General features: G+C 36.1%; 54 protein-coding genes, 10 tRNA genes and 1 pseudogene (1 of these 65 running past the window's edge). 55 read left to right on the top strand and 10 right to left on the bottom strand.

Translation table 11 applies throughout. The features are described from left to right. The 11 genes and pseudogenes from AC6CHR_RS21135 to AC6CHR_RS21085 form a co-directional block, all read left to right on the top strand. Positions 1-855: the 3' portion of an ABC transporter ATP-binding protein gene (locus AC6CHR_RS21135; RefSeq protein WP_498251011.1), read on the top strand. The gene continues 51 nt to the left of window position 1, outside the view; the window shows 855 of its 906 coding nt (coding positions 52-906); the start codon falls outside the window, past its left edge; it ends in the stop codon at positions 853-855. A 50-nt stretch (positions 856-905) separates the two neighbouring features. Further along, positions 906-1,400 (top strand): PH domain-containing protein, encoded by a 495-nt coding sequence (locus AC6CHR_RS21130; protein ID WP_498251010.1) that lies wholly within the window; start codon positions 906-908, stop codon positions 1,398-1,400. Next, positions 1,397-2,908 (top strand): PH domain-containing protein, encoded by a 1,512-nt coding sequence (locus AC6CHR_RS21125; protein ID WP_498251009.1) that lies wholly within the window; start codon positions 1,397-1,399, stop codon positions 2,906-2,908. Before AC6CHR_RS21130 ends, AC6CHR_RS21125 begins: the two co-directional genes overlap by 4 nt. 285 nt (positions 2,909-3,193) lie before the next feature. Then, positions 3,194-3,871: a hypothetical protein gene (locus AC6CHR_RS21120; RefSeq protein WP_498251008.1), complete on the top strand. Its 678-nt coding sequence runs from the start codon at positions 3,194-3,196 to the stop codon at positions 3,869-3,871. An 864-nt stretch (positions 3,872-4,735) separates the two neighbouring features. Beyond that, complete coding sequence (locus tag AC6CHR_RS21115) at positions 4,736-5,521, top strand: SDR family oxidoreductase (RefSeq protein WP_498251007.1); 786 nt, start codon at positions 4,736-4,738, stop codon at positions 5,519-5,521. Between the two features lie 289 nt (positions 5,522-5,810). Then, complete coding sequence (locus AC6CHR_RS21110; protein ID WP_498251006.1) at positions 5,811-6,443, top strand: TetR/AcrR family transcriptional regulator; 633 nt, start codon at positions 5,811-5,813, stop codon at positions 6,441-6,443. Between the two features lie 11 nt (positions 6,444-6,454). Then, the gene (locus AC6CHR_RS21105; RefSeq protein ID WP_498251005.1) at positions 6,455-7,372 is read left to right on the top strand and encodes an ABC transporter ATP-binding protein; all 918 of its coding nucleotides are present in this window, start codon (positions 6,455-6,457) and stop codon (positions 7,370-7,372) included. After that, positions 7,372-8,976, top strand: coding sequence for an ABC transporter permease (locus AC6CHR_RS21100; protein WP_498251004.1), 1,605 nt, complete (start codon positions 7,372-7,374; stop codon positions 8,974-8,976). Before AC6CHR_RS21105 ends, AC6CHR_RS21100 begins: the two co-directional genes overlap by 1 nt. 248 nt (positions 8,977-9,224) lie before the next feature. Next, positions 9,225-9,623 (top strand): annotated as a pseudogene (locus AC6CHR_RS21095) (DUF3231 family protein); the annotation flags it as partial. 39 nt (positions 9,624-9,662) lie between these two features. Continuing rightward, complete coding sequence (locus tag AC6CHR_RS21090; RefSeq protein ID WP_498251059.1) at positions 9,663-10,160, top strand: DUF3231 family protein; 498 nt, start codon at positions 9,663-9,665, stop codon at positions 10,158-10,160. A gap of 125 nt (positions 10,161-10,285) precedes the next feature. Then, the gene (locus AC6CHR_RS21085) at positions 10,286-11,143 is read left to right on the top strand and encodes an MBL fold metallo-hydrolase (protein ID WP_498251003.1); all 858 of its coding nucleotides are present in this window, start codon (positions 10,286-10,288) and stop codon (positions 11,141-11,143) included. Positions 11,144-11,281: 138 nt separating this feature from the next. Here the strand turns inward: AC6CHR_RS21085 and AC6CHR_RS21080 are convergent, their stop codons facing one another. Both AC6CHR_RS21080 and AC6CHR_RS21075 read right to left on the bottom strand, forming a co-directional pair. Next, positions 11,282-12,628 (bottom strand): ABC transporter substrate-binding protein, encoded by a 1,347-nt coding sequence (locus AC6CHR_RS21080; RefSeq protein ID WP_498251002.1) that lies wholly within the window; start codon positions 12,626-12,628, stop codon positions 11,282-11,284. Positions 12,629-12,719: 91 nt separating this feature from the next. Then, positions 12,720-15,377 carry a putative bifunctional diguanylate cyclase/phosphodiesterase gene (locus tag AC6CHR_RS21075; protein WP_498251000.1) on the bottom strand — a complete coding sequence of 886 codons (2,658 nt, stop codon included), beginning with the start codon at positions 15,375-15,377 and terminating at the stop codon, positions 12,720-12,722. Between the two features lie 763 nt (positions 15,378-16,140). Between AC6CHR_RS21075 and AC6CHR_RS21070 the strand changes: the two genes are divergently transcribed. The 6 genes from AC6CHR_RS21070 to AC6CHR_RS21045 all read left to right on the top strand — a co-directional run bounded on the left by AC6CHR_RS21070 (position 16,141) and on the right by AC6CHR_RS21045 (position 23,168). Beyond that, complete coding sequence (locus tag AC6CHR_RS21070; protein WP_498250998.1) at positions 16,141-16,974, top strand: MIP/aquaporin family protein; 834 nt, start codon at positions 16,141-16,143, stop codon at positions 16,972-16,974. A gap of 26 nt (positions 16,975-17,000) precedes the next feature. Next, positions 17,001-18,503 (top strand): glycerol kinase GlpK, encoded by a 1,503-nt coding sequence (glpK, locus tag AC6CHR_RS21065; RefSeq protein WP_498250997.1) that lies wholly within the window; start codon positions 17,001-17,003, stop codon positions 18,501-18,503. Positions 18,504-18,782: 279 nt separating this feature from the next. Continuing rightward, on the top strand, positions 18,783-20,474 hold the full coding sequence (locus AC6CHR_RS21060; RefSeq protein WP_498250996.1) for a glycerol-3-phosphate dehydrogenase/oxidase: 1,692 nt from the start codon (positions 18,783-18,785) through the stop codon (positions 20,472-20,474). A gap of 88 nt (positions 20,475-20,562) precedes the next feature. Then, positions 20,563-21,114, top strand: coding sequence for a glycerol-3-phosphate responsive antiterminator (locus AC6CHR_RS21055; protein WP_498250995.1), 552 nt, complete (start codon positions 20,563-20,565; stop codon positions 21,112-21,114). A 390-nt stretch (positions 21,115-21,504) separates the two neighbouring features. Beyond that, entirely contained in the window at positions 21,505-22,425 is a 921-nt protein-coding gene (locus AC6CHR_RS21050; protein WP_498250994.1) for an ABC transporter ATP-binding protein, read from the top strand. Beyond that, positions 22,422-23,168: an ABC transporter permease gene (locus tag AC6CHR_RS21045; RefSeq protein WP_498250993.1), complete on the top strand. Its 747-nt coding sequence runs from the start codon at positions 22,422-22,424 to the stop codon at positions 23,166-23,168. The genes AC6CHR_RS21050 and AC6CHR_RS21045 overlap by 4 nt, the downstream gene beginning before the upstream one ends. A 102-nt stretch (positions 23,169-23,270) precedes the next feature. Here AC6CHR_RS21045 and AC6CHR_RS21040 read toward each other — a convergent pair whose 3' ends face one another. Beyond that, on the bottom strand, positions 23,271-23,591 hold the full coding sequence (locus AC6CHR_RS21040) for a thioredoxin family protein (protein ID WP_498250992.1): 321 nt from the start codon (positions 23,589-23,591) through the stop codon (positions 23,271-23,273). A 167-nt stretch (positions 23,592-23,758) separates the two neighbouring features. Between AC6CHR_RS21040 and AC6CHR_RS21035 the strand changes: the two genes are divergently transcribed. From AC6CHR_RS21035 to AC6CHR_RS21025, 3 genes are all read left to right on the top strand, one after another. Further along, complete coding sequence (locus AC6CHR_RS21035) at positions 23,759-24,508, top strand: GTP cyclohydrolase II (protein ID WP_498250990.1); 750 nt, start codon at positions 23,759-23,761, stop codon at positions 24,506-24,508. After that, positions 24,501-25,613, top strand: coding sequence for a bifunctional diaminohydroxyphosphoribosylaminopyrimidine deaminase/5-amino-6-(5-phosphoribosylamino)uracil reductase RibD (ribD, locus tag AC6CHR_RS21030; protein WP_498250989.1), 1,113 nt, complete (start codon positions 24,501-24,503; stop codon positions 25,611-25,613). The genes AC6CHR_RS21035 and ribD overlap by 8 nt, the downstream gene beginning before the upstream one ends. Positions 25,614-25,864: 251 nt before the next feature. After that, positions 25,865-26,632 carry an alpha/beta hydrolase gene (locus AC6CHR_RS21025; protein WP_498250988.1) on the top strand — a complete coding sequence of 256 codons (768 nt, stop codon included), beginning with the start codon at positions 25,865-25,867 and terminating at the stop codon, positions 26,630-26,632. A gap of 107 nt (positions 26,633-26,739) precedes the next feature. Here the strand turns inward: AC6CHR_RS21025 and AC6CHR_RS21020 are convergent, their stop codons facing one another. After that, on the bottom strand, positions 26,740-27,726 hold the full coding sequence (locus tag AC6CHR_RS21020) for a DMT family transporter (protein ID WP_498250987.1): 987 nt from the start codon (positions 27,724-27,726) through the stop codon (positions 26,740-26,742). Positions 27,727-28,118: 392 nt separating this feature from the next. Here AC6CHR_RS21020 and AC6CHR_RS21015 point away from each other — a divergent pair, with 392 nt between their 5' ends. Continuing rightward, entirely contained in the window at positions 28,119-28,745 is a 627-nt protein-coding gene (locus tag AC6CHR_RS21015; protein WP_498250985.1) for a LysE family transporter, read from the top strand. Positions 28,746-28,867: 122 nt separating this feature from the next. After that, positions 28,868-29,473: a class I SAM-dependent methyltransferase gene (locus AC6CHR_RS21010; RefSeq protein ID WP_498250984.1), complete on the top strand. Its 606-nt coding sequence runs from the start codon at positions 28,868-28,870 to the stop codon at positions 29,471-29,473. Between the two features lie 56 nt (positions 29,474-29,529). Here AC6CHR_RS21010 and AC6CHR_RS21005 read toward each other — a convergent pair whose 3' ends face one another. Further along, on the bottom strand, positions 29,530-30,009 hold the full coding sequence (locus tag AC6CHR_RS21005; RefSeq protein ID WP_498250983.1) for a divergent PAP2 family protein: 480 nt from the start codon (positions 30,007-30,009) through the stop codon (positions 29,530-29,532). Between the two features lie 225 nt (positions 30,010-30,234). Next, positions 30,235-30,816, bottom strand: a complete 582-nt coding sequence (locus tag AC6CHR_RS21000) for an LOG family protein (protein WP_498250982.1) — start codon at positions 30,814-30,816, stop codon at positions 30,235-30,237. Positions 30,817-31,008: 192 nt separating this feature from the next. Here AC6CHR_RS21000 and AC6CHR_RS20995 point away from each other — a divergent pair, with 192 nt between their 5' ends. Further along, complete coding sequence (locus tag AC6CHR_RS20995; RefSeq protein WP_498250980.1) at positions 31,009-31,569, top strand: peptidoglycan-binding domain-containing protein; 561 nt, start codon at positions 31,009-31,011, stop codon at positions 31,567-31,569. A 25-nt stretch (positions 31,570-31,594) separates the two neighbouring features. Here AC6CHR_RS20995 and AC6CHR_RS20990 read toward each other — a convergent pair whose 3' ends face one another. After that, positions 31,595-32,479, bottom strand: a complete 885-nt coding sequence (locus AC6CHR_RS20990) for an anti-sigma factor (protein ID WP_498250979.1) — start codon at positions 32,477-32,479, stop codon at positions 31,595-31,597. Then, complete coding sequence (locus AC6CHR_RS20985; protein WP_498250978.1) at positions 32,479-32,997, bottom strand: RNA polymerase sigma factor; 519 nt, start codon at positions 32,995-32,997, stop codon at positions 32,479-32,481. Before AC6CHR_RS20985 ends, AC6CHR_RS20990 begins: the two co-directional genes overlap by 1 nt. Before the next feature lie 306 nt (positions 32,998-33,303). Here AC6CHR_RS20985 and AC6CHR_RS20980 point away from each other — a divergent pair, with 306 nt between their 5' ends. The 7 genes from AC6CHR_RS20980 to AC6CHR_RS20950 all read left to right on the top strand — a co-directional run bounded on the left by AC6CHR_RS20980 (position 33,304) and on the right by AC6CHR_RS20950 (position 42,130). Continuing rightward, positions 33,304-34,386, top strand: coding sequence for a D-alanine--D-alanine ligase (locus AC6CHR_RS20980; RefSeq protein WP_498250977.1), 1,083 nt, complete (start codon positions 33,304-33,306; stop codon positions 34,384-34,386). Positions 34,387-34,570: 184 nt separating this feature from the next. Further along, positions 34,571-35,932 carry a UDP-N-acetylmuramoyl-tripeptide--D-alanyl-D-alanine ligase gene (locus AC6CHR_RS20975; protein ID WP_498250976.1) on the top strand — a complete coding sequence of 454 codons (1,362 nt, stop codon included), beginning with the start codon at positions 34,571-34,573 and terminating at the stop codon, positions 35,930-35,932. 184 nt (positions 35,933-36,116) lie between these two features. Then, positions 36,117-36,824 carry an alpha/beta hydrolase gene (locus tag AC6CHR_RS20970; protein WP_498250974.1) on the top strand — a complete coding sequence of 236 codons (708 nt, stop codon included), beginning with the start codon at positions 36,117-36,119 and terminating at the stop codon, positions 36,822-36,824. 395 nt (positions 36,825-37,219) lie between these two features. Further along, a complete protein-coding gene (gene cshA / locus AC6CHR_RS20965; RefSeq protein WP_498250972.1) occupies positions 37,220-38,728 on the top strand; it encodes a degradosome RNA helicase CshA in 1,509 nt (502 codons plus the stop codon). Between the two features lie 214 nt (positions 38,729-38,942). After that, the gene (gene uvsE, locus AC6CHR_RS20960) at positions 38,943-39,908 is read left to right on the top strand and encodes a UV DNA damage repair endonuclease UvsE (protein WP_498250971.1); all 966 of its coding nucleotides are present in this window, start codon (positions 38,943-38,945) and stop codon (positions 39,906-39,908) included. A 319-nt stretch (positions 39,909-40,227) separates the two neighbouring features. After that, positions 40,228-40,707, top strand: coding sequence for a PH domain-containing protein (locus tag AC6CHR_RS20955; protein WP_498250970.1), 480 nt, complete (start codon positions 40,228-40,230; stop codon positions 40,705-40,707). Further along, positions 40,700-42,130 carry a PH domain-containing protein gene (locus AC6CHR_RS20950; RefSeq protein ID WP_498250969.1) on the top strand — a complete coding sequence of 477 codons (1,431 nt, stop codon included), beginning with the start codon at positions 40,700-40,702 and terminating at the stop codon, positions 42,128-42,130. Before AC6CHR_RS20955 ends, AC6CHR_RS20950 begins: the two co-directional genes overlap by 8 nt. A gap of 64 nt (positions 42,131-42,194) precedes the next feature. On the opposite strand, the gene AC6CHR_RS20945 is transcribed toward AC6CHR_RS20950, so the two are convergent. Continuing rightward, positions 42,195-42,917: a rhomboid family intramembrane serine protease gene (locus AC6CHR_RS20945; protein ID WP_498250968.1), complete on the bottom strand. Its 723-nt coding sequence runs from the start codon at positions 42,915-42,917 to the stop codon at positions 42,195-42,197. Between the two features lie 398 nt (positions 42,918-43,315). Between AC6CHR_RS20945 and acpS the strand changes: the two genes are divergently transcribed. The 14 genes from acpS (at position 43,316) to AC6CHR_RS20875 (ending at position 55,454) form a co-directional block, all read left to right on the top strand. Next, the gene (gene acpS, locus AC6CHR_RS20940) at positions 43,316-43,678 is read left to right on the top strand and encodes a holo-ACP synthase (RefSeq protein ID WP_498251058.1); all 363 of its coding nucleotides are present in this window, start codon (positions 43,316-43,318) and stop codon (positions 43,676-43,678) included. Between the two features lie 318 nt (positions 43,679-43,996). After that, complete coding sequence (locus tag AC6CHR_RS20935; protein WP_498250966.1) at positions 43,997-45,016, top strand: LolA family protein; 1,020 nt, start codon at positions 43,997-43,999, stop codon at positions 45,014-45,016. A 295-nt stretch (positions 45,017-45,311) separates the two neighbouring features. After that, positions 45,312-46,481 carry an alanine racemase gene (gene alr, locus AC6CHR_RS20930; protein ID WP_498250965.1) on the top strand — a complete coding sequence of 390 codons (1,170 nt, stop codon included), beginning with the start codon at positions 45,312-45,314 and terminating at the stop codon, positions 46,479-46,481. A 501-nt stretch (positions 46,482-46,982) separates the two neighbouring features. After that, positions 46,983-47,264 (top strand): CopG family ribbon-helix-helix protein, encoded by a 282-nt coding sequence (locus AC6CHR_RS20925; protein ID WP_498250963.1) that lies wholly within the window; start codon positions 46,983-46,985, stop codon positions 47,262-47,264. Positions 47,265-47,268: 4 nt separating this feature from the next. Further along, positions 47,269-47,619, top strand: a complete 351-nt coding sequence (gene ndoA / locus AC6CHR_RS20920; RefSeq protein ID WP_026562078.1) for a type II toxin-antitoxin system endoribonuclease NdoA — start codon at positions 47,269-47,271, stop codon at positions 47,617-47,619. Between the two features lie 292 nt (positions 47,620-47,911). Next, entirely contained in the window at positions 47,912-48,751 is an 840-nt protein-coding gene (rsbRA, locus tag AC6CHR_RS20915) for an RsbT co-antagonist protein RsbRA (protein WP_498250962.1), read from the top strand. Beyond that, on the top strand, positions 48,748-49,110 hold the full coding sequence (locus AC6CHR_RS20910) for an STAS domain-containing protein (protein WP_498250961.1): 363 nt from the start codon (positions 48,748-48,750) through the stop codon (positions 49,108-49,110). Before rsbRA ends, AC6CHR_RS20910 begins: the two co-directional genes overlap by 4 nt. 2 nt (positions 49,111-49,112) lie before the next feature. After that, the gene (locus tag AC6CHR_RS20905) at positions 49,113-49,520 is read left to right on the top strand and encodes an anti-sigma regulatory factor (protein ID WP_498250960.1); all 408 of its coding nucleotides are present in this window, start codon (positions 49,113-49,115) and stop codon (positions 49,518-49,520) included. 233 nt (positions 49,521-49,753) lie between these two features. Continuing rightward, positions 49,754-50,761 carry a PP2C family protein-serine/threonine phosphatase gene (locus tag AC6CHR_RS20900; protein WP_498250959.1) on the top strand — a complete coding sequence of 336 codons (1,008 nt, stop codon included), beginning with the start codon at positions 49,754-49,756 and terminating at the stop codon, positions 50,759-50,761. A gap of 55 nt (positions 50,762-50,816) precedes the next feature. Further along, positions 50,817-51,149, top strand: a complete 333-nt coding sequence (locus AC6CHR_RS20895) for an anti-sigma factor antagonist (RefSeq protein ID WP_498250958.1) — start codon at positions 50,817-50,819, stop codon at positions 51,147-51,149. Then, the gene (gene rsbW, locus AC6CHR_RS20890; RefSeq protein ID WP_498250957.1) at positions 51,146-51,628 is read left to right on the top strand and encodes an anti-sigma B factor RsbW; all 483 of its coding nucleotides are present in this window, start codon (positions 51,146-51,148) and stop codon (positions 51,626-51,628) included. The genes AC6CHR_RS20895 and rsbW overlap by 4 nt, the downstream gene beginning before the upstream one ends. Next, complete coding sequence (gene sigB / locus AC6CHR_RS20885; RefSeq protein WP_498250956.1) at positions 51,594-52,385, top strand: RNA polymerase sigma factor SigB; 792 nt, start codon at positions 51,594-51,596, stop codon at positions 52,383-52,385. The genes rsbW and sigB overlap by 35 nt, the downstream gene beginning before the upstream one ends. After that, the gene (locus AC6CHR_RS20880) at positions 52,382-52,981 is read left to right on the top strand and encodes a PP2C family serine/threonine-protein phosphatase (RefSeq protein ID WP_498250955.1); all 600 of its coding nucleotides are present in this window, start codon (positions 52,382-52,384) and stop codon (positions 52,979-52,981) included. The genes sigB and AC6CHR_RS20880 overlap by 4 nt, the downstream gene beginning before the upstream one ends. 310 nt (positions 52,982-53,291) lie before the next feature. Beyond that, positions 53,292-55,454 carry a Tex family protein gene (locus AC6CHR_RS20875; RefSeq protein WP_498250954.1) on the top strand — a complete coding sequence of 721 codons (2,163 nt, stop codon included), beginning with the start codon at positions 53,292-53,294 and terminating at the stop codon, positions 55,452-55,454. A 118-nt stretch (positions 55,455-55,572) separates the two neighbouring features. Here AC6CHR_RS20875 and cmpA read toward each other — a convergent pair whose 3' ends face one another. Further along, a complete protein-coding gene (gene cmpA, locus AC6CHR_RS20870; RefSeq protein ID WP_498250953.1) occupies positions 55,573-55,686 on the bottom strand; it encodes a cortex morphogenetic protein CmpA in 114 nt (37 codons plus the stop codon). A 96-nt stretch (positions 55,687-55,782) separates the two neighbouring features. Between cmpA and AC6CHR_RS20865 the strand changes: the two genes are divergently transcribed. The 11 genes from AC6CHR_RS20865 (at position 55,783) to AC6CHR_RS20815 (ending at position 57,621) form a co-directional block, all read left to right on the top strand. Beyond that, positions 55,783-56,241, top strand: coding sequence for a SprT family protein (locus tag AC6CHR_RS20865; RefSeq protein WP_498250952.1), 459 nt, complete (start codon positions 55,783-55,785; stop codon positions 56,239-56,241). Positions 56,242-56,369: 128 nt separating this feature from the next. After that, positions 56,370-56,444, top strand: a tRNA-Asn gene (locus tag AC6CHR_RS20860). Between the two features lie 3 nt (positions 56,445-56,447). Further along, positions 56,448-56,538 (top strand) — tRNA-Ser (locus AC6CHR_RS20855). Between the two features lie 11 nt (positions 56,539-56,549). Next, positions 56,550-56,621: transfer RNA gene (locus AC6CHR_RS20850), tRNA-Glu, on the top strand. 263 nt (positions 56,622-56,884) lie between these two features. Next, positions 56,885-56,959, top strand: a tRNA-Gln gene (locus tag AC6CHR_RS20845). A 30-nt stretch (positions 56,960-56,989) separates the two neighbouring features. Continuing rightward, positions 56,990-57,065: transfer RNA gene (locus AC6CHR_RS20840), tRNA-Lys, on the top strand. Between the two features lie 12 nt (positions 57,066-57,077). After that, positions 57,078-57,163 (top strand) — tRNA-Leu (locus AC6CHR_RS20835). Positions 57,164-57,174: 11 nt separating this feature from the next. Then, positions 57,175-57,260: transfer RNA gene (locus AC6CHR_RS20830), tRNA-Leu, on the top strand. A 100-nt stretch (positions 57,261-57,360) separates the two neighbouring features. After that, positions 57,361-57,437, top strand: a tRNA-Arg gene (locus tag AC6CHR_RS20825). Between the two features lie 8 nt (positions 57,438-57,445). After that, positions 57,446-57,522 (top strand) — tRNA-Pro (locus tag AC6CHR_RS20820). Between the two features lie 25 nt (positions 57,523-57,547). Beyond that, positions 57,548-57,621: transfer RNA gene (locus AC6CHR_RS20815), tRNA-Gly, on the top strand. The last annotated feature ends 50 nt before the right edge of the window (positions 57,622-57,671 follow it).

Genomic DNA, 57,671 nt, shown 5'->3' with positions numbered 1-57,671 from the left:
ATCGTAAAGGGAATAGACCTAATTGTAGGAAAGGGAGAGATCTTTGGCTTTCTAGGTCGTAATGGTGCAGGTAAATCAACCTTCATCAATATGTTAACTGGCATTATTAAACCAAACTCTGGAACATACTCACTTTTAGGTTTACAAGGTCCAAATGACGAAGTAAAGAAAAGAGTTGGAGTAATGCCTGATTACTCCACATTATATAGCTCTTTAACGGCGGTACAGCATTTGAAATTCTTATCAGCTCTTTCAGATAAGCCGGTAACAAAAGAACAGTGTATGGAAGTCCTAAGGAAGGTTGGTTTAGAGGCTCATGCTCATAAAAAGGCCGCTAAATTTTCATTCGGAATGAAAAAGAAGCTCGGTATTGCACAAGCCATCATCCATGATCCGGAACTAATCTTTCTTGATGAACCAACCTCAGGATTGGATGCAGAATCCGTAATCCATATCCATAGATTGATAAATGACCTAAAAAAAGTGGGAAAGACGATTTTTATGACGTCCCATAATCTTGATGAAGTCGAAAAAATATGTACAAGGATTGCGATTATGAAGGAAGGTAAGATTGTCAGAATTGGAACAATGGATGAACTTAGAGCTTTTTATCAATCAACGATCACTGTCAAGATTAAGCATTCGCCGATACCAAAATCTGAACAAGAGACATTATATCGGTGGTTGGAGTCGGTTGGAACTGATCTAGAAATGGAAGATCTTTACGTAACGATTAACATTGATGATGAGAAAAAGTTTGCTAAAATGATCCGAGCCTTTAATCAGTGTAAGGTCGATATCTACCGTGTAGAAGTGGAAGAACCATCTCTTGAAGAAATATTTCTGGATGAATAAGTGAACTGTAAATAGAGTAATAGAAGTTTAAAGATTCAGGAGTGATTTATGTGTATTCATTTATTAATGGTCCGCAAAAACGATTATCGAAGGATGCTATTAAAGTTTGGATTATAAGTGAAGCCATTATGAATTTAATTGGGTTCTTCCTACTTGGTGTTTTACTTTATCTGGACCATCTATTTTCATGGCAGGAATGGATCGGTTGGATTTTTATTGTTATTACAATGATTTCTGTGCTAGGCGCAGTTTGGTCAATTATTAATCCGTTTCTACAATATAAAAACTGGCGGTATGATGTAGATGAAGAGTTTTTACAATTGCAATCTGGTGTTTTGAATGAAATACATCAACTCGTCCCAATGACAAAAATACAATCCGTCCTAACCGAACAAGGACTGTTACTTAGAAAATACGGACTCTGCTCTGTTTCAATTAAAACAATGGGATCATCTCACACAATTCCTGCTCTTACTAGAGATGTAGCAGTTGAGCTGAGAAATCAGATTGCCCATTTTGCAAAGATTAAGGAAGTGGAGTCATGAAAAAGGCCAAACGACACAACCCACTTCTCATACTTTTTGATGTATGGAAATTAGTCAGGAACTCCATCTTCTTTGTCATTTATTTATATGTTATCAAAGCTGGCTCGGAATCGAACCTCATTACATATAGTCGAATTGTTTTCCTTTTCATATTTGGTATTACGCTTATGTCGATAATTTTGAAATGGGTCACACATAAATATGAAGTTGAAAATAAATCATTTCATCTTTACAAAGGACTTTTTAACAAGTCTGAGCGAACCATTCCTTTTTCGAAAATCCAAAATGTTAATCGACAAACTTCTATATTCCATCGGATTTTTAAAGTAACTTCAATCAGCTTTGAAACTGGAATGACTGGTGAAGATGCTAGGATTAAATTTGAAGTCGTTTCACAAATAGAGGCAGATCAATTTGAAGTACATATAGAAAGTACTAATCAGGATGAATTGCCCACGATTCATTCTATAAATGATGCTATTGAATTATCTTCTAAAATGAATACAGAAAATGGGAATTCAGATCGAACCATTCATTTTAGTCCGACGAATGGAGATATTTTAAAAGTTTCGTTTTCTTCACTAAGTTTTTTATTTCTGATTCCTTTACTAGTTTCTATTTATTTAAAAGTTAACGAAATCTTTGAGTTGAATTTGGAAGCGGAAGGGATTTTCACGCGTATTATTAGCTCTTGGTGGATGATGATGATCATTGTTATTATTCTTATCATTACGTCTGCCATCTTCGGGATCATGCGCACATTTTTAAAATATGGGAAATTTGTAATCCTCTCTGACCAAGAGCGAATATATATCAAAAAAGGTGTAATGAATGAAATATCCTTTTCCATAGAAAAGGATAAAGTACAGGCAATCGAAATTAAACAGTCTATTATGAAAAGGTTGTTCGGTCTTGCTGAAGTGAAACTGACAAGTGCAGGTAGTTTAAGTTCAGGCGAAGCTATGCTTGAAATCAACTCTCTTTATCCATACTTACCTGTTAGACAGGCATATGAAATGATCTCGGATATTTTGCCATCATATAGAGTAACACAGAAGATGAATCGTCTCCCCAAAAAATCCCTTTGGGTGCGCTTGCTGTCACCAAGCTGGATTTGGATCATTGCAACGTCTGCTCTTTTTTATTTCAAACCAACTTTTTTAATAATAGAGCAGGGGTGGATTATTCTATCAGTTGTCCTGTTGCTTTATATAGTTTTAATAAGATTGCTAGATTTCCACAATACTCGCTACATTTTAAGGGATCACTTTATTCAATTCAAAACAGGTAGTCTGAACACATCATTATTTGTGTCTAAACGAGATAAGGTCATCGAAGTGAAAGTAACGCGAAACATCATTCAAAAGATGCTCTGTCTTGCATCGATTGCAATAGTCAATCGTGCTAAACCAGTACATCATTCTGCTATGGAGGATGTAACTATTGAGCTAGCTGACTCCTTTTACAAGTGGTATATGAAACGAGCGAAAGAAATTAAGGTTGAATAATGCATGTTTGCAAAATTCATTCTGAATAATTTTAAGATGGTGGTAGTTAGTAACGAAGGTGACGAAACGTTCAGCTTACAAAACGAAAAATGCAGGTGTAATTATTAAAGGCAATCAAGGAGAACTGACTATAATGAATAGATTTAATAATCAATAAAGTAGACCAGAGAACAGAGTCTAGCTTGAGGTGATAATTGCTGTCAATTTCACAAGAAATAAGTAGACAATTTCCTTTCAGTAACCAATACTATTAGAATAATCAGATATCTGGAGGCGAATGAAAAATTGAAAAAAAGATTAGCTTGTATTCACGCTCATTATTCGAATATCGAGTATATAGAAAATGCACTTTCACCCTTTGATCTAGAACTGACTCATTTTGTTGACCCAGCATTGATGGAACGAATTTCATCAGATGACAATTTTTCAGTAGTAGACGCTCAAAAAAAAGTCAGGGAGCAAATTGAGTGGATTGCCGAAAGTAAAGTGGATGCGATCCTTATTACATGCACTAATTATATTGTAAACTTACAGGAAGACCAATTATCAATAAAGGTACCGATTATTAAAATTGATGAACCTTTCTTTGATTATATTATTAATGTTAATAAACCTCAAACACTCCTATTTACAAATCCTGCGACAGTTGAAGGTACGTTACAACGAATAAGAAATTATGCGAATATTCATAAAGGGACTCTAGACATAGAGGCATTGGTCATTAACGATACGTTTGACTTAATCATGCAAGGCTTAAAGGAAGAATACAATAAAGAAGTGTATAAGTTTATACAACAAATCATTCAGGATGAAAAGAGAGTCATCTCCGTTGCCCAACTTTCTATGGTTGATTCGGCTGAGCAAGTTGAAAATAAGACAAATAAGACTATTATGAACCCTTTGAGTACATTGATTCCTTCAATTGTAAGTCAATTAAAATTAAAGAAGAAAGTTAATTCGTAACGGACGCTGCTTTGAAAAAGCTAAGAAGGGTCTTTGCAACAGTAGTTGTTCTTTAGGCCGAAAGCTGTTAGAGAAAATCAGATTAGATAGGAGACTTACTGATTTTCTGCACAATGATTTCTAATAGAAAAATATGTAAAAGGGGGGGGATAGGCAACGCTGACTATATCTTAGCGTTGCCTATTTGAGGTGTTACTGCAAAGGATAATTCCTATGAAATCTTGTTTTGTATAATAAGAAAATATCTTTGCTATTTATGTAAGTGTCAACGGTGTGAAAATGTGATTAATTCATGGATGCGTTTTGAGAGGTCTTTATAAGTTTCTTCTGAACAGTACAACGTAGTTAAACTATTTATAAATGCAATCAACATCCTCAAATCCACTTTCTTCTAACTAGCTCAATTGGTCATTAAAAGTGGACATCTTATCCAAGTTTGTTCGTTCATATGCTGAATAGATTTCTTCTTTTGATAATCCACTGTTTTCAAATTTTTGTTTCTAATCCTTTTTATAAAGCGTATCAATGAAAGGTGTGTGTCCTAAAAATTGGTTAGCATTTAGGAAGAATCCTCCCTTGTTTGCCGAATTCACTCTAGAAGTTTGATTAGTTAATGTACAGGGAATATGAATAAAAATTTAATAAAAGAAATTTTCTACATAGACCCAAAATATTGTGGATATTCTAATAGGTGTACTTAGAAAATCCTTTAGAAGAAGGGTTGAATCTAGACTAAGAACTATTAGCTAAAGTATTTATTAGGATAGGGAATCAAGTGAGATTACTAATTTAGTTTTATTCCGTGCTACTGAGGGAGGTTCCCTAACAAACTTAAAAAAATCCAAAAGAGAGAGGAAGATATAGATGAGCAACCGTTTTAATGAAAAAGTAGTATTAATTACTGGTGCTGGCTCTGGTTTAGGTCAAGCATCAGCATTACAAGTAGCAAAAGAGGGTGCAAAACTATCATTAGTAGATATAAATAATGCTTCTTTAGAGGAAACAAAAAGGTTAGTTTTAGAAGTAGAGCAAGAAGCTGAGGTGCTTTTAATTACAGCAGATGTTTCTAATGAAGAAGAAGTTAATCGTTATGTGAATAAAACGATAGAAAAATATGGAAAAATTGATGGGTTCTTTAATAATGCAGGGATTGAGGGCAAACAGGGTCTAACTGAAGATTATGGTATAGACGAATTCCGCAAAGTAGTTGGAATTAACCTAAATGGTGTATTCTTTGGGATGAAATATGTACTAGGAGTAATGAAAAAACAAGGCTCCGGATCTATTGTTAATACAGCCTCTGTTGGAGGTATCCGCGGTGTTGGTAATCAGTCAGGGTATGCAGCAAGTAAGCATGGTGTTGTAGGTTTGACAAGAAACTCTGGTGTTGAATATGGACAATACGGTATTAGCATTAACGCGATTGCTCCAGGTGCTATTATGACACCAATGGTTGAAGGTTCATTGAAACAAATAGGTGGAGATAATTGGGAAGAAGCAGGAAAAGAGTTTGTCAGTGTCAACCCAATGAAACGTTTTGGAAGACCAGATGAAGTAGGACACTTGGTTGCCTTCCTATTATCAGATGAGGCCGAATTTATAAATGCTGCTGTTATTCCAATAGATGGTGGACAATCTTATAAATATTAATAGGAATTCTATTAGGGCTACTCCATATTATTAGGAGAGCCCTTTTTTTTATGGGTGAAACTGAAGCTAGTGGTCGGCATTTATCTTGAATAATGAGTTCAATATTTGTCTTACTACCAATATTCATGACTGAATCATTATGATTTGGTCTTTTTTGTTTTATTTACACTCATTTTTTAGTCTAGAGGAATTTAAAGTAAACGTTGACCAGTGTGGTCTAGAGTGTTATTCTACTATCGACCAATGTGGTCTAAAGTAAGATGAATATGTATATATTACATCATAGGGAGTGAGTGTTATTAATCAAACCTTTCAAAACCTTGAACATCTAAAACAACAGAGAATAATTAACGCTGCACTCAAAGAGTTTGCTGAAAAAGGTTATGAGCAAGCATCAACAAATCAAATTGTAAAAAATGCTGGGATAGGAAAGGGAATGCTCTTTTACTATTTCAAAAATAAGAGAGAACTATATTTATATCTAATCGATTACTGTCTCGATATTACACTCAATGAATATTTACACCTTGTTGATACAAACGAAATGGACTTTATTGACCGTATGAGGCAAGCATCTCAAATCAAGGTGAGGTCCTTTACGGAAAAACCAAATGTTTTCTATTTTATGGGTTCCCTTTTATTAACGAATGAGTTGGAGTTACCAGTTGAGTTAGAGACACGTATGGAAGAATTGCAAAGACTTGGATATTCGAAACTATATGACAATATTGATACTAGCCTTTTTCGTGATGACGTAGATGTGAATAAAGTTTACAAGCTTATTCGATGGTCGATTGAGGGTTATCAGAACGAGTTAACAAACCGTCTCAAAAGTGAAAGATTAACGTCCATTGACTTAGATCCATTATGGGATGAATTCTATGAATATCTAGACATATTGAAAAAAAGCTTTTATAAATAGGGGGAGTTTAAATGTCCATTTTAAAAATAACAAACTTAACGAAAAAATTTGGAAAGTTTACAGCTCTTAACGGTGTTAATCTGGAAGTGCACAAAGGCGAAGTTTATGGTTTCATCGGTCCTAATGGAGCTGGAAAGTCAACTACGATAAGGGTGCTACTAGGTATTTTAAAGGCTACAGGAGGAAAAGTAGAGATCTTTGGTAAGGATGCTTGGAAGGATGCAGTAGAAATACACAAGCGCATAGCGTATGTACCGGGAGATGTCAACTTATGGCCGAACTTAACTGGTGGAGAGGTTATTGATCTATTTATAAAGTTACGCGGGGGACGTAACAATGGCAGACGGGAAGAACTGATTAGGAAATTCGACTTTGATCCCTCCAAGAAATGTCGGACCTATTCAAAAGGAAATAGACAAAAGGTTGCTTTAATAGCTGCTTTTTCATCTGATGCGGATTTATATATTTTAGATGAACCAACATCGGGTTTAGATCCATTGATGGAATTGGTTTTTCAGGAATATGTACTTGATGCCAAGGCTAAGGGGAAAAGTGTTATCCTTTCTAGCCATATTTTATCTGAAGTAGAAAAATTATGTGACAGAGTGGGTATTATTCGGCAAGGGGAAATCATTGAATCGGGAACGTTAAATGAGTTACGCCATTTAACGCGAATAAATTTACTTGTTGAAACGAAGCACCCAGTTACATCATTAACCGAATTAAACGGTGTTCATGATATAAAGGCGAAAGGTCAAGCACTCACATTTCAAGTCGATTCAGAAGAATTAGAGAGTGTAATCCAATATATAAGCCAATTCAGAGTGACAAAATTAGAAAGCGCACCACCAACTTTAGAAGATTTATTTATGAGGCATTATGGTGAGTCAGGGCAAACTTCGAATGCGGGAGTAGGAGGTAGATCATAATGTCAAAGCAGTTATTCAACAATACTGGTAAACTATCGCGTTTAATTTTACGTCAAGATCGGATTCGTATTTCTATTTGGTTACTAGCTTTATCAGTCATGACAATTATGATTGCTTCGGCATTTACGGATTTATACCAAACAGACGTTGAAAGACAGGCAATTGCTGAAACAATGAAGAATCCTGCTATGACTGCAATGCTCGGTCCTGGCTATGGAATAGATAACTATACTAATGGAGCAATGATGGCACATCAAATGTTACTTTTTACTGCAATCGCCGTTGCCATTATGAGTATTTTACTTGTTGCTCGTCATACTCGTACAAATGAAGAGGAAGGTCGTATTGAAATGATACGCTCATTACCTGTTGGTCGTTTGTCTAATTTAAGCTCAACGATCATTGTTCTATTTAGTACGTATGTGTTATTAGCTTTAGTGATTGGCTTTGGATTAGCGGCTTTAGGTATTGAAAGTATCGATCTGAAAGGGTCTCTTTTATATGGAGCTGCTTTAGGTGCAACAGGGATATTTTTCACAGCTATCACAGCTTTATTTGCGCAGCTTTCAGAGAATACTCGAGGTACGATTGGGTTATCTTTTACCGTATTAGGTCTTGCGTATTTAATTCGTTCAATCGGGGATGTAGGAAACGACACACTTTCTTGGTCCTCACCACTTGGGTGGGTATTGGGAACTGAGGTGTATGTCAATAATTATTGGTGGCCAATTGCTTTAACCGTCGGGGTTGCACTTGTCATCATTGTACTTTCTCTTTATTTGAATGCAATCCGAGACTTAGATTCAGGTTTCTTACCATCAAAGCCAGGTAAAAAGTATGCATCTTCCTTCTTAAGAAGTCCTATTGGTTTAGCTTATAGGCTTCAACTATCTGGAATCATTGCGTGGGCAATAGGAATGTTTATTTTAGGCGCTTCATATGGATCAGTTCTCGGTGATTTAGATGCCTTTATGAAAGAGATAGAAATGATTGGTGAGATTTTCTCATCCGAAGGAGGTTACTCATTAACAGAGCAATTTTTAACGATGTTGATGTCTATTATCGCAATGATTTGTACGATACCGACTCTGATGGTGGTTTTGAAGCTTAAAGGTGAAGAGAAAAAGAATCGAACAGAACATCTATTAGCACGTGCGGTATCGCGTACTCGGGTGTTGGCTAGTTATTTTATCATTTCCTTCGTTGTTGGAATTGTCATGCTTACATTAGCTGTGCTAGGAGTGTGGTCGGCCGGGTCAGCAGTAATGGATGATCCGATATCTCTAGGTACTATGTTTAAAGCAGCAATGGTTTATTTACCGGCAATGTGGGTGATGGTAGGTGTCGCCATATTGTTTGTTGGATTTTTACCCCAAGTGACTGGATTGTCATGGTTGTATTTAACATATTCATTTATTGTTGTTTATTTAGGAGGATTACTTCAATTTCCAGAGTGGATGAGTAAGTTATCACCTTTTGGGCATATTCCGAAAATTCCAATTGAAGACATGGACTATTGGAAAATGTCGATATTGACAATTGTTGCGGTAATTATCATGGTTGTAGGCTTCATTGGCTATAATAAGCGTGATCTTGAAGGGTAAGTAAATAGCATCCATCTTTAATGAGACTGGATATGATTCAAATACCCCATTATAAAAGTATAAGGTGCATTCCGTTATTTAGGATTGTACCTTTTTGTTGTTCTTTTCATCAATAAAATTAGATAAATTTTGCTGAAAAGGGAGAACATATTTATAACACAAGGTAATGGGGGTTAAATCCAATGGAGACGAAACATATTCCTTTAACAGCTACGGAGATTACATTTTTATAGACTACATATCAAGCAGATAGTATGTCAATTTGTGTATTTCGTTATTTTCTACAAAATGTTAACGATGATAAAATTAGTAAGTTAGTAACACATGCATTAGATATATCACAGCAACATGTTGAAATGATCAGTGAAATTATGTCGAAAGAAGATATGCAAATTCCACTAGCTTTTACTAAGGAAGACGTCCATTTGAAAGCAAAGCGCTTATTTTCAGATGAATTCTATTTAATCTATCTTAAAAATATGGTAAAAGGCGGATTGGCTAACTATTCGAGGGTATTACCAAATATTTACCGTAATGATATCTTATCATATATTACAAAGAGTATTGCTTCAACTGTTGACCTAAATAATCAAGTTACAAATGTTTTATTAGAAAAGGGATTTTCTGTACGTCCGCCAAATATCCCAGTCCCAAAGGATATTGAATTTGTTCAAAAGCAATCTTTTATGTTGGAGGGTCTTGGAAATGGGCGACCGCTTACTGGATTAGAAGTTTCCTCTCTTTATTCAAATTCTCAAACAAACCATCTAGGGGTAGCTTTAGCTACAGCTTTTACACAGGTGGTTGAATCAGAAAAGGTGAGGGCATTTATTTTAAGAGGGAAAAATATTGCTTTAAAGCATATTCGAGTGTTCAGTGATTATTTAACCTATCATTCACTATCAGTTCCTATGTCATTGAATCAAGGAATTACAGACTCAATAGAACCACCCTTTTCAGATAAATTAATGACCTTCCATTTTAGTTTAATGAATTATTCAGGTGTGGGAAATTATGGTGTAGCGATTTCAGAGTGCCAAAGAAGTGACTTAGTTATAGATTATTCTCGTTTAATGACAGAAATTTTAAAATACGCTGAAGACGGTGTGAATATAATGATAGCCAATGAATGGCTAGAAAAACCACCCACTGCTATAGATCGGAAAAAATTGGCGAATGGGTGAGCATAACGGTCAATTCAGTAACGCTTTTAATGTGAGATGACTGCTAGTAAACATTAAATAAAGATCTGTAAATGTGGAACAATAGCATCGTTATGGTTACATTTCAATATTGAGGAGGTTGTCATATGGAAAAGGATATGGAATATGGTGCTGATTACAAATACATCCCGACGACTTCAATAGGTAGCGGAGTAGGAATCCAGGTTTTACCGGATGTACTTAGTCATACCATCCAAATCGTTAATATTCAATTAGTTGGAATGCCTGGCACAAACGAATTTGTATTGATTGATGCAGGAATGCCAGGTTCGGCTGAGGAAATCATTGCAGCTACTGAAGACCATTTTGGGGGAAATAACCGCCCAAAGGCGATTGTTTTAACACATGGCCATTTTGATCATGTTGGAGCAATTATTGAACTAATTAAACATTGGGACGTTCCTGTATATGCGCACGAGTTAGAAATGCCATTCCTAACGGGACAAATGAGCTATCCTGAACCAGATCCATCAGTCGAGGGAGGCATGGTGGCAAAGATGTCCTCAATGTTTCCTAATGAATCGATTAATCTAGGGAACCATGTAGAATTGTTACCTTCTGATGGCACTGTTCCATATCTGCCTGGTTTTAAGTGGGTTCATACGCCAGGTCATACACCAGGACACGTTTCTTTATTTAGAGAAAAAGACCGGTTATTAATAGCTGGGGATGCTTTTGTTACAGTTAAGCAGGAATCACTCTATAAGGTATTAACACAAGAACAAGAAATAAGTGGACCTCCAAGATACCTTACAACAGATTGGAAAGCGGCCAAGGAATCAGTGGTTAAATTAGAGGCGTTGAAACCAGATGTTGCTGTTACTGGTCATGGATTGCCAATGTCTGGTAATTTATTATCGCAGAGTTTAGAAAAGTTAGTCCGCGAATTTGACAGTATTGCTCGTCCAGACTATGGGAAGTATGTGGATGGAAAAATACACTAAGAGTTTGTATATGCTAAAAAAACGATACTTTTTATTAAGTAAGCTGAAAGGGATTGGGAAATAAACGGTGATAGTGTTTAGGGAAGTAAAGCAAAGGGGAGATTTCAATCACTTCCCTTTGCTTCCCTAGTTCGATTATTACTTCTCTATGTTTTCTCGTAATATCTTTTGTTCTTGTCCTAAATTCTGGTTTAGATCTTGTGTAATCTTTTCAAGTATTTGACTTGGTTCAACATTCCATTCAATTCCTGAATCAATATGTTGCTGCCAAATTTGCTCTGACTGTTCATCTAGTGGGGTGATAAATCGTTCATTGGTTTGACTCATGATTTCTATATTGGTCTTCTGAATTTGTTGACCCCCAAAAAAAATACTTTCGTGGTTTCCGTTTATTTGGTTATTCCGAGCGGGCAGAATGCCTGGAACAGACCCTGAAAAGCCATGTTTGATTAACTTAAAAGAAAAGAATTCAATAAATTTCCATGCTGCTTCCTTCTGGTCACTTGCTGCTGGAATGGAGAGAATAGAACTGTTGGTCCAACCGAATACATTAAATGGAAGTCGTGTAACCCGCCACTTTCCTGCTTGCTCTGGCGCCAACTCACTCAATTGCTGGGCTCCGTAAGTTCCTAAATAAATCATCGCTAATTTGTTCTCACGTAAAGCTGCTAATCCCTCAGGAGTATAAAGATCATATTTACGGAATAACTCAGATTGGTATGCTTTCTGTGATAACACAATCGCTTCATTAATAAGCTCTGTGTTAAGTTGAAAATTGTACTCGTTATCGTAAAATGAGGAGGCACTTTTATAAATGTTGATAATTTCATTAGGCCACTGCATAATCGAAGTGCCATCCTTATTTAGGGTTTCTCCTATTTTTAACCAATTGTTTGGATTCTCCATGAATGTTGCTAATTCCTCAGGTTCTGAAGGGAAACCGTATTTCTCCAAAATATCCTTCCGATAATAGGTGACTAGTGGTGAGGTTGAAAAGGGTATCCCAATTAGCTTTTTATTATTGACTGCTGTTCCTGTCTGCCAAAGTGCTTCTGGGAATTGTTTTTGATACTCATCTGCATTGAATGGCACTTGAGTTAAATCCTGAAGTCCGTTGATATCTTTAAAGTTTCTGAATTGGTTACTATCAAATGACATAATATCTGGGACATTCCCTGTTACCAATGCGTTAAGATAGACTTCTTCATATTCGCCGTAAGAAAATGCCTTAACATTTATCTTTATATTTGGATAGAGTTTTCTAAATTCTGAAATGGCGTGATCCCATCCACCTTCATAAAACGACCATAATGTTAACTCAATGGGTTCGTTTGTATTTACTTCCTTTTCTATGTTTTCTTCCGTTTGACCTTTAGCTAGGGGAGGACGAGAGTCTTCTTTTGTTTCGCGTCCTACACAACTTGTCAATGTACTTAATATTAAAATGAATGTTAGAATTCTAATAATATGTTTCTTTATTCCCATTTATTTCACCTCGCCTTTAGCAATAATGTATAGCGGAGCGGATAAGAATCACATCCTGCACTAAATATAGTTTAATCATGCTAAAGTTCACTTAACTGTTTTCTTGTAAAAAAGTTTCAAACTGATGACTATTTAAAGGTTTACTGTAGAAATAGCCCTGTAATTCGTCACATTCCATCTGGAGAATATATTCAAGTTCTTCCTTTGTTTCAACTCCTTCAGCAACTACATTAAGATCTAAACTATGTGCAAGGGTTACGATCATTTTTACGATGGTCTCTTTCTTTTTGTCCTTATCAATATCGCGGATGAATTCTTGGTCTAGCTTTACTTCTTGTATAGGAAGGTTTATCAGATGATTTAACGAAGAAAAACCGATTCCAAAATCATCTATCGAAACAGATATTCCCATGGTTTTTATTTTTCCAATTTTTTGAATAACATCATCCATTTCTTTAATAAAGAGACTTTCTGTAATTTCTATTTTTAAATATTTAGCTTCTAACCTTGATTTTTGCAAAACCTGTTCCAGTAATGAAATAAGGTTATCCTGATGGAAATGTTTTGCAGAAAGGTTAACTGCTACGGGTATTTTAGGAAAGCCTTGGTCTTGCCATTCTTTATTTTGTTTACAGGCCTCAAATATGCCCCACTCATCTATATTTATAATCAGTCCTAATTCTTCTGCTAATGGAATAAATTTACCTGGTGATACAATACCTAATTGTGGATGGTGCCAACGGATCAGTGCTTCCATTCCAGAAATCCTACTAGTTTTTGAGTTGATTTTAGGTTGATAATACATTTCAAATTGCTTTTCTAATAATGCTCCATGGAGTCCATGATCAAGGAGCATTCTTTCAGAAAAGGAATCCTCCATTTTTCTATTGAAGAAGTTAGCACGATTTCCTCCTTGTTCTTTTGAGCTATACATGGCTATATCTGCACTTTTAACAAGAGAATCAATATCTACCCCATCCTCAGGAAAAAGACTCACCCCAACACTTCCGCTCATATACAAGGTATTTCCTTTTAGGGTAAGGGGTTTAGCTAGCAATGAGAGAATACGTTCTGTTTCATCTTTCATATCTTGTTTGACTACATTGTCTACTACCAATACGAATTCATCTCCACCCAAGCGGAAAACCTCTCGATTTTTCGTTCGTAACGTAAGCAGCCTTTTTGATATCTTTTGCAAAAGTAGATCTCCTGCTAGATGGCCCAATGTATCATTTATTTGCTTGAAACGATTTAAATCCAGAAACATGACAGCAATGATATCCCTTTGCTTGTTACTGATCCCAATTCGTTTTGATAAATGCCGTTGAAAGTGGAGACGATTTGGCAACTTCGTTAATGGATCATAGTAAGCAAGATTATATAGTTCTTCCTCAGACATTTTTAATGTTACTGCCTGATCTTCTAATTTCCTATTCATAGAATGGATTTCTTGGAACATTTTCGTTAGTTTTTTAGACATATGCTTAAAGTTATCAATGACAATACGCATTTCTGTGATATGTGTTTTTGGCCAATTAATAGCATCCATTTGTTCGAGTTTCCTTGGTAACCCTGTTGTAGCGTCTGATAGACGGTTAAGAGTTTTAACGAAACTACGATTAAATGCTAACGCTAATAGGATTGAAGCTGCTACGAAGAATAGGATAAATCGGAACTGTTTCATTAAATCGTGAAAAATCTGCATTTGAAAGTTATGAATAGGAAATAGAATATAAAGATTAACATCAGCGGAATCAATTGACCTTTCAAAAATTAAATTTCCGATCGCCCACTTAGTTAATTCAAAATTGTTCTTACTACCAGAAGGAATTGATTCATAAAAATCTTTTGAAATTTCCTGATTTTCATTTGTCTGTTTCCAATCAAATACTTGTTGATTGGATATCGCCTTGTCGTTTGATGCAAGAACCTTCTGATTTTGATCAGTTATGACTATATGAAAAACCTTATCTGCATTGCTATTCCTTATTATGATCGAGTCCAAATAACCAATCTGAATCAGGCCATTTAACTTTAAGCGCTGAATATCCTTTTCATCCCATTCATCTAATTCTTCCACAATATTATTAGCACTATTGTTTGCTAATTGTTTAGAGGTTGTTTGGACCGCGTCATAAGCATTCCAGCTGTTTAGAAAAACATTCATTAAAAAAGGCAATGTGACGGCAATGGTTACAATATGAAATACAATTTGATAAAGATTTACTAGGTACTCTTGTGGACGATCTGGGTTTAGTAATCTTTGAAAAGGGACATATGTTAATAAAATATCAGCGATAAGAGCATTAAATAAGCCATTTGTTATATAAAAAATGATCAAAAAAGGAATGGTCACATCAATTAGTTGTGAGGATGTAAAATGGGAAAAGATGATAAATCCGATAGGACCGCCAATGATAATCCAGAATAACAGATCATAAATAAATAGATTCATTTTTAACTTAAATTGACGAATGTAACTAACAAACAGTATCTCTAGAATGGGAATAATGGTTGTCCACATAGGAAGTTCAGTGAATAAGGTTGTGATGATATATATTCCTACAACTGTAGGTAAGGCAAGCCTACGTGTAAATAAAGAGATCATTAACAATAAGATAATACTTGTAAAGTTAAAAGTAATACCAAAAATGAAGCCGCTCTCAATTATTAGTAATATGGCTGCTAACGTAATTAGAATTAAGAACAATACAATTCTCCGCACAGCTGTGGATTTCATGGACTTCATCTTCAGGCTAATCCTCCCTAAATAAACCGATAATTTGAATATAATGGTGTACCGTTATAGTGAATGTGGACAAAATGAACGAACTTATATCGAATAGAATATGTTGAACGTTAAGGAGTATTTTTGAATAGATAATAGTACTATAGTACTATATCATAAAGATTATTGTTATGTGCAGATAAATTAATAGTTTGTTAATGAAATACAAAATTTAATTTACACAATTAACTTATTATAAGATATTTTTCTGGGATAAGCATTACTTTAGTAGAAGGAAGTAAGAAAATAAGCAATAAAAATTACACTAATATAATAATTACATCTATAGGATAAGGTAAGCAAATTATCCTGAACTTTAATGAAATATTCCAATGATTCCTGAAAGGTAGGTTTTTTAAAAGATTTTACGATAAGTCTTGAAAAGATTCTCTCAAAAGAAATTTCTACTGAAATGGATTTAAAGAAATTGGGAGAATCATGGCATTATTTAATTATATAGAGTTCATCATTACGATTCGTCATTCTTTCGACTAATGAAATGTCAAAAAAGCGTTTACAAAACCATTTCCCTCCTTTATAATGACAATTACAAGTTAAGAAATCGTGCTGATGAGTCTTTGAGAGACAGCTTAATGTGTTAAAGGAGTAGTTTATTCCCTTTAATACATTAAGCTGTCTTTTTTTGTCGATTTCTACCTTGCTTTTATCATCTCGATTTTATAGGGGCTAGTAAAAACACTCGAATGAATAGGGGGGCTTTAGAATGTCGGCTTTTTTAGGTGAAGTAATTGGTACAATGATTTTAGTTATCTTTGGTGGAGGTGTTATTGGCGGAGTCGTTCTAAACAAATCAAAAGCAAAGGACTCTGGGTGGATTGTTATTACAATGGGCTGGGGGTTTGCCGTTGCTTTTGGAGCATACGCTGTAGGTAGTGTGAGTGGTGCTCACTTGAATCCGGCTGTGACAATTGGTTTTGCTTCAATTGGGGAGTTTCCATGGGCGGATGTTCCAAGTTATGTGACAGCACAAATGATAGGTGCATTTATAGGGGCTACAATTGTTTGGTTATATTATTACCCACATTGGGAGGCAACTAGGGATCAAGAAGCTAAACTTAGTGTATTTGCAACAGATCCAGCAATTAAGCACACTCCATCAAATGTCATAAGTGAAGTTATTGGAACTGCAGTATTAGTGTTTGGTTTATTATCAATTGGGGCAAATGAATTTTCAGAAGGACTTAATCCAATCATAGTCGGGTTTTTTGTTACAGCTATCGGTCTATCACTTGGTGGAACAACCGGGTATGCGATCAATCCAGCTCGTGATCTCGGACCTCGAATAGCCCATTTTTTATTACCTATCGTAGGAAAGGGCTCTTCTAATTGGAGATATTCATGGATTCCAGTAGTAGGACCGATTATTGGTGGCGTGCTTGGTGCTCAATTTCACCATGCAGTATTTGTCAATGGATCGATAAATGCGTTATATGTATTAATCAGTATACTTGCCATAATTGTAGTGATAGCTAAAGTAACGAAATCAAATAAAGGATTATCTGTTAAAAACCAAGAAGTGATCAATCTATCCAAATAGAATTGAAAACAAGGGGAGGAATAACAATGGAAAAAAAATATGTGTTGGCATTAGATCAAGGTACAACAAGTTCAAGAGCGGTTCTTTTTAATAAAAGTGGAGAAATAGTAGATGTAGAACAAAAGGAATTCAAGCAATATTTCCCTAAACCAGGTTGGGTTGAACATAATGCACAGGAGATCTGGAGTTCGATATTGGCTGTTATAGCGGGAGTACTGACGAAAACAGAAGTAAATCCAAGGGAAATTGCGAGTATTGGAATCACAAATCAGCGAGAAACTGCAGTGGTATGGGATAAAGAAACGGGTAGACCTGTTTACAATGCAATCGTCTGGCAATCTAGACAGACCGCAGATATTTGTGAGGAGCTACAGGAAAAGGGACACCAAGAGCTTTTTCGCAAGAAAACAGGATTATTGATCGACCCTTATTTTTCAGGAACAAAAGTAAAGTGGATTCTTGATCATGTTGACGGAGCAAGGGAAAAGGCAGATCAAGGAAAGCTTTTATTCGGAACGATTGATTCTTGGTTGATTTGGAAATTATCTGGTGGGAAAGAGCATGTGACAGATTATACAAATGCTTCAAGAACCCTAATGTACAATATTTATGATTTGACGTGGGATGATGAATTATTAGAGATTTTAGACATACCTAAATCGATGCTACCGGACGTCCGATCATCCTCAGAGATTTATGCGGAAACTGTGGATTATCACTTTTTTGGGGAGGCAGTTCCGATTGCAGGTGTAGCTGGTGATCAGCATGCAGCTCTCTTTGGCCAAGCTTGCTATGAAAAAGGCATGGCGAAAAATACATATGGCACAGGCTGCTTTATGTTAATGAACACTGGTGAAAAGCCGGTTCCATCTGAACATGGATTGTTAACGACGATTGCATGGGGGATAGATGGAAAGGTTGAATATGCTCTTGAAGGAAGTATTTTTGTAGCCGGTTCAGCTATTCAATGGCTTCGTGACGGATTAGGAATGATTAACGATGCACCTGCAACTGAAGGGTATGCTACAAAGGTTGAATCAACAGATGGAGTCTATGTTGTACCTGCATTTGTAGGTTTAGGCACACCCTATTGGGATAGTGATGCAAGAGGTGCTATTTTTGGATTAACTCGTGGAACGACAAAGGAACATTTTATCCGGGCAACGCTGGAATCCCTAGCCTATCAAACAAAGGATGTCCTAAAAGCTATGGAGGCTGATTCTGGGATTGAGTTAAAGAAATTGCGTGTTGACGGTGGAGCTGTAAAGAATAATTTCTTAATGGATTTTCAAAGCGATATTCTAAATGTTTCTGTAGAACGACCTGTTATCAATGAAACAACCGCTTTAGGTGCAGCTTATCTAGCTGGTTTAGCTGTTGGATTTTGGAAAGATCGTGAAGAGATCGCAAAACAATGGAAAATTGAGAAATCATTTGAACCAACGATGAATGATGAGGATAGGAACACATTATATGGAGGCTGGAAAAAGGCAGTCGAAGCTACAATGGGTTTTAAGCCAAAGCAGTGATCGCAAGGAGTGTTAATTATACGATAAGATATTTGTCAGTATAAAAGCAACAAACATATAGAAAAAAACTAAACACAAAAGAAGGCTACAAATAAAAGTAATGGTTGGATTTAATAACGGTTTCATGTAAAATAAGGGTATACAACAATACAAGTTAATAGATTAGGTCTGAGATCTTTGAGGGGACCACAACACAGCTGTAATGAGATATATACAGTCCATGTTGTGGTCCCTTTTTATATTTTCATAAACAAATTTTATAGAGAGGATGAGTATACAATGAAAACATTTTCTAACTTAGATCGAGGAACCTACTTAAATGAAATGGAGAAGCAGCCTTTAGATTTACTCGTGATTGGAGGAGGAATTACTGGGGCAGGTATAGCTTTAGATGCCCAAATTCGAGGATTGAAAACGGGTCTACTTGAGATGCAGGATTATGCTGCTGGAACCTCTAGTCGATCAACAAAACTTGTCCATGGGGGTCTACGTTATTTAAAACAGCTTGAAGTGAAATTAGTTGCAGAAGTTGGCAAAGAGCGGGCGATTGTTTATGAAAATGCACCACATGTAACGACACCAGTATGGATGATGCTTCCAATTATCGAGAATGGAACATTTGGTAGGTTTTCAACCTCAGTTGGTCTTAAAGTTTATGATTTTCTAGCTGGAGTAAAAAAATCTGAACGACGTAGTATGTTAACGAGTACGGAAACACTTTCAAAGGAGCCTTTATTACGAAAAGAAGGACTCAAGGGATCTGGTGTGTATGTAGAATATCGTACAGATGACGCTCGTTTAACATTAGAGGTATTAAAAGAAGCTGTTAATCGCGGTGTGTTAGCGGTGAATTATACAAAAGCAGAAACATTCATCTATGAAGAAGGGAAACTAGTAGGTGTTCAGGTGAATGACCAACTTACAGGTGAAAAAAAGACGATATATGCAAAGAAAATTGTCAATGCTGCAGGGCCATGGGTTGATTCTTTACGTGAGATTGACCATTCAAAAAAAGGGAAGTACCTCCATTTAACGAAAGGTGTTCATCTTGTCATCGACTCTAGAAGATTCCCTCTAAAAGAGGCTGTCTATTTCGATACACCCTTTAAAGATGGTAGAATGATGTTTGCCATTCCACGTGCAGGAAAAACATATGTTGGTACAACTGATACGGATTATAAGGGGAAGATCCGTCATCCACGTATGACCATCGAAGATCGGGATTATATTCTAAAGGCTTCGAATTTTATGTTTCCAACCTTACATCTAGGTCCTGATGATGTTGAATCTAGCTGGGTAGGTCTTCGTCCATTAATTCATGAAGAAGGGAAAGATCCTTCAGAGATCTCTAGAAAGGATGAAATCTTTCGTTCAGATTCAGGACTTATTACAATTGCTGGTGGGAAATTAACAGGGTATCGAAAAATGGCTGAAAGTGTAGTAAATCTTGTGTTAACGCAATTAAGCGAGAATAACGAAAAGATTACTACTTGCACAACGGATCGAATTACTCTTTCTGGAGGGTATGTTGGAGGATCAGAAGGGTATTCACAATTTACTGAAGAAAGAGTTAAGGAAGGAATGAACCTTGGCTTATCAAAGGTTGAGGCTAAAAAACTAGTGACGCGTTATGGTTCTAACATTACAGTTTTATATGATGTGATAAAAAATAGAGGTCATGAGGCTGGAGAAAACAAGTTACCTTTAGAGGTATTTGCAGCGCTTATATATGGTATTGAACACGAGATGGTGCTAACGTTAAGTGACTTCTTTATTCGTAGAACAAGTGCGCTAATCTTTGATATAAACTGGGTTCAACAATGGAAAATACCTGTTAGTAAGTACATGTCTTCTCTACTTAACTGGACCAAGGAAGATGAAATAAAACATATGGAGGACTTAGAAAAACAAATTAGCGATGCGATTGTTCCGCTTGATCAGGAAGAACCCCCACTTATTAAGAGTGTGTAGCTACTTAACAGGTGATGTAAGTAAAGCATTGGTAGTGTATGAACTAAATTTACAAAGGGTTTTGATATGAAGGGTGAGGAGTGCTTAAATGGACTTTAATGGTCAAAAAATTTTACCAGCGATAAAGTCTATGAAGGACTTTGATAAAATTCTGAAGAGCGATAGTCAATATGTCGTGATGTTGGAGGTTCATATTGCGCAACTAGAAAGTGTGATGAGATATGCCAGAAGTCATTGTAAAAAAGTCATATTACATGCAGACTTAATCCAGGGACTAAAAAATGATGAATATTCATCGGAATTCCTTTGTCAAAAAATCAAACCTGATGGTTTAATTTCAACAAGAGGTACCGTATTGAAAACAGCAAAGAAAAATGGGATCCTTTCAATTCAACGGCTCTTTCTATTAGACACGATTGCGATTGAAACAAGTTATAAATTAGCCGAGAAAGTTCATCCGGATTTTATTGAAGTGTTACCTGGCTGTGTACCCCATCTTATCGAGAAAGTTCATTCCGAAACAGGGATCCCCGTTATTGCAGGAGGTTTGATTACTACAGAGGATGAGGTTGATCGCGTTCTTGCTTCTGGAGCAAGAGCAGTAACAACATCTCGGAAGGATTTGTGGACGGTATCATAAATGAAAATTATAGTGCATTGCTTTTGTCGCTTTTATCCTTAACCTTTATCATTTGAATGAACATAAGTTGTAGGAGGAATTCCTAAAGCAACATTTAGAAAAGTATCTAAATGATTAATACGTAAAGAAGTCTAACAGGTCGTCTCTATATAGGAGAAGGCCTTTTCCTATTTCAAAAGAATCGATTCAGGTATGATCTAAATGGTTTGTAAATATACTGTAAAAGGTTTCCTATTTTACCATTGATTGTTGTTTTTCGTAAAAACTACTACTATACTTAATCTAAGGACTGAATCGTTCAATAAAGGCTGTTTTGATAATAAATGAGCTAAATAATTGTTCAGATACATATCTTTTTTTACTAGATTACTAATGTTAGGAGATGAAAACTTGCAGACTGTTATTCAGCTTGAAAATGTTCGTAAGCAATATGGATCGAATGTAGCAGTTGATGGAATTACACTCAATGTCAGCAGAGGTGAAATTTTCGGTATTGTTGGACCTAATGGTGCAGGAAAAACAACCTTAATAGAAATTATCGAAGGTATTCGTACAGCTGATAGTGGTGTTATGAAGGTGCTAGGTTTAGATATCCGTCATCAATCTTTAGAAATTAAGCATCGTATTGGTGTTCTCCTCCAGTCAACGTCAATTCCTGAAAAAGCAAAAGTAAAAGAGATCATGCATTTATTCGCCTCATTTTACAAGAAACCTGCCAATTTACAAGATATCAATAAATCTCTCGGACTAGATGAAAAACAAAATGAGTATATAAAATCGTTATCTGGTGGGTGGAAGCAACGTGTATCGTTGGCATTAGCACTTATAAACGATCCTGAAATACTTTTTCTAGATGAACCAAGTATGGGCTTGGACCCTAACGCCCGTAAAGACATGTGGAATGTTATTCATAAGCTAAGAGATGAAGGAAGATCTATAGTTGTTACAACACATTACATGGAAGAAGCTGAAACCCTCTGTGATCGAGTGGCGGTCATCAATAAAGGGAAGCTGATCGCACTCGATACACCAAAAAGATTAGTCTCATTAGTTGGAGGAACAAAGGCAATTAGTTTTAAGAACAATGATAAATTGATAAAAGAGACGATTTCAACACTTTCTCATGTTGTGAATGTCGAATGGAAACCTGATCAAATAAAGCTATATTCTAGTAATCTAGATCAAACACTTAAGCAGTTGTTTCATTTAGCTGACAAGGAAGATTGGCTTGTCAGTGACCTTGTCCTTGACCATTCGACAATGGATGATGTGTTCAGTAAATTGACTTCAGAAGGTGAGGATCTGGGATGAATGCTTATTTGAAATTAATCGCCTTCGACTTCAAATTATATTTACGCGATTGGTTAACAATCTTCTGGGTGTTAGTCTATCCTATTTTAATGTTACTCATCTTTGGATCGATGTTTGGTGATCAACCAGGAACTAAACCAGGTAGTAGTTATCTTGATTCCTATGTGCCTGCGCTATGTGTCTTGAATGTGGTCTCTGTTTCAGTATTTACTCTTAATATAAACATGATTACTCAGAGGGAAAATGGGATTTTAAGAAGATTTAGAGTCAGCCCAATTCGTCCGTCAATGGTTTTGGCATCGCATTCAATACAGGGTATTTTCCTCGTTCTAGTTGGGGCTATTGAAATTATTGTCATTGCGAAGTTAGTCTGGGATAATCAAATAAGTCTATCAAGCCTCTTAATCTTATTTGCATGTCTATTATATGGTTGTCTATGTTTCTTTGGACTTGGCTTTGCGATGTCAGGTTTAGCTAAAACGGCAGGTGCTGCAAGCGGGCTTGCTATGGTTATCTTTTTTCCAATGTTGTTCTTATCTGGGATTGCCATGCCTGTTGAACTCCTACCTCAATTTTTACAAGATGTAAGTACATGGCTGCCAATGACTCACTTTGTTGAATTGGCACAAGGTGTATGGCAAGGAGATAGTGTGACGCTGTTCGGGCTGGAATTCGCAGTTCTTACAGGTTTTGCGGTCGTTTGTATAGGGTTAGCCTATTGGCTTTTTCGCTGGGAGAATTAAAAAGGATAATTAGAGTTCGCTGATATCAATGATATAATATAGAAAATTGTAGTGAAAAAGGTAACCATCAGCTAAGATGGTTACCTTTTTCCTATTTAACACTTATTTTAAAGAATCTGACAAAAACTCAATAACTTGATCGGGAGTCTTAGCGTTTGCACTATGTAGATGTGCCAGCTTTTTGCCATCTTTAAACACCAATAGACTTGGAATCCCCATTACATCGTATTTTTCTGCAATTTCAGGAAGTTCATCTTTATCGAGTTCATACATTGTCACATTTTGTACTTCTTCGAACACAGTAGGTAGGAACATATCCATTCTTTTGCAATCCGGACACCAATCTGTTAAGAATTTTATGACGATAGGCTCTTTGCTAGTAATTAAAGTTTGAAATTGTTCTCCAGTTTTTACTTGTTCCATTATTATCACCTCAATGCTATTTTAACCAATATGAAAAGAAAATGCAGTAATCTCGCTTATATTATTCTTGACTAAAACAGCTAACTTATTTATACTAACTTACTATAAGTAAGTTAAAGGTGAAATTCACATAGATATGATTAAAAAAGGGGTAAGGGGGAAAGTATATGTCAATTCAAACAAAGGAAAATCCATTAAGTCGTTTAAAAGAAAAGGTTAAAAAAATCCATCAAAATGATGGTTCTATTTATCTAGTTGGACCGATAAAATTACCAGTTCAACTAGAAGGTGAAACGGTGTTTTTTAAATGGTATAGCTGGCTTGAGGTTCCAACTGAAGAAGAACTTTCTATAGATGAAGTATTTAAAAAGTTACCCGATGCCAATTTAGCAAATAGTCAGCAATCAAGTGTATTAGTCTATGGAGATTTCGAACACTCAGAAGATGCCCTTATCCGAATGCATAGTATTTGTCATACAGGGGATATTTTTGGTAGCAAACGTTGTGATTGTGGCTTCCAGTTAAAACAATCAATGAAAATGATTTCCGAGCATGGAGCAGGGGCGTTATTTTACCTTGCAAATCATGAAGGAAGAGGTATTGGCTTGTTTAGTAAAGCACTTGCTTACCTTCTCCAGGAAGAAGGATTAGATACCGTTGAAGCAAATGAGCACTTAGGATTTGCTGATGATTCTAGAAACTATGAGGCAGCTGTTAACGTATTAAATGCACTTCGTCAGTCGCCAGTAAAAGTGATAACAAATAACTCAAATAAGCTACAAGCACTTCAAGGTTTAGGTGCGAATATTTCTGGTCGAATTCCTCTATGGGGTGATATTTCAAGCTATAATAAAGGATATCTAGAAACTAAAATGAAGAAATCTGGTCATTTTCAAGGAGGCTATCCGATTGAGTGAACATGAGGTTTATATGAACTTAGCCATTAATAATGCAAAAGCTATGAAGGGGCAAACAGATCCAAATCCACTCGTAGGAGCAGTTATTGTTAATCATAATCGTATTGTTGGGGTAGGAGCGCACTTAAAGGCGGGTGAACCCCATGCGGAGATTCATGCATTAAAAATGGCAGGTGAACAGGCCAAAGGGGGAACGATTTACGTTACACTTGAGCCTTGTTCACATCATGGACGAACTGGTCCTTGTGCAGAGGCGATTGTAGAAGCGGGAATTAAAAAGGTCGTTGTAGCAACCTTAGATCCAAATCCATTAGTAGCAGGAAATGGTATAGCTATTTTAGAAAAGGCAAATATAGAAGTCGTTATCGGAATTTGTGAAGTAGAGTCTAAAAAAATGAATGAGGTTTTCAATAAATTCATTATGAAAAAACAGCCCTTCATCACACTCAAGTCTGCTACTACATTAGATGGGAAAATTTCTTCTTCTACCTGGGATAGTAAATGGATTACATCTGAAGATGCTCGAAAGGATGTCCATCATTTACGAAATGAACATGTAGGAATTCTTGTTGGGGTTCACACCGTCATAAAGGATGATCCTGAATTAACGACAAGAATTCCAAATGGTCGTAACCCAATCCGGATTATTTTAGATAGTACCTTGCGAATTCCCTTAGATTCTAAAGTCATCACGGATAAAAAGACAGATACATGGGTTTTTACATCAAAGCAATACTCTGTTGAAGCTAGACAACATCTTGAGGAACTGGGTGTAAAGGTATTTGTAACTGGAGGAAAGAAGCGTGTAGATTTACATGATACGCTAACGATTTTGGGTGAGCACTCCGTTTCATCTGTCCTTATTGAAGGGGGTGGCGAGGTAAATGCTTCTTTTCTAACTGAGGGTTTAGTAGATAAACTTGTCTTATATGTCGCACCTAAGTTGATTGGTGGAAAGCAATCTCCTAGTTTTTTTGCAGGGACCGGAATTGAGAAAATGTCAGAAGCGATTGACCTTGCAGAAATGGAAGTTGAACAAATAGGGAAAGATTTTAAATTTACAGCCTATCCAGTTTATGAAACCACGAGCTTGTCTAACAATTAAGAGTTTCCTTGATAGCATAGAGATAGATATAAACATCATTTAGTAGAGTAAAGACTCATGAATGGTGTTTTTTCTGTGGTAAGAATTCTAACTTTATCCTCATTCGCAGCCAATTTCTCAATGATGTATTGTCAAGATAACAAAGTTAAGGTAAAATAAAACCAAGTAAACATATAAGAATTGTAAAATATTAAAATACAGATAACGATTTAAAGGATAAAGCTAGGTAGTCTGAAGAAGGAGGAAAAGATATGAATGAAGTACATCCAGTTATTCTAGGTGCAGAAAGTCTATATTATTCAGGTGCTGAGGTTGGGATTGTCTTATGTCACGGATTTAATGGGACACCGCAAAGTATGCAATATATAGGAGAAAAGTTATCTATGCATGGGTATACTGTATCAATTCCTCGTTTACATGGCCATGGTACTCATTATGAAGATCTAGAGACAAGCACATATAAAGAATGGATAGCAGGACTTCAAACGGCCTATGACAACTTAAGGCAACAATGTGAAAAGGTTTTTGTTGTCGGACAATCTATGGGGGGAGCATTGACATTACAGGTAGCAGCAAACAATCCAGTTGACGGAATTTTTTTGATAAATGCTGCTGTCACAGATGTTAGTTACAAGGAATCTGTTACAAAGCAAAGGTCAGAACGATATCTTGTGGAGGGTGAACCAGATATTAAAAAATCCTCCGTTTTCGAAATTACCTATGACAAGGTGCCGTTAAGGTCCGTACTTGAATTATTGGATTTAATGGAAGAGACGAAAATGATCGTCTCTGGTATTAAATGCCCTACTGTAATATTTAAGTCAGCAACAGATCATGTTGTCCCGCCTACAAACTCAGCGTTTATTTTTGAACAAGTTAATACATTAAATAAAAATATGATCACCTTGCAAAATTCTTACCACGTAGCGTCAATGGATAATGATGCACATTTAATTGTGGATAAAATTCATTTTTATATTGGAGAAACGGTGTCAACTAAGATGGAAATGAGCTACTAATAAATGGGAAAAGTGGATAACTACATAGGTTATCCACATGTTATTAACAAATGTTAAAAGTTATCCACGGAAATGAAAGCACTTCTATAATAATAACTAATGACATTTTACCTTGATAACTGGCTAGTTGGGTTACTTTGTGTTTGCTTTTCCAACTGATTTGTCCTCGAAATATAACTATGTAACACCATACCAACGATGACAAGTACCATGCCTCCTGCTGAGATTGGTGTTGGGAAAGGCGCGCTAAGGAAAATAATCTCTCCGAACAAAACAAAGAGAACTTGAATAGATTGTGTTGCTTCAACAGCAGCTAACTTAGCCATATTATGCTGAACCAAATTTGTTGCCTGGAAAAACAATAAAGTTGCGATTACTCCAGAACATATGGCAACGAATAAGGACTGAACAGTCTGGGTTTTAGTAGGAAGCCCAGTTGTAAACAAGGCATAGATAGCTAGGGCAATCCATAAGGGCATACTGCCTAGAGTCATCCCTAGAACACGTTGGAATACATCTAGTTTCCCTTCACAAATTGCCATCATTTTTCGATTGCCCAGGGGATATGCAAACGAAGCAATCATCACAGGGATAGTACTAAGAAGGACTGGTTTTATCGATAATTGCACAGCGTGTTCAAACTGCATTACCCCAACCCCTAAGATAATAATCAATGACATACATAAACCTCTTAATGGAATTCTTCCACGTACTCTTATTATTCCGTTTGCAGTTGTCGTTTCTTCATAAAACAATGGAGCGAGAAGTGAACCAGACATTATTGTTATTTGCCAAGTAGCAGCTATAAGCCAACCTGGTCCATATGCACCTGCGAAGCATATTGGTGCATAAAATAAACCAAAACCAATTGTGCCCCATAATAGCCATTGATGGGGATTTTTTTTCATCTCTGTGAAAAGTGAAACCCACTTTTTCCTCCACACTACAATCAGAATAAGAAAGGGAACCATGAAGAAGTACCGAAGAGATGCACTCCATAACCAACTCCCACCTGATAATTCCATTGATCGATTTAAAATAAATGTAAACGCAAAAAAGAATGATGAACAAATTCCTAATATAATAGACTTCAAAACGTCACCCCAGCTAAAAAAGATTGATCATACTATAACACAATGCTCATTTACTGTGTTTTATTTTTAAAATTTCGTTTCTGGCTGAGATATGTAGATAGGTTGGATACGTCGTAATACATCTTAACGTATTATTATATGGAGATAACATGAAGTTCATGTTTTTCTTCTTATAGCTAGTTATACAGAAAATGTAAAGGAAAGTGAAAAAGCGCTTGAAGTCAGGAATGAATCAGTATAGTAATTTTTGTATATAAGCAACAATCTTTGCTATTTTTGCTATTAATAGTATAAGTTTTTAAAAAAAGAACGTTCATTTAAGTGATAATCTTTATCCCGTTGAATAAAATGTACAAGCACACAAAAATGCTTGTTGTTTTGGGGGAAAAGGTATGAACGTGATCTTTAGTTACATCTTTTTAGGATTATCTTTAGCAGCACCAATTGGTCCAGTTAATGCTGCCCAGTTAGACAGGGGAATAAAGGGTGGATTCTTGAATGCCTGGCTCGTTGGATTAGGGGCAACAATTGCAGATTTAGTTTATATGATTTTAGTTTATCTTGGGCTGGTTCACTTTCTTGAGATACCTATTATGAAAGCATTTTTATGGCTTTTTGGATTCTTTGTCTTAACTTATACAGGGATAGAAGGGCTTGTTGGAGCAGGTAAATTGTCGATGGAAAGGATAGGGACTAGAACAACCTACTCCAAATCATTCATGGCAGGCTTTTTTATGTCCTTGGCTAACCCGCTTACAATTTTATTTTGGCTAGGTATCTATGGATCAGTTTTAGCAAATGCTGTAGCTTCATATAGTACAAGTCAATTAATTCTTTATAGCTCTGCAATTATTTTAGGGCTTCTCATCTGGGATTTTACAATGGCATGTGTAGCAAGCACATTTCGGAGATTTTTAACGAATAAGCTCCTCATTACTATTTCCGTTATTTCAGGCTTGTCATTAGTTGGATTTGGTTTATATTTTGGCTATCAAGCCTTTATTTTGTTAACAAGTTAGTTAACAAAGGGGCCTTTTTTAACAGGTCCCTAGTAGTGACAATCAGAAAAAGCACGCGAAAATGTTTATAACCAAAGAAGAAGGTTATTTATAGTGGTATAGACAGATTCGAGGTGTAAAGAATGTTTAAGTCATTTAAAAGACAATATAGTGTACCAAAAGGATTTCGTGGAATGGTTGCTGGTAGAATAATGGCTTTAGAAAACAAAAAGTTAAATTCATGGACGATTTCAACATTAGGAATTCATCCTCATGATCATATTCTTGAGGTCGGTTTTGGAACAGGACATACTATGAAGATGATCGTGAAAAAGAATCCAACAATCACAATAAATGGTATTGATGTTTCGGAGACAATGAAAGATCAAGCAGACAAGCGATTAACAACTGAAATAGGCAATAATCGAGTAAAACTATTTGTGAACGATATTGAAGAGGCAAAACTAAAAAGAGAAAGTTATGATAGAATTTTCTCAGTAAACAATTACACGATATGGGATCATCCAAAAAAGGGATTAGAAAACCTTTTTGATGGACTAAAACATGGTGGAACAATAGCAATAACGATGCAACCTAGAGAAGAAAATGGAAGTTCCATAAAGACAAGAATGTTTGCTAAGCAAATACACGATGATATGACAAACTGTGGGTTTAGGGATATAAGAATAAACTATAAGGAGATAACTCCTGAATTAGCTGTTTGCGTCACGGCGATAAAGCCAAAATAAAAAGGATGACACTAAAGGGTCTACAGCAACATGTATCTGACCCTTTAGTAAGCAAGTCATCCTTTACCTTTTTTTTTATCAATAAATGCACTAAATAAACCAATTATGATACCTAATAAAGCTCCACCTGCAACTTCAGCAGGTTGATGTCCTAACAATTCATTCAACTCTTTTTCTTGCTTCACATGAAATAATCCAGGCATATGACCTGAGAGTACCTCGATATCTGCATCAATATCATTTACTATTTTTGCGATTTCCCCAGTATGCCGTCTAATTCCTTGTGCATCATACATCACGATAATACCAAATACAACGGCTAAAGCTGTATCTGTTGAATTCCAACCTTTTTTTGAGGCAACATAGGTTGCTAAAGCTGATACTCCTGCTGAGTGAGAACTTGGCATTCCACCAGTCGAAAAGATTGGTCGCCAATCCCAAACCCCATTCACTTTTTTGTTTGTGAAAATTTTTAATCCTTGAGCAATTCCAATGCCTGAAAGTGCTGTCCATATCCCTCGATTCATACTACTCACCTCTATGTAGATAGTGTTTAACTAATTCGTTTCAATATTCAAGTTGATATAAAATAATTTATAGTGAAATTAGAATGTATATTCGCTAATAATAGACAATTTATTTCCCGAAGAATAATTTATTAGCTATGTATACATACCCTTTTTCCCACTTTATAATGATACAAACATTTATTGAGATAGAAATCGCATTGAAGAGAAAAAACAGAGAACAAATGCTCTCTATTAAGTTTCTTGTCGGTTTATCCATTTTGGAAGCTGTGGTGGTTCATAAGTTAAACAGCGTTCAATTAATCTTTGAGGATTCCTTTCAACAATGATAAACGACTTATATTCCACTTTTAAAAATTCCTCGGTAATCATATGATCAAAAAAGCTAAGAAGTTTATCATAATAATTATTACTATTTAACATAGCTATTGGTTTCTGATGTTCACCAAGTTGTGCCCACGTATAAACCTCGAAAAATTCTTCCATTGTTCCTGGCCCACCAGGCAGAACAATAAAACCATCGGATAACTCTTCCATTTTCGCTTTCCGTTCATGCATTGTATTTACTACAATTAGTTCTGTTAATTCAGTATGGGCATTCTCGCGTATCATCAACATTTTCGGAATAACACCAATCACCTGACCACCTGCGAGCAGTGCTGCGTTAGCAACAGCGCCCATTAGACCAACACGCGCGCCACCATAGACGATAGTTATGCCTGCCTGTGCTAATTGTGTGCCCAACTGTTTGGCAGCTTCGATGTAACTCGCAGAAGCGCCATAACTTGAACCACAAAATAAGCTAACTCTTTTCAAAACAATCACATCCTCATGTCTTCTTTTTCTTTAGTTTAGATGGTTTTGTTGCAGATAGAAACATAATTACCTTTTTTTTGTAGTTAATTTAGCAAGTAGAGAAAATCGAAACGTTTGAAAAATTGAAATTATTGGAAGAAAAATGAAACGTTTTATCTGCTACTTCGTAATAAGTAAAAAGGAGGAGTTATAATGGGGAAAATTATCACATGCTGCATCCTTAGTTTTATTCTCGTTTGTAGTTGTTTTAGTGGGCAGGTTTCAGCGGAAGGACTTTTGGATATTCCGTCAGATACGTATAGTGAACAACAAAACGTCCAAAAATCAATGCAATTAAATCAAACATCAAGCTACTATGTAAGAGCCTTAAGCTGTAGTGGGAATAGTTCTTGGACAAAATCGATATCATCGGAGGCGTCAGGATATACATGGATTATTAGTCAAGGATGGAAGGGGTACATACAAAAAGGTTATTCTGGAGGGAATACGGCTGGAGTGGTATTGAATAATACTAAGATAGATTTTAGGTATTCTTATCTAGTGAAAAAAGGTTACTCAGGGAATAATAGTTCTTATGTAAAGGGGATTCAAGCAACATTGAGTTGCCTAGGATATGGTGTGGGAGCAGTTGATGGAGTCTTTGGAACAAAAACAGAGTCTGCTGTAAGGTTATTTCAACAGCGGAAAGGGTTGACAATTGATGGAGTTGTCGGAAAACAAACGTATCACTACCTTTCATTTGCATCAAGTTAACCTAATGCTAAAGGGAGCCGGCTTTTTACCGGCTCCTAGGAACGTCTACTTGTGAAGACTCGTCGATTACCTTTGCTTTATCGGGTGCAATAAAATCGAATAATCTATGATTTTTCTTAACTTCAATGATTTTTAATAGCTTAATGCTATCATTGTCAATACGCTTACCTTTGAAAATATCTACTTCCTTAATATAAAGATGTGTCTGTTTATCAAACCAATATTCTCTAACCAATTCATTAGTAACATCGACAGCATAAACTTCAGCAACTCGATCTAAGTATTTTTTGTCACCTTTAAATGTAATTTTATTTGGGTCCATATCCTTGAAGGATCTAATAAACAAATCATCGCCTTTTGTAAGCTCCTGAATATAAAATAGATTATCCTTCTTAGAGTAGGTCGCTAAATAGTTACTATCTGAAATCGTATAATCACCATTATCAAATTCCGTTCGAACAGATTGACCAGAAGCGTATCTATAAATGGTTGTGCCATTTGAAAAGGATTGTTCAGTGTAAATGATTTTTTCTGTAGATGATTTCTCATTGTCAGGAAGTAATGGTTGCTTACCTTTTTGCAAATAGTCAACAATCACTTCATTTAATGCTTTCTCAATCGCAGCTTTTACTGGTGGTGTATTCCAAGCACCAACGATTAATAGGAAAATGGATGCACAGGTGAGCAAAGCCCTTTTGATAATTCGGTGTACGGCTCTTTTCTTGATCGAAGTAGGATGGAGTTCAATATCCTGTAAAAGGAGATCAAGACCTTCTTCTAGAGTTAAGTATTTATCAAAAAATATATGGCATTCTGAACACAAATCAATATGTTCCAAAAGGTGATCTTGGTCATGTTCAGAAAGTTGATCAAAGATTAAAATTTTATCTTGAGATTCTTTACAGGACATTACAACACCCCCTTTTCGGTAAGATAATCCATCATCTTCTTTCTGCCACGAAAGATCTTTGTTTTCACTTTGCCAAGAGATAGTTTTTTCATATCAGAAATTTCTTGATAGGAATATCCTTGATTCCGTAGGATGAATATTTCACGTGTTTCATCATCAAGTAGATGAAATACAGCATTTATATTTCGAATCTTTTCCTTAGCAAGTAACTCTTTTTCAGGAGTATCTAATGTTTGTTGATACTGTTCGTAAGTATCACCGATATCCTGGTGAAGATCTTGATGGCGTTTCAGCTTGCGTAAGTGATCATATGCGGTGTTTTTTGTAATGATTGTTATCCAAGCTTCAATATTTTTAGGTTGCTCATAATCCCTTTTTTGAAAATATGTATAGATTTTAATACATGCATCTTGAACAATATCGTCAACTAAAGAGGGGTTTTTTATGATATTTCTCGTGGTTTTTATAATTTTTGCACGATGTGTATTAATAAGATCTGAAATGCTTTGTTCATCCACAATTCCTTCCTCCTAGCTTCAATATGAAGACGACCAAAAATACAAAAGGTTTCATTTATTTACTGATAAGGATAAAGTTGAAATTATTTCCTGCTTTTTAATCAAGGAAATCATAGTTTTACAATATAATAAAGAAAAAATTGTAAATTTGGTTTGAGCAATAAAATTAACTGTTGTTCGGAGCAGTTAATGTGCTAGTTCCAAATAAATAAGTAATAGAAGTTATAGAAATAACATCAAACTTTAATAACAATTCCTGTTTAAAATGATAAAATAGGAATGATTATATGGAGGAGGAACATCTAAATGAAAATGAAATTAGGTTTAGTATATGGAGGGAAGTCTGCAGAGCATAATGTATCCTTGCAAACTGCCCTTGCTGTGATAAATGCATTAGATATGAGTAAATTTGAAATACATCCTATTTATATTACTGAAGTTGGTGAATGGGTAAGAGGAGCTGCTCTAGTGGAACCCGTTAGAGAAGTTCGTACTCTTAAGTTTGAAGAAGTTGGTAAGGTGATTTCTCCGGTATCAATGAATACTGAATTATTTCCTGCTACAGTCGGTGAACAAGAAAAAATGGATGTTATTTTTCCATTGTTACATGGGCCTAATGGTGAGGATGGGACCGTGCAAGGTTTATTAGAATTATTAAATATACCTTATGTAGGTAATGGGGTATTAGCTTCTTCAGCAGGAATGGATAAAGTTATCATGAAGAACTTATTTGCCCAAGCTGGTTTAGATCAAGCAAAGTATCTTTCTTATATTAAGAATGAGTTTGAAAGTTTTCCAGAAGCTGCATATGAAAAAGTTGAAGATACATTAGGTTATCCCTGCTTTGTGAAACCGGCAAATCTAGGATCTAGTGTCGGCATAAATAAATGCAGTGATAGACATTCTTTAGAAAGAGCATGTCAGGAAGCCTTTACCTTTGATCGTAAAATAATCATAGAAGAAGGTATCGTTGGCAGAGAAATTGAAATTGCAGTGATGGGGAATGATAATCCAATCTGCTCCGTTGTGGGGGAAATTGCACCCAAAAAGGAATTTTATGATTATAAGGCGAAGTATGAAGATGGAGATACAGATTTAATTATACCAGCCCATATTTCAGAACAAGAATATAAGACAATTGAAGAGTTGGCGATAAAGTCATTTAAAGCAATTGATGGTTCCGGACTGGTTCGTGCGGACTTCTTCTTAACGGAAGATGGAAAGTTCTTAATTAACGAAGTGAACACAATGCCAGGTTTTACCCCATTTAGCATGTTTCCGATGCTTTGGAAGCATAGCGGTATCGAATACTCTCAATTAATTGAGAAGCTAGTGGCACTAGGATTGGATCGATTTGAACAAAAACAACAAATTAAACATACATTTTAATTTAACTGGGGAACTGGATATTACTATAATCCGTTCCTCTTTATTTAGTAAAAAAGAATTGTTTTGAACTTTCCAGTGGTTAGTCTAAAGCTTAAGGTTGAAATGACCGAAGTGAGATTTTTATAGAAGACAATTGTCTAAAGACTCTCGAAGGAGATTTGTTTTATTAAAAGGAGTGAAGAGAATGATTCAATGTACTTTAGCAGAAGTTGAAAAATGGGTAAAAGGATCAGGCTTAGAAGTAAAAGATAAGGATAAGCAAATTCAGGGAGTGACAACCGATTCACGTTTAGTTGAAGAAGGAAATCTATTCTTTCCTCTTGTTGGGGATGTTTTTAATGGTCATGAGTTTGTAGATAAGACTGTTAGAATGGGTGCATCAGCTGTAATTTGGAAGGAAACAGAACCAAATCCACCTAAAAATATTCCAGTGATTTTTGTAAAAGATACATTGATTGCGTTACAAAATTTAGCTAATGCCTATCTCCATAAGATAAATCCAAGGGTAGTCGGCATAACAGGAAGTAATGGTAAAACAACGACAAAGGATTTAGTTGCAGCAGTTCTTGAAACAACTTATAAAGTACATAAAACAAAGGGTAATTTTAACAATCATATTGGTTTACCATTAACCATATTAGCAATGAACGAGGACGTTGAAATAGCTGTATTAGAAATGGGGATGAGCGGAAAAGGTGAGATAGAACGATTATCAACAATCTCGACCCCTGATGTAGCTGTCATTACGAATATTGGGGAAGCACATTTAATGGATTTAGGATCTAGAGAGGGTATAGCTGAGGCTAAGCTAGAGATCGTAACCGGTCTAAAAAGTGATGGGGTACTTATCTATCAGGGCGATGAACCGTTACTACAAGATAGAGTTGCCCATTTATCGTATGCAACAGTTACCTTCGGAGAAAACAGCTCAAATCATTATCGACCATCAAACGTTATTCAAGAGGTAAATGGGACATCATTTTCTATTAATGGCACAACATACTTTATCCCAATTCTTGGTCGACACAATGTTAGTAATGCTTTAGCTGCATATGCTGTTGCTAAATACTTTACTGTCAAGGATGAAGCAATTAGGCAGGGATTTCTCACTAGTAAAATAACTGGGGGCCGTTTGGAGTTACTTAAAACGGAAAATGGGGTAACTGTTATTAATGACGCGTACAATGCTAGTCCAACTTCAATGGTTGCTGCAATTCAGCTGTTAGAAGACCTTAAGGGAGTTAACCAAAAAATTGTTGTTCTTGGTGACATGCTTGAATTAGGTAAAGATGAAAAGGAATATCATCGCCAAGTAGGTAAGTCAATTCAACAGGATGAGATTCATCATATTTTTACCTATGGAAAGTTGGGTAAGGAAATTGCAATCGGTGCGAAACAAAATCGACTAACAGAATTTGTTCATCATTTTGATAACAAACAAGAATTGATTGAACAATTAAAAGGATTGGTAAAGGAGAACGATATCGTTCTTGTAAAGGCCTCGCGCGGTATGAAACTAGAAGAAGTTGTGAATGCACTAGTTTAAATAGTAAATGGTTGACTGTTCTTATCGTTAGCATGTTCTTTCCAAATCTTTTATCTTCTTTATTTTGAAAAATAATGGATGAACAATCATTATAATGATAAAAATAAACAGAAGAACAAGTTAATCTAAACCTTAAGTTTTTTGGATGAGTATGAGCGCGTACGTTTTTTAAGGAGGTTACTTCATGATAGGCTGCCTTTTTATTCATGGTTTTACGGGTGCTCCTTACGAGGTTGACCCACTAGCGAACTATATTCAGGAGAGAACAGGTTGGCTTGTAAAGGTACCGACTCTCCCAGGGCATGGAGTAACTCTTTCACTTAAAGGGTATAGCTATAATGAGTGGGTTACTTATGCAGAACAAGAGCTTTTAGCTCTGATGGAACAGGTTGATGAAGTTTATGTAATTGGTTTTTCCATGGGTGGAGTTATCGCATCTTATTTAGCCGCCCATTATGAAGTGAAGAAGCTAGTCCTTTTAAGTGCAGCGGTATATTATGTAAATCCTAGACAATTAATGGTGGATTGCAAAGATATGATAAAAGATTTTATAGGTGGGAATATTAAACAAAACGAATTATTTAATCGTTATAAAAACAAAATACTTCAAACACCATTACGAGCTACTATTGAATTTCAAAAACTTGTTAAGAATGTAAAGCCATTTCTTAAGGATTTAACGCTACCTGTTTTGATTATTCAAGGAGAATGCGATGGAATAGTACCGGTCAAAAGCGCACATTATTTGTACAATACTATTCCTTCAATTAGGAAAGAACTTAGGTTACTGCCTTCTTCAAAACACCATGTTTGTCATGGGAAAGACTATGAAGTATTAAAGGATTATGTTGAACGTTTTTTGGATGAAAGTAAAGGCGCGGAACCCGCATAACGAATTAGTGTTTAAGAAAATCGAGGCATCTATTATAAGAAACTCACTCATGAATGTAGTTATGATGATTAACCGTCTTACAATAAGTTGAAATAAATAACAGGTAGTGGTATGATAATATTTAAAGTGTTTGCGGGCTTTAAATAAGGTAAACTGCTGCCCTTGTTTGAAAAAGGGCATTTTTTGTTGGCAAATAGTCAGAACGGTTTTTTACATCTGAAAGTTTTTCATGATGACACACAGTTGATAACCTACTTTATAGCTATTGGGCTAATGCCCAGGCTTATTGGGAAATAAAATTAAACATCGTTTCATTATGAATACGATTTTGAAACCTGTTACCTATAAGGTCTGTAAATATTTACAGCAAACGATATAGAAGGAGTATGAATACATTGACATTAACGTTCCAAGAATTAGGTTTAAGTTCAGCACTTATGCAATCAATCAGTAAAATGGGTTTTGAAGAGCCATCACCAATCCAGGCACAAACGATTCCATTAGGTTTACAAAATAAGGATGTAATCGGGCAGGCACAAACAGGAACTGGTAAAACAGCTGCTTTTGGTATCCCTCTTATTGAAAAAATTGACATGAAAAAGGATAGCATTCAAGCTGTTATTGTCGCACCTACGAGAGAGCTTGCTATTCAAGTCTCTGAAGAGATCTACAAAATTGGTTACCACAAGCGCACTCGAGTGCTACCGATCTATGGTGGTCAAGATATTAACAGACAAATGCGCTCATTGAAGAAAAATCCACATATCATCGTAGGAACACCTGGACGTTTATTGGATCATATCAATCGTAAAACTGTCCGTTTAAATGCCGTTCATACAATTGTGTTGGATGAAGCAGATGAAATGTTAAACATGGGCTTTATTGAAGATATTGAGTCAATTTTATCTAATGTTCCATCGGAACGCCAAACTCTGCTTTTCTCTGCAACAATGCCCGATCCGATTCGTCGTATTGCAGAAAAATTCATGCACGATCCAGCATTAGTTAAGGTTAAGGCAAAAGAAATGACTGTGCCTAACATTACTCAATATTATTTAGAAACACAGGAAAGAAAGAAGTTTGACACACTAACAAGACTACTTGATATCCAATCACCAGAACTAGCGATCGTATTTGGTCGTACAAAACGTCGTGTAGATGAGTTATCTGAGGCTTTAACGTTAAGAGGTTATACAGCTGAAGGGATTCATGGTGATTTAACTCAAGCGAAGCGTATGTCAACTTTACGTAAGTTTAAAGAAGGTACAATTGAAGTATTAGTTGCAACGGATGTTGCGGCACGTGGTCTAGATATTTCTGGTGTTACTCACGTTTATAACTTTGATGTTCCTCAAGATCCTGAAAGCTATGTTCACCGTATCGGACGTACTGGTCGTGCTGGTAAAACAGGAATGGCAATGACATTCGTTACACCAAGAGAAATAGATATGATTAGAAACATTGAGCGCACAACGAAGAGCAAAATGGAGCGTATGAAGCCGCCAACTGTTGATGAAGCAATCGTAAGTCAACAACAAATGACGGTTGAGAAGATCCGTTCAATCGTTGAAAGTGATGATCTTTCTTTCTACAAGCGTACTGCTGAAGAGCTTCTAGAAGAATTTGATGCACAAACAGTTGTTGCTGCTGCAATTAAGTTTATGACAAAAGAGCCTAATGCTGTTGAAGTAAAACTAACAGATGAAGCTCCAGCGTTTAAAAACAAGGGTCGTTCATCTTCTAATAATAGAAGAAGAGGCGATTACAGCCGTAGTGGTGGTGGATCTGCACAAAAGAAAAGTGGCAATCGCTCATACGGTAGTGGCGGTGGCGATCGCGATAGAAATAAAGGCGGTAGTAGAGATAACAGCAAACGTCGTTACTCTAACTCTAACTCAAAATAATTTTCACTTCAAAAATCGAGTCCAATTAGGATTCGATTTTTTTGTATCTAAAGTTGTCGCACGGATAATATTATGAAGAATTTGGACAATGAAAATAGAGTAATGGACAATTTGTTGTAGAACAGTTCCACGAAAAAGATTAATGACTCTCTTTTAAAATGATTTCAGATGGGAAAAACTAAGACAAGGCTCTCATCGAGGAGGAAATTATTCAATGACAATTGTAAGGTTAGGCTACGTTGCGATGAGTATGAATCTTCAAAATTGTTCTCCCTCTAAGACAATGACATTCACCCAGTTCAAGAAAATTAATGATAGAGAAGCGGCGATTGCTAAGCTGGAAAAAATATCACAAACAAATTTAGCAAACTGTCTTAGGTTATTAAAGCATAGTCTTGCTCATGACATTCACTTTTTTCGGTTCAGTTCAAAGCTAATCCCACTAGCTAATCATGATGAACTTAAAGATTGGCATTATTTGAGCAATTTATCTGATTCATTAGCATCCATAGCGGATTTTTTAGATCAACATCCTATTCGAGTGGACTTTCATCCAGATCATTTTGTTGTCTTAAATTCACCGCAAACAGACATTGTTAAGATGTCGCTTAAAACTTTACGTATGCATAAAATGTTATTGAAGGGAATGAGAGTGGATACTGAACACCGCTGTGTATTGCATATTGGCGGAGCATATGAAGATAAAGAAAAGGCATTGGAGCAATTTATCCATAATTGGGGCCTAATTCCTGTTTCGTTACAGAGGATGCTTATGTTAGAAAATGATGATACGACTTTTCACCTAAAAGATGCTCTGTATTTATGCGAGAAACTAGGGGTACCCCAAGTGTTTGATTATCATCATCATTTAGCATTTCATGATGAGCCTGAATGGGAGCAACATTGGGAAAGAGTAATTCGCACATGGAAAAATTCAAGTTTATCAGTAAAAATGCATATTTCTAGCCCTAAGAATGAAAAAGAGTTCCGTGCCCATTCTGATTATGTTGATGTGAAAATGTTTATGGATTTTTTAACAAGTATTAAAGGAAGTGTGGATCAGCTTGATTGTATGATCGAGGCAAAGCAAAAGGATAACGCACTTTTTCGGTTAGTTGATGATTTAAAAGGCTATTCTGAGTTAGAGTGGATTGATAAAACGTCCTTTAAAATAAAATGAGCTTTAGCGGATATAGCTATTCTCCAAAACTTGAAAATCTATAAGAAAGAAACTAGTCCTATTATGCTATAATAAAATGGGATTATTTTCTTTTTCAAAGCCCTTTTTAGAAGTTTGAGGGCAACAAACTTCTAAAAATCGGCCTTTAGATTATTTCTGGAGAAATCGTAGCTATTTATAAAGTAATGGCAAAGTCATTAAATGAAAAGGGCACGAAGTCAGGATAAGTACGAATTTAAGTGCTTATTATGAAAAACAACGATTTTTCGAAGACAGCCTTTTTTATGGAGGTTAGGTCTTATATTAAGGGGAGAGACAATTGAGAGAGCTACCTAAGAATAAAATTAGTTTAAAGGCTTTAACAGTATGGAAGCTAAGCGCACTTATAAGTTCTAGTATTCTCCTATTGGTTGTGATAGGTGTAGGAATAGGGGGGTATTTTCTTGAATTCTCCTATTGGATTACAATCGGAGTTTCTATTGTATGGTTAGTTTACACAGTAGTATCGATCTTTGTTGTTCCGATTCTAAAGCATCGGGTCTGGCGTTATGAGGTCCACGAACACGAAATTGATCTCCAGTTTGGCTTATTTATTATTAAAAGAGTTCTTGTTCCGATGGTTAGAGTTCAGCATGTTGATACCCATCAAGGGCCATTGTTGCGTAAATACAAATTAGCATCAATAGAAATCTCTACTGCAGCTACTAAGCATGAGATACCAGCTCTAGACTTAACAGAAGCAGATATTCTTAGAGATCATATTTCAAAATTGGCTAGGGTGACAGATGATGATGTTTGAACCGAAGCGAATTCATCCGGTAGGAATGATACTGAGTTTTCTTTCAATCATTAAATCATATATCATTCCAGCTATTGTATTCTTTATCTTTGGTAATAATGGCAACCTTAATTTTTATTTTGTTATTGGAGCCAGTTGTTTATTTATTGTAATCGTGGTCATGAGTTTTTTGGAATGGTGGAAATTTAGTTATTGGGTTGAAGATGGAGAACTTAGGATTGAACATGGTGTCTTTGTTAATAAAAAGCGATATATTCCGATTGAAAGAATCCAATCGATTAATAGTAGTGCTGGGATTATTCAGCAGATCTTCCGCCTGGTCAAAGTGCAAATAGAGACTGCTGGAGGGGGGATTGAAGCCGAAGCTGTTTTAACAGCGATAAAGAGTGAAGAAGCAGAGCGAATTCAAAAAGCAATTGCAACTTATAAACAGAGTGTTCCCCAAATAAATGTGGAACAAGAGAAAGTGAACGCACCCGACCTTCCGACGTATAAAATGAAAATGAAGGATTTATTTGTAGCTGCTTCTACTTCAAGTGGCATTGGAGTCATTTTATCAGCAATTGCTGCATTTATATCACAGATTGATGAAATCATTCCATTTGAGGAGATTTTTAGTAGATTTGAATTTCTTACTCATGCTAGTTTTACCTTATATGCAATGTTGGTCTTTATCGCGTTTTTAATCGCATGGATTTTAAGTATTATTGGTGTATTACTTAAATATGCTTACTTTACTGTCATAAAAGAGGAAAATGATCTGAAGATCTCTAGAGGAATCTTTGAAAAACGACAAGTAACAATCCCTATATCAAGAATTCAAGCGATTAGAATTGTCGAAAATCCATTGAGACAACTTCTTGGGTATGTATCTGTCTATATTGAAAGTGCAAGTGGTAGTGTAGGGGACGAGGGGTCTGCGACACTATTATTTCCTGTTATTTCGAAAAAGGAGATTACCCCGCTTTTGGAACAATATCTACCTCATTTTCAAAAAAGCTTGGAACTAAATAAATTACCAAAACGATCTATGCCGCGTTATTTAGTAAGGAAGGCAATCCCAGCTATCATCATTAGTGTCCCAGTAGCATACTTCCTAGCGCCGTGGGGCTACCTTTCATTAGCTATGATCCTTATCGGGGTCTATTGGGGTTATTGTTCTTATAAAGATGCAGGGTGGAGGATATCTGGAGACCAGTTGCAACTAACCTTTCGTTTAGTATCAAAAACAACTGTACTTGTTCATCGCAACAGAGTCCAATCGATTAAAAGTAAAACCAATTATTTTCAAAAAAAGAGGTTATTGCAAACATTCGAGGTGTCAATTAAGTCTGGTATCGCTGGAAGCCACTTTACAGTAAAGGATATAGATCATACCGATAACGATCAGTTAGTTAATTGGTATTCCTATTCAAAAGCATAGAGAGAAAGGGTGTGACTCATTCCCAAATGGTTAAGGGCCTCATGAGTCACACTCATCCTTTTTACTATTTAAAACGGAAAAATACACCTAGAATGATAAATAATCCGAAAATCACCCAAATAATATGTTTCGTGCTAATTCTTTTTATTGAAAACGAACGTTGGTTGCTAGTATTGTAGTAGTTCTGATGGACAAAGTTTCCTCTAGGCTTTATGAAGAGGGGAGCTAAGGCAAACCCGCCAATAAATCCAAAGATATGTGCGACTATATTAATGTTAGTATTAATAAATGTCATGATTAAGCCAATGACTAGTATACTTATGATAATTTGAGAGTTTGCTTGGTCTATCATACCCTTTCTAAAGTAGACCATGAAGAGATAAACCCCGAATAAACCAAATATAGCTCCTGATGCACCTAAATGTGAATACTGTAGTGGTTCAATTAGGTATGTTGCAATATTCGCGAATATACCAGCACTAACATAAAGGAGAGTGAATTTCACCTTTTTTAGTATTTTTTCTAATGCTGGTGCAAATAAAATAAGCGATATGGAATTAAAGAAAAGGTGTCCTAATCCTACGTGTAGAAAAATGGGTGTAACAAGTCTCCAATATTCTCCATTAGCAATTCCTGCATTAAACCCATCTAATAATTGTAACGAAATTTGCAGAGCGGGTATCGGAATTTGAAATAGCAACCAAAATAATAGATGGATGCCTATAAGTGTTGAAACGACTGGATATAAACGAATGAATGTCTGAAAGCTTTCCGTTCTAGTAAACATTATTTTGCTCCTTTTCTTTTTATAGTGAATTATAGTCTATTTAGACTTTTTTCTGAAACTTTATTCTTAAGTACTAAATAATCTAGGCAACAGGATATTAATAAGTAAAGATAGATAGACTTTTGAATTTTTACTTTGTGCGTTGAAGCTATTCAAAGAATTTGAAAAATAATGAAGCGGAATAGCTTCTATTATATGAACAAAAGATAACTACTTAAAAATAAGCAATTGGTGTCTATCTGAGTTAGATAGTTGGCTACACTAATAATGTGTATATGTTTTTCGTCCGAACAAATGATGGAGACGAATAAGAGTTTGTGATGGTTTCATACTAACACGGATATGTACGGGTTGTATAAAATAGTACTTTAAATGGTTTGCGGAAGGTGTTGTTCGTTATAATAACTGGAATGGGACTAGATATTATTGAGCTTGATCGAATTAGAAGAATTATTGAGCGTCAACCAGGCTTTATTAAAAGAATTCTAACGATAACTGAAATAGAACGATTTGCAACACTTTCAAAGGAAAGAAAAGTTGAATTTCTAGCCGGTCGATTTGCAGGAAAGGAAGCTTATTCAAAAGCGGTAGGTACAGGTATAGGTGAAGAAGTAAGCTTTCAAGATATAGAGATTATTAACAATGATAGAGGAAAACCGATTCTACGCCCTTTAAAGGAGTTTGCTGAGCCAACGACCATACATATTTCAATCACACATACTCGTCAATATGCAGCGGCTCAGGTTATTTTAGAACGATAAAAGAGGGGTAGAGAAGCGATTTAGAAGGGGAAATGTATAAAAAAGGCTTTAAAAACGTATACAGTATTCTTATAGATGCGGCAGTAATTTAGACTTTGTTGAAAAGTCAGGTTGCTGCCGCTTTAAATTTAGTCTGCATATTTGGAATGGTTGTCTCATATATTTGGTAATGCGATAGGGAAGACAAGTTGTTAATGGAGTTCATCTTTTGTTTTTTGGTTAGAGGAAAGTAGTTTAGAGTCTAGTCTATTTTAAGATGAGGTCTTGCAAACAGTTTTATCCATTTTAATGTTATATAAGGCAAAGGGGTTGAAAATGTTGAAAAAGAGCTTAATGTTACTTTTAGTAGGACTTTTAACAGTACTTGTTCTCGCGGCATGTGGCGAGAAATCACAGGAAGATGTAGTTAAGGCGTTAGAAAAGAAGACTGATGAGATGTCAGGTTATAAGGCTAAAGGAAAGATGACGCTACAAACTGGAAGTGAGCCACAAGAGTATGAAATTGAAATATGGCATAAGGGACCGACGTACTACCGGGTAAATCTGAAAAATTCCCAGAAGGAACAAAGCCAAATGATTTTGCGGAATGACGAGGGTGTCTTTGTGCTAACCCCAGCACTTAATAAAAGCTTTCGATTCCAAAGTGACTGGCCGCAAAATAGTAGTCAAGCCTATCTTTACGAGTCATTGATAAAAGATATTTTAAATGACCCTGAAGCAAAGTTTAATGTAGCCGAGGACAAATATGTTTTTGAAACAAAAACAAATTATCAGAATAATAAAATGCTCCCAAATCAAGAGATTACCTTTAATAAAAAGGAATTATCTCCTTCAATGGTTAAGGTAATGGATACCGACAGAAATCCACTTGTCATTGTTGAATTTAGCAGTTTTGAATTTAATGCTTCATTCGATGAAAATTCATTCGATGTTGAGAAGAATATGTCTAGTGCACAAATTGAGGTACCTACAATGGCTACTGGAGACAGTAAACCATTTGCAGTGAAATATCCTCTTGAGCAGCCAAGTGGTGTGGAACTATTGGAAAAGGCCGAAGTTGAAACTGAGAACGGAAAGCGTGTCATCCTTAGCTTTGGTGGAGAGAAATCATTTACATTAATTCAAGAAAATGCTGAGATTGCAGCTCCTGCTTCTGCTTCTAGCTCAACCTATGTTAATGGGCATCCAGCAGATCTTGGATTTACAATTGGGGCAATGTCTGAGTCAACATTAACATGGACTCATGATGGGGTTGAATATATGCTCGCTTCGGAAGACTTAACCGAAGATGAAATGCTTAAGGTGGCAAAATCAGTACAAGGTCAAGCTGCAAAATAAAAAGAGACTGTTCAGAAGGGTCGGACCTCAAGAAACTCTAATATATGAACTTACTACTTAGTAAAATTCTTATATTGAGTTAATGTGGTCTGACCCTTTCAATATGAGTCAGTCTCTTTTTTATGATTTAAAACCTTTAGACAGGTGATAGTAAACAGAAAAAAGAGAAGTCAGGGCAATTCGGTTTAATCGACTCATGAATATTTACTTTTATTTTTCTTCATTATTTGACTTTTCTATATTGGAATCGAGATAATTGGAATAGAAGAAATGTTAGATAAGGAAGTGGAGTAGGGTGTCGTTTGGATTTTACCGTGATACTTGGGTTGAAATTAATTTAGATGCAATTACACAAAATGTCAAGTTAATGAAGGAACATATTGGAAAAAATGTTGAGATAATTGCTGTTGTAAAAGCAAATGGATATGGTCATGGGGCAGTACAAGTTGCAAACACTGCGTTAGAAGCAGGGGCAACGATGTTAGCGGTAGCCTTTTTGGATGAGGCGATTGCGTTAAGAAATGCAGGTATTCATGCACCAATATTAGTATTGGGTGCAACCAGACCAGAAAATGTGGAATTGGCTATTACACATAACCTAACGCTAACAGTTTTCTCATTAGATTGGCTAACTAAGGCTAAGTTCTATTTGCAATCAGGTGTTCTTCCTCTTCATATAAAGGTTGATACTGGAATGAGTCGAATAGGAATAAGAGAAAAAGAAGAGGTTCTTCCTATGTTTGAATTCTGTGAGGCTTCACCACATTTGGCCATTACAGGTATTTATACACATTTTGCAACAGCAGATGAAAAAGAGCTAGCCTATTTTGATAAACAATATAATAGGTTTCAAGAAATATTAGAGCTTGTACCAAATCAAGGTTTGCTTACTCATTGTGGAAATAGTGCAACTGGTCTTAGATTCCCAGACAAGCTATATAATGCAGTAAGACTTGGTATCTCAATGTATGGGTTATCGCCCTCTCTAGAAATAAAGAATGAATTACCTTATAAATTAGAGGAGTCCTTTTCGCTTCAAACCAAATTGGTTCATGTGAAGAAGGTCTTAAAAGGAACGAAGGTAAGTTACGGAGCAACCTATGAGGCAAAAGATGAAGAATGGATAGGCACTTTGCCCATTGGTTATGCTGATGGATGGACTCGAAGTCTAAAGGATTCAGAGGTGTTAATTGATGGCAAACGAGCACAATTAATCGGAAGAATTTGCATGGATCAATGTATGGTCAAGCTTCCTTACCAACTTCCTGTCGGTACTAAAGTGACGCTAATTGGAAAACAAAATGAAGAAAAAATCCCGGTAGATGAAGTTGCTATCCGACTAGATACAATTAATTATGAGATAACATGTATGATATCATCACGAGTGCCTCGTGTGTATTTTAGGGCAGAGCATGAAATAGAGACAAGCAATTCCCTGCTGGAAAAGCAGTCAAAAGATTATTAGATGTGAAATGCTTTCATAAAGATGAATAATTACCCTATATATATGTCGATAATAGAAAATGGCTTTTAAAGTAAGCTCTTTATTGTCATCGAGTTAAATAATATAAGTAAGTGTTAATGGGATGGCACTAACAAAGATTTGAAAAGAGCTTTGAATGATGTATAAATGTATAACCTTATTTAGCTGGCTAAGGACTGGCTAGCTGAATGAAAGTAACTGGTTTATGTATTGTAGTCTATTTTAGGTAAAGTTTATCTCGTTCTTTGATTGATGCAAGAGTCAGTTTCCTAGTAAACATGGGGATAGTAAGTCGTTCTTGTAGTAGCAAAATTCCTTATTTCGTTGGTGATTAACCTGAAAGGGATTTTCCCTTTTTCCTAGGTGGAGCTTAACCATACACCTACTTTACTAATGAAAATGCTTTGCTTCTTGGGCTGTAAATGGTATTATTAAATTTGGAAGAAAATATTTGGGTGGTAAGTTTGGTGGAGGTGTATGTTTGTGTCTGAATCCAGCGCAACAACAGAAATCTTAATTCAGTTACCTCAAGCGTTAGTATCAGAATTGGATGGACTTGTAAATCAGGAGAATGGAAACAGAAACGAGCTTATTTATCAAGCAACGAAGATGTATCTTCGTGAGCGTAAAAAGCGTCAAATTCGCGAATCCATGAGACGTGGTTACATGGAGATGGCGAAAATTAATCTTAACATTGCATCTGAAGCATTCCTGGCAGAATCTGAGGCTGACCATACCGTTGAACGCTTAGTAAGCGGGGGTTAATCATTTGATTGTCAAACGCGGTGACGTATACTTTGCTGATCTTTCCCCTGTTGTAGGCTCGGAACAAGGTGGCGTACGTCCTGTATTAATTATCCAAAATGACATTGGAAACCGCTTTAGTCCTACAGTTATTATAGCGGCAATCACGGCCCAAATTCAAAAAGCAAAATTGCCAACTCATGTTGAGATTGATGCAAAGCGATACGGGTTTGAAAGGGATTCTGTCATCCTTCTTGAACAGATTCGAACGATTGATAAGCAAAGGCTTACCGATAAAATCACTCATCTCGATGATGAAATGATGGATAAGGTAGATGAAGCCTTGCAAATAAGCCTAGGACTTATTGACTTTTAATATGTAAATAAAATAAAAATGATATGTTAAATCAAAAAAGGTTGCTTTATAAGCAACCTTTTTAATTTAATCACAATTATTAATGTTTTGTATTTAGTATGGTGCAAGTTAGTGTCAAATCAACAAACTTAATTTAAAGTTAACCAATTTTTAATGGTGCAAAATCAATTATATATATTCGGATGTAAAGTAAATTTAGAAGATGTAAATATTATATTGCTTTTTTTAAAACCAATAAATCTGTATAATTTAGAATGAATGTTGTGTTTTCGTTTATGTTAGGAGGATTAATATGATAAATCAATCATCAAATCCCTTTTATGAGTTTATTCTTGTAAACCGGGATGATATGTTAAATAAGTGGACAGAAAGAATGAAAGAACTAGGTGACAATAAGAAGATAACCGTTATATCTGATCAAATTTATGCGAATGTTTTCAACGAATATATTAATATAGTGTTATATAATTTAAATAGTCTAGAGGAAGATTCTCTAAATAAGATAAGTTTATTTTCTCAAAAAATTGTTCAGTTAGGTTGGTCACTAAAATATATATCAAACGGATTAACAGAAATGAATAAAGTTTTGTTTGAAATGATGACAATAGATCAACCGGAAGATGAGAAATTAAAATTGGTATGGGCTTTTGATAAGTGGATGACTCCTATTAATAGTGAAGTACTACATCAATATGCAACATCTTGGGAAAAGACCGTTTCTCTCCAAAAAATAGCCCTCCAAGAATTATCAGCACCGTTAATACCAGTTTTTGATAATATTGTGGTTATGCCCTTAGTGGGAACGATTGATACAGAAAGAGCAAAACAGATCATGGAAAATCTTCTAATGGGTGTTGTGAAGCATCGAGCAGAGGTAGTTTTAATTGATATAACAGGTGTACCGGTGGTTGATACAATGGTTGCTCATCATATTATTCGGGCCTCAGAGGCAGTAAGACTTGTTGGTGCAAAATGCTTGCTTGTAGGAATTCGACCTGAAATTGCTCAAACAATTGTGACTCTTGGTATTGACTTAAGTCAATTAATCACAAAAAATAGTTTGCAAAAGGGTATAGAGACAGCGTTAGAAATGACTAATAGAAAAATAATTACATTGGGGGGTAAAAAATGAACGCCAGAATACCAATTTTAAAGTTATATAACTGTTTATTAATATCAATTCAATGGGAACTTGATGATCAAACCGCCCTTCAATTTCAAGAGGATCTGCTTGCAAAGATTCATGAAACGGGCGCAAATGGAGTTGTGATTGATCTAACTTCATTAGATATAATTGATTCATTTATAGCAAAGGTCCTAGGTGATGTTATTAACATGTCAAGGTTGATGGGAGCAAAGGTTGTACTTACAGGCATGCAACCTGCAGTAGCAATTACTTTGATTGAGTTAGGCATTGAACTTGAGGATGTTAAAACTGCCTTGGATTTAGAAAAAGGCCTTGAAACACTACAACAGGAGTTGGGGGAGTAAGTATGGAAAACCAATCCTGTGTTAAAATTGTCACCGAATGGGACATAGTTGCGGCTCGTCAACTGGGGCGTAATGTTGCAAAAGAGCTTGACTTCGGTACAGTTGATCAAGCGAGAATAACAACAGCGATATCGGAACTTGCTCGAAACATATATTTATATGCAGGACAAGGTGATATGCAAATAGACTCCATAAATGAAGATGGTAAAAAAGGTTTACGAATTAGAGCTAGTGACAATGGGCCGGGAATACCAGATATCCGTAAGGTGATGGAGGATGGATTTTCAACATCAGGTGGATTAGGGGCCGGTTTGCCAGGGGTAAAGCGCCTAATGGATGAATTCGATATCACTTCTTCGGTAGGAGAGGGAACTATTATTCTAGCAATAAAATGGCTACGTAAAGGATAGTGATTGAATTAACGGCTAGTGGTATTTAACAAGCTAGGATCTATCACCGTATTTAACATTATGAAGAGCCAAGAATTTCAACTGAAGGGGGTGTAATCCTGGTATTTAGAATCTATTCTTTTTAGGTAGTACCTGATTGTAGGAATTGCTTGAGGTAAAAAACGTACTGTTTATATCTCGTGACTTCTAATAGGTGAAATTGATATGAATAGATTTTAATTCACAGGATATATATGGATTATCGTGACTTTTTAGAGCCGAAATATCGAGAACTATTAAAAAATTATATACATGCACAAACAGAAACTGCGCTTTACCAAGGTCAAAAATTTAGTAGAAAATCAATTGAACACCAAATACCTCCTGAAGAAATCGTCAGTACGCATCGAAAGGTTCTTCTGGAGTTGTTTCCTGATCTAAAAAGTGAGGTTCTCTCTTCATTCGATTTTCTGCTAGAAGTAATGATGGGGTATGGTCTTGCCTATCAAGAACATCAAAGTTTACGGTATCAACAACTAGAAATCAGATCTGAAATTGAAATTGCTGCTAATGTCCAAGAAACCTTACTAGAATCGTCGATTCCAGTAACTGAAGCTTTGGATATTGGTGCTATTAGTGTACCTGCCAAACAGATGAATGGGGATTATCATCACTTTATTGAGGATGATCAAGGGGTAAGCATAGCAGTTGCTGATGTTATCGGCAAAGGAATCCCAGCTGCTTTATGTATGTCGATGATAAAATATGCGATGGATAGCTTTCCAGAGTCCCGTAAAAATCCTAATCAGATTTTAGAAAACCTGAATAGAGTTGTTGAAAGAAATGTAGATCCTAGTATGTTTATTACTATGTTTTATGGTATGTATAACATAAAAGAAAATATCTTTACATATGCTTCAGCAGGCCATGAACCAGGTTTCTTTTATCGTGCCTCCGTTGATCTTTTTGAAGATATGGTGACAAAGGGACTTGTTTTAGGGGTAGATCATAATGTGAATTATGTGCAATATGAAAAACAAATTGATATCGGTGATATGATTGTGCTTCTCTCAGATGGAGTTACCGAGTCAAGGACAGATGATGGTTTTGTAGAAAGATCAGTTATTACAGACTTGATACGCCAGTATAATGACCTTCCAGCACAAGAAATTGTCGAAAAGATCTACAAACACTTTGAAAAAATGCAGGATTTCCAGCTTAGGGATGACTTTACATTAATAATTCTTAGAAGAAAGGTTTAATGTCTTTCTTGTTGGGGTAAGGAATAACATAATAGTCTTTCTGAGGTGAAAATGGATGAATATAAATGTTGATATAAATAAGGTTGGAAGTAACACAATGATTTCAGTAGCGGGTGAGATTGATGCTTTTACAGCTCCTAAGTTAAGAGAGGCTTTAGCGCCACTTGCAGAAGAATCTAATCCTAATTTGATCGTAAATTTAAAAGAGGTTTCTTATATGGATAGCACAGGCTTAGGAGTGTTTGTAGGATTGTTAAAGATGGTTAGGAAAAATGAGGGACAATTAACACTTGTAGAACTGTCAGAACGATTGGAGCGCTTGTTTAGCATAACAGGGCTAAGTGATATCATTGATATATCTTCAAAATCAAAGGGTGGGGTACAATGATGCAATTAGTAGATTATATTGAAATGAAGGTACCAGCTAAGTCGGAATATATAGGTATTGTTAGACTAACCCTGTCTGGAATAGCGAGTAGAATGGGGTATTCCTATGATGTTATTGAAGATTTAAAGATTGCCACTAGTGAAGCATGTACAAATGCTGTGCAACACGCCTACAAGATAGATGAGGGTGGAGAGGTTGTTGTCGGGTTTGGACTATATGAAGACCGTCTAGAGGTAATGATCGCTGATAATGGTGAAAGCTTTGATTTTGAACAAAAGAAAAACGAACTTGGTCCCTATTCTGCTTTAAGTCCAATTGACCAGCTTCCAGAAGGAGGGTTGGGTCTATATTTGATGGAAACGCTCATGGATGAAGTCCGTGTACTTGATAATTCAGGTGTTACAGTCTTCATGATTAAGTATTTAAGTGGGGAGCGAATAGATCATGGCACAACCATCTCAAACTATGAGGCTAAATAAAGAAGAAGTAAATGTGCTAATTAACGAATTCCAGCAGACAGAAAGTGAAAGTGCTCAGTTAGCTCTTGTAGAAAACTATACAGGTTTAGTTGAAACCCTAGCAAGGAAATATTCTAGAGGGAAAAGTTTTCATGAGGATCTCAGACAAGTTGGTATGATTGGTTTATTAGGAGCAATTAGAAGATATGATTCGACAATTGGCAAGCCATTTGAAGCTTTTGCCATTCCTACAATTATTGGAGAAATTAAACGATTCTTACGGGATAAGACATGGAGTGTCCATGTCCCAAGAAGAATCAAGGAATTAGGACCGAAGATAAAGGCAGCTATCGATGAGCTAACTAATGACAATCAACGATCACCCAAAGTCCAGGAAATAGCTGACTATTTAGATGTTACAGAAGAAGAGGTCTTGGAGACGATGGAAATGGGTAAAAGCTATCAGGCTTTATCTGTTGACCATTCAATTGAAGCAGATTCGGAAGGAAGTACTGTGACAATCCTTGATGTTGTTGGATCTCAAGACGATGGATATGAAAAAGTGAACCAAAAGCTTATGCTACAAAGTGTATTCCATGTATTGTCAGATAGAGAAAAAGAGATCATAGACTGTACATTTATTATGAATAAGAGTCAAAAGGAAACTGGTGAACAACTAGGTATTTCACAAATGCATGTCTCAAGGCTGCAAAGGAGAGCGATTCAAAAGTTAAAGGAAGCTCTCTCAAAGGATAGGCCACCGGAGTTAAATAGATGATTTTTCGTGAATCTAACAACTTTGTCCATACATTAGCTTATCAGTTACCGAAGGAAGGTAAGATCTGTTGTGGAGATAGCTTTTATATTAAAGCGACAGAAGACTATGTTATATGTGCTTTGGCTGATGGTTTGGGTAGTGGAGAACATGCGAACGAGTCATCCTCAGCAATTAGTGCTTTAGTTGAAAAAAAGCATCATGAAGATTTAGATGTGCTCATTGATTTATGTAATTATGAACTTAAGAATAAGCGTGGGGCAACAGTCTCCATTCTAAAGATCGATTTCAAAAGAAATGAATTTACATATAGTTCAGTTGGGAACATTCGCTTCGTACTCTGTGGACCAACAGGTTCATATATCTATCCACTTCCACTCTTGGGGTACTTATCTGGAAAGCCTCAAAAGTATCGTACTAAAACATATTCATATGAAAAAGGATCCAAATTCATTATGCATACTGACGGTTTAGTCTTACCTGCTATCAAATCTTTACTATACAATGCCCATTCAGTTGAAGATTTATCAGGGCGATTAGAAGAGTATACTAAAACACGTCATGATGACTTGACCTATATAGTCGGCCAACTATTTTAGAAATATAAGAAATAGAGGGTCGACTATTATTTTTTATTATTGGGCTGTTTTCTCTATAATTTATGATTTTATTAGTTTTACCCACCAATAATTCCAATTATTTTGCGAAGTCAAAAGCAACAAACAATATGTGTTATTGGACGAACCTCTATACGAAATGAGATAGGGGGTTTTCGTTGTGAAATTAGGAACATGAGAAGAAAAATAGGTTAAATATTTTAATAGGGTCCATATGTTTGGTAAAATGTTTACAGACGCTTAAATTACAATAGATTAAAAATCAGGCATGGATTGCTTTTGGAGGCTTATAATGGTAGAAAAACAAGATCAAATTATGAAATTTATTAGTATCGATCTTTCTATAAATTTAAAACAAGTAGCTAATGTAATAAATTTACTTGAAGAGGGGAATACAGTCCCGTTTATTGCGCGCTATCGAAAAGAACAAACAGGTGCGTTGGATGAAGTTCAAATTCGAGATATATCTGAAAAATGGGTATACATACAAAATCTAGAAAATCGAAAAGAAGAAGTGCTTCGCCTTATCAATGAACAAGGTAAATTGACAGAGCAACTTTCATCCGATATAAAAAAAGCAATGAAACTTCAGCAGGTAGAGGATTTGTACAGACCGTACAAACAAAAGAGACGTACGAAAGCAACAGTAGCAAAAGAGAAGGGTCTTGAACCACTAGCACAGTGGATACTACAATTGCCTAGTGTAGGAAGTATAAATGAGAAGGCGGAAGAATTTCTTAATGAGGAAAAGGAAGTCCATACAACCGACGAAGCAATTGAAGGTGCAAAGGATATAATTGCTGAACAACTGTCTGATGAACCTAAATATCGTCAATGGATTCGCGAATTAACTTTTAAACGTGGAAAAATGTTATCGGTGGTAAAGGATGAAGAGAAAGATGAAAAAAATGTTTATGAGATGTATTACGACTACGAAGAACCAATTCAAAAAATAGTGCCACACCGAGTGCTTGCTATTAATCGTGGGGAAAAAGAAGATATATTACGTATTTCAGTCCAACCTCCTCATGAGCAAATCATCGGCTACTTACAAAAACAACTATTGACGAACCAGGCAACAATCGTAAAAGATATCATGATACAGGCAATTGATGATGCCTATAAGCGATTGATTCAACCGTCAATTGAGCGTGAGATTCGTAAGGAGTTATCTGAAAAGGCAGAGGATAGGGCTATACATATTTTCTCTGAAAATCTTAGAAACTTACTTTTACAGCCACCGCTAAAAGGTAGAATGGTACTTGGTGTCGATCCGGCATTTAGAACAGGTTGTAAATTAGCTGTAGTGGATCAAACAGGTAAAATGCATCAAATTGGAGTTGTTTATCCACATCCACCTGTGAATAAAATGGATCAAGCAAAAAAAACGATAACAGAAATACTAAAAAAATATCAGATTGAAGTAGTTGCAATCGGTAATGGGACGGCATCTAGAGAAACGGAACAATTTATCGCAGAAATCTTAAAGGAAAACAACGGTGAAGCATCGTATCTAATTGTTAATGAAGCCGGTGCAAGTGTCTATTCCGCATCTGATTTAGCAAGAGAGGAATTCCCTGATTTGCAAGTAGAGGAGAGAAGTGCTGTTTCAATTGCCAGAAGACTTCAAGATCCACTTGCAGAGTTAGTGAAAATTGACCCGAAATCTGTTGGGGTAGGTCAATACCAACACGATGTCTCACAAAAAAAATTGAATGACTCATTAACGTTCGTTGTAGAAATGGTCGTAAATCAAGTAGGAGTGAATGTGAATACAGCTTCATCCTCTTTACTTCAATATGTTGCTGGTTTAAGTAAGACTGTAGCTAATAATGTTGTCAAAAAAAGAGAAGAACTTGGTCGTTTTTCTAATCGTAAGCAACTAAAGGAAATACCTAGATTAGGTGCTAAAACATACGAACAATGTATTGGTTTCTTAAGAGTATTAGAAGGTGACCAACCGCTAGACCGGACTAGTATTCATCCTGAACGGTACGCAGAGGTAAAAAAATTACTTAATCAATTAGAAGCAGCTGTCACTGATTTAGGGAGTGAAGATTTAAAAAATAAAGTCGTTAATCTGGATCTAAAAGAAACAGCTGAAATCCTTTCGATTGGTGAGATTACATTAAAGGATATTTGTGATGCATTAATCCGACCGGAAAGAGATCCACGTGATGATGTGGCAAAACCTTTATTAAAGAAGGATGTCTTAAAGTTAGAAGATTTACAACAAGGGATGGAATTGCAAGGTACGGTTCGTAATGTTGTAGACTTTGGAGCATTTGTAGATATTGGTGTTAAACAAGATGGGCTTGTTCATATCTCAAAATTAAGCAAATCTTTTGTGAAGCATCCTCTTGATATCGTATCAGTAGGTGATGTTGTTACAATATGGGTTGATGATGTAGATTTTAAAAAGGGAAGAGTAGCTCTTACGATGGTAAAGAGTTAAGGCTCTTTTCTAAAAGGTAGTTGCTCTAGTACTACTGTATATTAGTACTTTGTACGGAAAAACAATCTTTGCGAAAACAGTGATTAGAAAAGAACTGCAGTTAAAAAGAAACACTGCTTTATGAGCAGTGTTTTTCTTTATAGAAAAACCAGCATTGATTAAGTAATTTTATTTGATAATGGTTTTTTTCATAGAAAGCACGTTGCATTTGACTTTGTAACCAATTTGGCATTGCTCATACCTCCTTAATCTCTATAATGGATTATGGGTGTTTATAATGTATGCAGATTGCTAGTACACTGTTACTTTAAATTTTGGAGGATTATCAATGAATGATTTAAAGCTACAACAACTGGTTGAAGATATTTCCATTACCTCCTTTCATAAACCATTTAACCATGTAGCCGTTTTTAATAATCGACTTAGAACAACTGGAGGAAGATACTTATTAAGAACGCACGCAATTGAAATTAATCCTAAATACTTCGTAGAGCATGGCCTTAATGAAGTAATCGGTATTATTAAGCATGAGCTTTGCCACTATCATTTGCATTTAGAAGGTAAAGGGTACAAACATAGAGATCAAGACTTTAGGGTATTAATGAAGGAAGTAGGAGCACCTAGGTTTTGTACACCTATAGGAAGAGATGTGAAAGTAACCAGGCCATCACTCGTGTATAAATGTAAAAATTGTGGTCAAGATTATAACCGAAAGAGAAAGGTTGATACAACTCGTCTATTTTGCGGAAAATGTGGCGGTAAGATCTATCTTATTAAAAAGGGTTGACGACTAGGATGTTGCTGTGATAAATTATAAAAGCCGTCGCTGATGGCTAACTAATTTTTATTGATTGATAGGGCGTCTTGACAGGACAACCCTTAGTCAATATAATAAAGAAAGTCTTTATGAACTATTCCGCAGTAGCTCAGTGGTAGAGCTATCGGCTGTTAACCGATCGGTCGTAGGTTCGAGTCCTACCTGCGGAGCCATATGGGGAAGTACTCAAGTGGCTGAAGAGGCGCCCCTGCTAAGGGTGTAGGTCGCGTGAGCGGCGCGAGGGTTCAAATCCCTCCTTCTCCGCCATATAAAAACATGGCCCGTTGGTCAAGCGGTTAAGACACCGCCCTTTCACGGCGGTATCACGGGTTCGATTCCCGTACGGGTCATAATCATATGAGTTAAAGGGAGGAAGTGAACACATTTGAGTAGTATCAAATGTTCACCTCCTATTTATTTCCTAGAGCTAGGTAATGGTATTTGTTGTAATAAGGTGATTTTAATAAAGTAATGATAAACGTACCTATTATATATGGTTAGTTCTCACCACCAAGTTTTAAAAATAAAGCTTGAATCAGTAAATAGATTATGTTATTATATAATCCTGTTGCTTTAGTAGTTGGTTTTCGACGAAGCGATTGATAAAGTTTGATGGGCTATAGCCAAGCGGTAAGGCAACGGACTTTGACTCCGTCATGCGCTGGTTCAAATCCAGCTAGCCCAGCCATTTTTATTTTTTAATTACTCATAATTGTATGAGCCATTAGCTCAGTTGGTAGAGCATCTGACTTTTAATCAGAGGGTCGAAGGTTCGAATCCTTCATGGCTCACCATTTACACACCATGCGGGTGTGGCGGAATTGGCAGACGCGCTAGACTTAGGATCTAGTGTCCTTGTGACGTGGGGGTTCAAGTCCCTTCACCCGCACCATTGTTTCTTTCGCGGTCGTGGCGGAATGGCAGACGCGCTAGGTTGAGGGCCTAGTGGGGGCGACCCCGTGGAGGTTCAAATCCTCTCGGCCGCACCATAAAAGATTTTAAAAAAGTTATTGACACGAAACAACGGTTCATGGTATGATAATTAAGTTGCTTCATAAAGAGGCGAACGAATTACTTCCAATCAGATATGCGCCCGTAGCTCAATTGGATAGAGCGTTTGACTACGGATCAAGAGGTTAGGGGTTCGACTCCTCTCGGGCGCGCCATTTTTTAACGGGAAGTAGCTCAGCTTGGTAGAGCACTTGGTTTGGGACCAAGGGGTCGCAGGTTCGAATCCTGTCTTCCCGACCAGTCGAGTCATACTAACATATAATATGCGGGTGTAGTTTAGTGGTAAAACCTCAGCCTTCCAAGCTGATGATGAGGGTTCGATTCCCTTCACCCGCTCCAAATGATCTTTGAAAACTAAACAAAACCAAGCGTGCCAACGTTAATTTCGG

Source organism: Metabacillus sp. GQ13 (genome assembly GCF_059758525.1).
This window is presented reverse-complemented; position numbering and strand designations above follow the sequence as displayed.

Coding starts and splice junctions, on each gene's coding strand:
- uvsE (WP_498250971.1), top strand. CDS start 38,943: ATGACAATTGTAAGGTTAGGCTACGTTGCGATGAGTATGAATCTTCAA.
- AC6CHR_RS20875 (WP_498250954.1), top strand. CDS start 53,292: ATGGTAGAAAAACAAGATCAAATTATGAAATTTATTAGTATCGATCTT.
- AC6CHR_RS21085 (WP_498251003.1), top strand. CDS start 10,286: ATGGAAAAGGATATGGAATATGGTGCTGATTACAAATACATCCCGACG.
- AC6CHR_RS21100 (WP_498251004.1), top strand. CDS start 7,372: ATGTCAAAGCAGTTATTCAACAATACTGGTAAACTATCGCGTTTAATT.
- AC6CHR_RS21115 (WP_498251007.1), top strand. CDS start 4,736: ATGAGCAACCGTTTTAATGAAAAAGTAGTATTAATTACTGGTGCTGGC.
- AC6CHR_RS20880 (WP_498250955.1), top strand. CDS start 52,382: ATGATTTTTCGTGAATCTAACAACTTTGTCCATACATTAGCTTATCAG.
- AC6CHR_RS20970 (WP_498250974.1), top strand. CDS start 36,117: ATGATAGGCTGCCTTTTTATTCATGGTTTTACGGGTGCTCCTTACGAG.
- AC6CHR_RS20950 (WP_498250969.1), top strand. CDS start 40,700: ATGTTTGAACCGAAGCGAATTCATCCGGTAGGAATGATACTGAGTTTT.
- sigB (WP_498250956.1), top strand. CDS start 51,594: ATGGCACAACCATCTCAAACTATGAGGCTAAATAAAGAAGAAGTAAAT.
- AC6CHR_RS21015 (WP_498250985.1), top strand. CDS start 28,119: ATGAACGTGATCTTTAGTTACATCTTTTTAGGATTATCTTTAGCAGCA.
- AC6CHR_RS21060 (WP_498250996.1), top strand. CDS start 18,783: ATGAAAACATTTTCTAACTTAGATCGAGGAACCTACTTAAATGAAATG.
- AC6CHR_RS20865 (WP_498250952.1), top strand. CDS start 55,783: ATGAATGATTTAAAGCTACAACAACTGGTTGAAGATATTTCCATTACC.
- AC6CHR_RS21040 (WP_498250992.1), bottom strand. CDS start 23,591: ATGGAACAAGTAAAAACTGGAGAACAATTTCAAACTTTAATTACTAGC.
- AC6CHR_RS21070 (WP_498250998.1), top strand. CDS start 16,141: ATGTCGGCTTTTTTAGGTGAAGTAATTGGTACAATGATTTTAGTTATC.
- AC6CHR_RS21090 (WP_498251059.1), top strand. CDS start 9,663: ATGTTGGAGGGTCTTGGAAATGGGCGACCGCTTACTGGATTAGAAGTT.
- AC6CHR_RS21075 (WP_498251000.1), bottom strand. CDS start 15,377: ATGAAGTCCATGAAATCCACAGCTGTGCGGAGAATTGTATTGTTCTTA.
- AC6CHR_RS21055 (WP_498250995.1), top strand. CDS start 20,563: ATGGACTTTAATGGTCAAAAAATTTTACCAGCGATAAAGTCTATGAAG.
- AC6CHR_RS20990 (WP_498250979.1), bottom strand. CDS start 32,479: ATGTCCTGTAAAGAATCTCAAGATAAAATTTTAATCTTTGATCAACTT.
- AC6CHR_RS20910 (WP_498250961.1), top strand. CDS start 48,748: ATGAACGCCAGAATACCAATTTTAAAGTTATATAACTGTTTATTAATA.
- rsbRA (WP_498250962.1), top strand. CDS start 47,912: ATGATAAATCAATCATCAAATCCCTTTTATGAGTTTATTCTTGTAAAC.
- AC6CHR_RS20980 (WP_498250977.1), top strand. CDS start 33,304: ATGAAAATGAAATTAGGTTTAGTATATGGAGGGAAGTCTGCAGAGCAT.
- AC6CHR_RS21010 (WP_498250984.1), top strand. CDS start 28,868: ATGTTTAAGTCATTTAAAAGACAATATAGTGTACCAAAAGGATTTCGT.
- AC6CHR_RS21025 (WP_498250988.1), top strand. CDS start 25,865: ATGAATGAAGTACATCCAGTTATTCTAGGTGCAGAAAGTCTATATTAT.
- AC6CHR_RS21125 (WP_498251009.1), top strand. CDS start 1,397: ATGAAAAAGGCCAAACGACACAACCCACTTCTCATACTTTTTGATGTA.
- AC6CHR_RS21105 (WP_498251005.1), top strand. CDS start 6,455: ATGTCCATTTTAAAAATAACAAACTTAACGAAAAAATTTGGAAAGTTT.
- cmpA (WP_498250953.1), bottom strand. CDS start 55,686: ATGCCAAATTGGTTACAAAGTCAAATGCAACGTGCTTTCTATGAAAAA.
- AC6CHR_RS20975 (WP_498250976.1), top strand. CDS start 34,571: ATGATTCAATGTACTTTAGCAGAAGTTGAAAAATGGGTAAAAGGATCA.
- AC6CHR_RS20945 (WP_498250968.1), bottom strand. CDS start 42,917: ATGTTTACTAGAACGGAAAGCTTTCAGACATTCATTCGTTTATATCCA.
- AC6CHR_RS21035 (WP_498250990.1), top strand. CDS start 23,759: ATGTCAATTCAAACAAAGGAAAATCCATTAAGTCGTTTAAAAGAAAAG.
- AC6CHR_RS21045 (WP_498250993.1), top strand. CDS start 22,422: ATGAATGCTTATTTGAAATTAATCGCCTTCGACTTCAAATTATATTTA.
- AC6CHR_RS20905 (WP_498250960.1), top strand. CDS start 49,113: ATGGAAAACCAATCCTGTGTTAAAATTGTCACCGAATGGGACATAGTT.
- rsbW (WP_498250957.1), top strand. CDS start 51,146: ATGATGCAATTAGTAGATTATATTGAAATGAAGGTACCAGCTAAGTCG.
- glpK (WP_498250997.1), top strand. CDS start 17,001: ATGGAAAAAAAATATGTGTTGGCATTAGATCAAGGTACAACAAGTTCA.
- AC6CHR_RS20995 (WP_498250980.1), top strand. CDS start 31,009: ATGGGGAAAATTATCACATGCTGCATCCTTAGTTTTATTCTCGTTTGT.
- AC6CHR_RS21080 (WP_498251002.1), bottom strand. CDS start 12,628: ATGGGAATAAAGAAACATATTATTAGAATTCTAACATTCATTTTAATA.
- AC6CHR_RS20895 (WP_498250958.1), top strand. CDS start 50,817: ATGAATATAAATGTTGATATAAATAAGGTTGGAAGTAACACAATGATT.
- AC6CHR_RS20900 (WP_498250959.1), top strand. CDS start 49,754: ATGGATTATCGTGACTTTTTAGAGCCGAAATATCGAGAACTATTAAAA.